The sequence below is a fragment of the Rhizobium cerradonense genome (assembly GCF_030182455.1).
Lineage (GTDB): Bacteria > Pseudomonadota > Alphaproteobacteria > Rhizobiales > Rhizobiaceae > Rhizobium.
The window spans coordinates 115344-171020 of record NZ_JAQJCK010000002.1; the positions used below are offsets into that span (position 1 = coordinate 115344).

The 55677-nt window shown below is 60.4% G+C and carries 57 protein-coding genes, 1 other RNA gene and 1 pseudogene (2 of these 59 running past the window's edge); 31 read left to right on the forward strand and 28 right to left on the reverse strand.

Annotation, left to right across the window (positions count from 1 at the left end; all coding sequences use genetic code 11):
- The 6 genes from PH547_RS04715 to PH547_RS04740 all read right to left on the reverse strand — a co-directional run.
- Window positions 1–419, reverse strand: partial view of an alpha/beta fold hydrolase gene (locus tag PH547_RS04715; RefSeq protein ID WP_285167652.1) — the 5' end (the start) only. Its footprint begins 631 nt before the window's first position; 419 of the gene's 1050 nt are visible here — the first part of the coding sequence; its start codon is at window positions 417–419; its stop codon lies beyond the left edge, outside the window.
- A gap of 137 nt (window positions 420–556) precedes the next feature.
- Window positions 557–1186 carry a tetratricopeptide repeat protein gene (locus tag PH547_RS04720; protein ID WP_104824214.1) on the reverse strand — a complete coding sequence of 210 codons (630 nt, stop codon included), beginning with the start codon at window positions 1184–1186 and terminating at the stop codon, window positions 557–559.
- A 98-nt stretch (window positions 1187–1284) separates the two neighbouring features.
- Entirely contained in the window at window positions 1285–1410 is a 126-nt protein-coding gene (gene ykgO, locus PH547_RS04725) for a type B 50S ribosomal protein L36 (protein WP_003582204.1), read from the reverse strand.
- Between the two features lie 153 nt (window positions 1411–1563).
- Complete coding sequence (locus PH547_RS04730; protein WP_104824213.1) at window positions 1564–2622, reverse strand: 5-(carboxyamino)imidazole ribonucleotide synthase; 1059 nt, start codon at window positions 2620–2622, stop codon at window positions 1564–1566.
- Window positions 2619–3113, reverse strand: a complete 495-nt coding sequence (purE, locus tag PH547_RS04735) for a 5-(carboxyamino)imidazole ribonucleotide mutase (protein WP_028752912.1) — start codon at window positions 3111–3113, stop codon at window positions 2619–2621. Before purE ends, PH547_RS04730 begins: the two co-directional genes overlap by 4 nt.
- Before the next feature lie 18 nt (window positions 3114–3131).
- The gene (locus tag PH547_RS04740) at window positions 3132–3335 is read right to left on the reverse strand and encodes a YdcH family protein (RefSeq protein WP_028752913.1); all 204 of its coding nucleotides are present in this window, start codon (window positions 3333–3335) and stop codon (window positions 3132–3134) included.
- A gap of 229 nt (window positions 3336–3564) precedes the next feature.
- On the opposite strand from PH547_RS04740, the gene PH547_RS04745 reads away from it, so the two are divergent.
- A complete protein-coding gene (locus tag PH547_RS04745) occupies window positions 3565–3738 on the forward strand; it encodes a YdcH family protein (protein WP_081670329.1) in 174 nt (57 codons plus the stop codon).
- A 209-nt stretch (window positions 3739–3947) separates the two neighbouring features.
- Here the strand turns inward: PH547_RS04745 and PH547_RS04750 are convergent, their stop codons facing one another.
- Both PH547_RS04750 and PH547_RS04755 read right to left on the reverse strand, forming a co-directional pair.
- Window positions 3948–4208, reverse strand: a complete 261-nt coding sequence (locus PH547_RS04750; protein WP_104824212.1) for an ArsR/SmtB family transcription factor — start codon at window positions 4206–4208, stop codon at window positions 3948–3950.
- 75 nt (window positions 4209–4283) lie between these two features.
- Window positions 4284–4808 (reverse strand): tetratricopeptide repeat protein, encoded by a 525-nt coding sequence (locus PH547_RS04755; RefSeq protein WP_158704492.1) that lies wholly within the window; start codon window positions 4806–4808, stop codon window positions 4284–4286.
- 211 nt (window positions 4809–5019) lie between these two features.
- Here PH547_RS04755 and PH547_RS04760 point away from each other — a divergent pair, with 211 nt between their 5' ends.
- Both PH547_RS04760 and PH547_RS04765 read left to right on the forward strand, forming a co-directional pair.
- A complete protein-coding gene (locus PH547_RS04760) occupies window positions 5020–5673 on the forward strand; it encodes a thiamine phosphate synthase (RefSeq protein WP_260303134.1) in 654 nt (217 codons plus the stop codon).
- A 9-nt stretch (window positions 5674–5682) separates the two neighbouring features.
- Window positions 5683–6924: a tetratricopeptide repeat protein gene (locus PH547_RS04765; protein ID WP_104824209.1), complete on the forward strand. Its 1242-nt coding sequence runs from the start codon at window positions 5683–5685 to the stop codon at window positions 6922–6924.
- Window positions 6925–6983: 59 nt separating this feature from the next.
- Here PH547_RS04765 and PH547_RS04770 read toward each other — a convergent pair whose 3' ends face one another.
- Window positions 6984–8735 (reverse strand): coiled-coil domain-containing protein, encoded by a 1752-nt coding sequence (locus PH547_RS04770; RefSeq protein ID WP_445944960.1) that lies wholly within the window; start codon window positions 8733–8735, stop codon window positions 6984–6986.
- Between the two features lie 343 nt (window positions 8736–9078).
- Between PH547_RS04770 and PH547_RS04775 the strand changes: the two genes are divergently transcribed.
- The 12 genes from PH547_RS04775 to PH547_RS04830 all read left to right on the forward strand — a co-directional run bounded on the left by PH547_RS04775 (window position 9079) and on the right by PH547_RS04830 (window position 21884).
- The gene (locus PH547_RS04775; protein ID WP_104825198.1) at window positions 9079–9402 is read left to right on the forward strand and encodes an STAS domain-containing protein; all 324 of its coding nucleotides are present in this window, start codon (window positions 9079–9081) and stop codon (window positions 9400–9402) included.
- The gene (locus PH547_RS04780) at window positions 9399–9767 is read left to right on the forward strand and encodes a response regulator (RefSeq protein WP_104824208.1); all 369 of its coding nucleotides are present in this window, start codon (window positions 9399–9401) and stop codon (window positions 9765–9767) included. Before PH547_RS04775 ends, PH547_RS04780 begins: the two co-directional genes overlap by 4 nt.
- Window positions 9764–11800 (forward strand): chemotaxis protein CheA, encoded by a 2037-nt coding sequence (locus PH547_RS04785; RefSeq protein ID WP_104824207.1) that lies wholly within the window; start codon window positions 9764–9766, stop codon window positions 11798–11800. The genes PH547_RS04780 and PH547_RS04785 overlap by 4 nt, the downstream gene beginning before the upstream one ends.
- Window positions 11797–12312, forward strand: a complete 516-nt coding sequence (locus PH547_RS04790) for a chemotaxis protein CheW (protein ID WP_245463893.1) — start codon at window positions 11797–11799, stop codon at window positions 12310–12312. Before PH547_RS04785 ends, PH547_RS04790 begins: the two co-directional genes overlap by 4 nt.
- A 37-nt stretch (window positions 12313–12349) precedes the next feature.
- Window positions 12350–14050 (forward strand): methyl-accepting chemotaxis protein, encoded by a 1701-nt coding sequence (locus PH547_RS04795; protein ID WP_260303133.1) that lies wholly within the window; start codon window positions 12350–12352, stop codon window positions 14048–14050.
- A 219-nt stretch (window positions 14051–14269) separates the two neighbouring features.
- The gene (locus PH547_RS04800; RefSeq protein ID WP_104824205.1) at window positions 14270–16183 is read left to right on the forward strand and encodes a HAMP domain-containing methyl-accepting chemotaxis protein; all 1914 of its coding nucleotides are present in this window, start codon (window positions 14270–14272) and stop codon (window positions 16181–16183) included.
- Window positions 16180–16677 carry a chemotaxis protein CheW gene (locus PH547_RS04805; protein ID WP_199773485.1) on the forward strand — a complete coding sequence of 166 codons (498 nt, stop codon included), beginning with the start codon at window positions 16180–16182 and terminating at the stop codon, window positions 16675–16677. Before PH547_RS04800 ends, PH547_RS04805 begins: the two co-directional genes overlap by 4 nt.
- A gap of 22 nt (window positions 16678–16699) precedes the next feature.
- On the forward strand, window positions 16700–17557 hold the full coding sequence (locus PH547_RS04810; protein ID WP_104824204.1) for a CheR family methyltransferase: 858 nt from the start codon (window positions 16700–16702) through the stop codon (window positions 17555–17557).
- Window positions 17558–17567: 10 nt separating this feature from the next.
- Entirely contained in the window at window positions 17568–18659 is a 1092-nt protein-coding gene (locus PH547_RS04815; RefSeq protein WP_104824203.1) for a protein-glutamate methylesterase/protein-glutamine glutaminase, read from the forward strand.
- 205 nt (window positions 18660–18864) lie between these two features.
- Window positions 18865–19665, forward strand: coding sequence for an inositol monophosphatase family protein (locus PH547_RS04820; protein ID WP_104824202.1), 801 nt, complete (start codon window positions 18865–18867; stop codon window positions 19663–19665).
- Window positions 19666–19799: 134 nt separating this feature from the next.
- Window positions 19800–20849: a flagellar motor protein MotA gene (locus tag PH547_RS04825; RefSeq protein WP_104824201.1), complete on the forward strand. Its 1050-nt coding sequence runs from the start codon at window positions 19800–19802 to the stop codon at window positions 20847–20849.
- A gap of 3 nt (window positions 20850–20852) precedes the next feature.
- Entirely contained in the window at window positions 20853–21884 is a 1032-nt protein-coding gene (locus PH547_RS04830; protein WP_104824200.1) for a peptidoglycan -binding protein, read from the forward strand.
- 3 nt (window positions 21885–21887) lie between these two features.
- On the opposite strand, the gene PH547_RS04835 is transcribed toward PH547_RS04830, so the two are convergent.
- From PH547_RS04835 to PH547_RS04850, 4 genes are all read right to left on the reverse strand, one after another.
- Window positions 21888–23135 carry an RNA polymerase sigma factor gene (locus PH547_RS04835; protein WP_285167668.1) on the reverse strand — a complete coding sequence of 416 codons (1248 nt, stop codon included), beginning with the start codon at window positions 23133–23135 and terminating at the stop codon, window positions 21888–21890.
- Window positions 23136–23142: 7 nt separating this feature from the next.
- On the reverse strand, window positions 23143–23481 hold the full coding sequence (locus PH547_RS04840) for a YciI family protein (protein ID WP_104824199.1): 339 nt from the start codon (window positions 23479–23481) through the stop codon (window positions 23143–23145).
- Window positions 23482–23732: 251 nt separating this feature from the next.
- Complete coding sequence (locus tag PH547_RS04845) at window positions 23733–23915, reverse strand: YegP family protein (protein WP_104824198.1); 183 nt, start codon at window positions 23913–23915, stop codon at window positions 23733–23735.
- Window positions 23916–24017: 102 nt separating this feature from the next.
- A complete protein-coding gene (locus PH547_RS04850; RefSeq protein ID WP_445944959.1) occupies window positions 24018–25838 on the reverse strand; it encodes an ABC transporter transmembrane domain-containing protein in 1821 nt (606 codons plus the stop codon).
- Window positions 25839–26013: 175 nt separating this feature from the next.
- Here PH547_RS04850 and rpmE point away from each other — a divergent pair, with 175 nt between their 5' ends.
- Window positions 26014–26235 carry a 50S ribosomal protein L31 gene (gene rpmE / locus PH547_RS04855; protein ID WP_104824196.1) on the forward strand — a complete coding sequence of 74 codons (222 nt, stop codon included), beginning with the start codon at window positions 26014–26016 and terminating at the stop codon, window positions 26233–26235.
- A 187-nt stretch (window positions 26236–26422) separates the two neighbouring features.
- Here the strand turns inward: rpmE and rcdA are convergent, their stop codons facing one another.
- The 3 genes from rcdA to PH547_RS04870 form a co-directional block, all read right to left on the reverse strand.
- On the reverse strand, window positions 26423–26938 hold the full coding sequence (gene rcdA / locus PH547_RS04860; protein ID WP_104824195.1) for a protease adaptor protein RcdA: 516 nt from the start codon (window positions 26936–26938) through the stop codon (window positions 26423–26425).
- A 366-nt stretch (window positions 26939–27304) separates the two neighbouring features.
- Window positions 27305–27496, reverse strand: coding sequence for a DUF1192 domain-containing protein (locus PH547_RS04865; protein WP_104824194.1), 192 nt, complete (start codon window positions 27494–27496; stop codon window positions 27305–27307).
- Between the two features lie 27 nt (window positions 27497–27523).
- Window positions 27524–28813, reverse strand: a complete 1290-nt coding sequence (locus PH547_RS04870) for an MFS transporter (RefSeq protein WP_104824193.1) — start codon at window positions 28811–28813, stop codon at window positions 27524–27526.
- Window positions 28814–29037: 224 nt separating this feature from the next.
- On the opposite strand from PH547_RS04870, the gene PH547_RS04875 reads away from it, so the two are divergent.
- Window positions 29038–29199, forward strand: a complete 162-nt coding sequence (locus PH547_RS04875; RefSeq protein ID WP_199773484.1) for a hypothetical protein — start codon at window positions 29038–29040, stop codon at window positions 29197–29199.
- A gap of 48 nt (window positions 29200–29247) precedes the next feature.
- Here the strand turns inward: PH547_RS04875 and PH547_RS04880 are convergent, their stop codons facing one another.
- Window positions 29248–30168 (reverse strand): PhzF family phenazine biosynthesis protein, encoded by a 921-nt coding sequence (locus tag PH547_RS04880; RefSeq protein WP_104824191.1) that lies wholly within the window; start codon window positions 30166–30168, stop codon window positions 29248–29250.
- A 259-nt stretch (window positions 30169–30427) separates the two neighbouring features.
- Here PH547_RS04880 and PH547_RS04885 point away from each other — a divergent pair, with 259 nt between their 5' ends.
- The gene (locus tag PH547_RS04885; protein ID WP_104824190.1) at window positions 30428–31060 is read left to right on the forward strand and encodes a CatB-related O-acetyltransferase; all 633 of its coding nucleotides are present in this window, start codon (window positions 30428–30430) and stop codon (window positions 31058–31060) included.
- Between the two features lie 90 nt (window positions 31061–31150).
- Here the strand turns inward: PH547_RS04885 and PH547_RS04890 are convergent, their stop codons facing one another.
- From PH547_RS04890 to tkt, 6 genes are all read right to left on the reverse strand, one after another.
- Window positions 31151–32173: a class I fructose-bisphosphate aldolase gene (locus PH547_RS04890; RefSeq protein WP_104824189.1), complete on the reverse strand. Its 1023-nt coding sequence runs from the start codon at window positions 32171–32173 to the stop codon at window positions 31151–31153.
- A 206-nt stretch (window positions 32174–32379) separates the two neighbouring features.
- Complete coding sequence (locus tag PH547_RS04895; protein WP_104824188.1) at window positions 32380–33582, reverse strand: phosphoglycerate kinase; 1203 nt, start codon at window positions 33580–33582, stop codon at window positions 32380–32382.
- Between the two features lie 72 nt (window positions 33583–33654).
- A complete protein-coding gene (locus PH547_RS04900; protein WP_285167673.1) occupies window positions 33655–35505 on the reverse strand; it encodes a potassium/proton antiporter in 1851 nt (616 codons plus the stop codon).
- 330 nt (window positions 35506–35835) lie between these two features.
- Entirely contained in the window at window positions 35836–36420 is a 585-nt protein-coding gene (locus PH547_RS04905; RefSeq protein WP_285167674.1) for a putative glycolipid-binding domain-containing protein, read from the reverse strand.
- A gap of 2 nt (window positions 36421–36422) precedes the next feature.
- Complete coding sequence (gene gap, locus PH547_RS04910; protein ID WP_104824185.1) at window positions 36423–37433, reverse strand: type I glyceraldehyde-3-phosphate dehydrogenase; 1011 nt, start codon at window positions 37431–37433, stop codon at window positions 36423–36425.
- A gap of 60 nt (window positions 37434–37493) precedes the next feature.
- Complete coding sequence (gene tkt, locus PH547_RS04915) at window positions 37494–39476, reverse strand: transketolase (protein ID WP_285167675.1); 1983 nt, start codon at window positions 39474–39476, stop codon at window positions 37494–37496.
- A gap of 401 nt (window positions 39477–39877) precedes the next feature.
- Here tkt and PH547_RS04920 point away from each other — a divergent pair, with 401 nt between their 5' ends.
- The 3 genes from PH547_RS04920 to ssrS all read left to right on the forward strand — a co-directional run bounded on the left by PH547_RS04920 (window position 39878) and on the right by ssrS (window position 40813).
- Window positions 39878–40153 (forward strand): DUF4164 domain-containing protein, encoded by a 276-nt coding sequence (locus tag PH547_RS04920; protein WP_104825195.1) that lies wholly within the window; start codon window positions 39878–39880, stop codon window positions 40151–40153.
- A 49-nt stretch (window positions 40154–40202) separates the two neighbouring features.
- Entirely contained in the window at window positions 40203–40580 is a 378-nt protein-coding gene (locus PH547_RS04925; protein WP_285167679.1) for a cell division protein ZapA, read from the forward strand.
- A 74-nt stretch (window positions 40581–40654) separates the two neighbouring features.
- Window positions 40655–40813: non-coding RNA, 6S RNA (gene ssrS / locus PH547_RS04930), on the forward strand.
- A gap of 75 nt (window positions 40814–40888) precedes the next feature.
- Here ssrS and PH547_RS04935 read toward each other — a convergent pair.
- Window positions 40889–42688: a chloride channel protein gene (locus PH547_RS04935; protein ID WP_285167682.1), complete on the reverse strand. Its 1800-nt coding sequence runs from the start codon at window positions 42686–42688 to the stop codon at window positions 40889–40891.
- Window positions 42689–42827: 139 nt separating this feature from the next.
- Between PH547_RS04935 and PH547_RS04940 the strand changes: the two genes are divergently transcribed.
- Entirely contained in the window at window positions 42828–43244 is a 417-nt protein-coding gene (locus tag PH547_RS04940; protein WP_445945008.1) for a MarR family winged helix-turn-helix transcriptional regulator, read from the forward strand.
- A 41-nt stretch (window positions 43245–43285) separates the two neighbouring features.
- On the opposite strand, the pseudogene PH547_RS04945 reads toward PH547_RS04940, so the two are convergent.
- Both PH547_RS04945 and PH547_RS04950 read right to left on the reverse strand, forming a co-directional pair.
- Window positions 43286–44002, reverse strand: a pseudogene (locus PH547_RS04945) (SDR family oxidoreductase).
- 40 nt (window positions 44003–44042) lie between these two features.
- Window positions 44043–44861 (reverse strand): SDR family NAD(P)-dependent oxidoreductase, encoded by an 819-nt coding sequence (locus tag PH547_RS04950; RefSeq protein ID WP_104825193.1) that lies wholly within the window; start codon window positions 44859–44861, stop codon window positions 44043–44045.
- A 101-nt stretch (window positions 44862–44962) separates the two neighbouring features.
- Here PH547_RS04950 and PH547_RS04955 point away from each other — a divergent pair, with 101 nt between their 5' ends.
- Complete coding sequence (locus tag PH547_RS04955; RefSeq protein ID WP_104824166.1) at window positions 44963–45820, forward strand: helix-turn-helix transcriptional regulator; 858 nt, start codon at window positions 44963–44965, stop codon at window positions 45818–45820.
- Window positions 45821–45847: 27 nt separating this feature from the next.
- Here the strand turns inward: PH547_RS04955 and PH547_RS04960 are convergent, their stop codons facing one another.
- Window positions 45848–46171, reverse strand: coding sequence for an ArsR/SmtB family transcription factor (locus tag PH547_RS04960; RefSeq protein ID WP_104824165.1), 324 nt, complete (start codon window positions 46169–46171; stop codon window positions 45848–45850).
- A 73-nt stretch (window positions 46172–46244) separates the two neighbouring features.
- Between PH547_RS04960 and PH547_RS04965 the strand changes: the two genes are divergently transcribed.
- The 8 genes from PH547_RS04965 to PH547_RS05000 all read left to right on the forward strand — a co-directional run bounded on the left by PH547_RS04965 (window position 46245) and on the right by PH547_RS05000 (window position 55496).
- A complete protein-coding gene (locus PH547_RS04965) occupies window positions 46245–46727 on the forward strand; it encodes an SRPBCC domain-containing protein (RefSeq protein ID WP_104824164.1) in 483 nt (160 codons plus the stop codon).
- Window positions 46728–47182: 455 nt separating this feature from the next.
- A complete protein-coding gene (gene mprF / locus PH547_RS04970; protein ID WP_104824163.1) occupies window positions 47183–49792 on the forward strand; it encodes a bifunctional lysylphosphatidylglycerol flippase/synthetase MprF in 2610 nt (869 codons plus the stop codon).
- Complete coding sequence (locus PH547_RS04975) at window positions 49789–51186, forward strand: virulence factor (RefSeq protein ID WP_104824162.1); 1398 nt, start codon at window positions 49789–49791, stop codon at window positions 51184–51186. The genes mprF and PH547_RS04975 overlap by 4 nt, the downstream gene beginning before the upstream one ends.
- 222 nt (window positions 51187–51408) lie before the next feature.
- Entirely contained in the window at window positions 51409–52086 is a 678-nt protein-coding gene (locus PH547_RS04980; protein ID WP_285167686.1) for an HAD-IA family hydrolase, read from the forward strand.
- A 106-nt stretch (window positions 52087–52192) separates the two neighbouring features.
- Window positions 52193–52780, forward strand: a complete 588-nt coding sequence (locus PH547_RS04985; RefSeq protein WP_283047224.1) for a 5-formyltetrahydrofolate cyclo-ligase — start codon at window positions 52193–52195, stop codon at window positions 52778–52780.
- A gap of 3 nt (window positions 52781–52783) precedes the next feature.
- Window positions 52784–53608, forward strand: a complete 825-nt coding sequence (locus PH547_RS04990; RefSeq protein WP_104824160.1) for a TIGR00282 family metallophosphoesterase — start codon at window positions 52784–52786, stop codon at window positions 53606–53608.
- A gap of 125 nt (window positions 53609–53733) precedes the next feature.
- The gene (locus tag PH547_RS04995) at window positions 53734–54576 is read left to right on the forward strand and encodes an MBL fold metallo-hydrolase (RefSeq protein WP_104824159.1); all 843 of its coding nucleotides are present in this window, start codon (window positions 53734–53736) and stop codon (window positions 54574–54576) included.
- A 173-nt stretch (window positions 54577–54749) separates the two neighbouring features.
- Window positions 54750–55496: a YebC/PmpR family DNA-binding transcriptional regulator gene (locus PH547_RS05000; RefSeq protein WP_104824158.1), complete on the forward strand. Its 747-nt coding sequence runs from the start codon at window positions 54750–54752 to the stop codon at window positions 55494–55496.
- Window positions 55497–55563: 67 nt separating this feature from the next.
- Here PH547_RS05000 and PH547_RS05005 read toward each other — a convergent pair whose 3' ends face one another.
- A protein-coding gene (locus PH547_RS05005; protein ID WP_285167690.1) for an LLM class flavin-dependent oxidoreductase crosses the window boundary here: on the reverse strand, window positions 55564–55677 show its final stretch. The gene runs 885 nt beyond the window's last position; the window shows 114 of its 999 coding nt (coding positions 886–999); its start codon lies beyond the right edge, outside the window; it ends in the stop codon at window positions 55564–55566.

Consider the following 55677-nt stretch of genomic DNA (forward strand, 5'->3'; position numbering starts at 1 on the left):
GCGATGGCGCCGCCGAAGGAATGGCCGACGATGATGGCGTTTTCGATGCCGCGTTTCTCCATCAATCTGGCGATCGCGTCGGCCTGGCCGGAGGGCAGGGCATTTTCCGGGCCGCCGCGCTCGGAATAGCCATGGCCGGGCCGATCAACGAAGAGCATTTCCGCCCGACCCGCGAGCGGGCCGGCAAAGGCCTCGAATTGGTCGCGCAGATTGCCGCTGGCGCCATGGATGAAGACCAGCGGTGGCAGATCGGCCGTGACCGGGCGCGGCAAGTGCAGGGCGTTCATGCGGAATTCGCCGATATCGGTCAGCTCGCCGATATTGGGATAGGCCTGCTCGATCGCGCGTGTCTTATACGCCGAGAAACCGGCTGCGGCGGCAAGAAGCAGGACAAGAGCACAAAATAGAACATCGATCATTGCAGTATGAAGTAGAGAATTGGACCACCAGCCTATCCGACGTTCATGACCTCTCGTCCGCCGTAGGCCTGCCCGTTGTTGTAAAACCCCAGACCATGCCGCTTACAGGTGGAATCACCAGCAAGCAGACAGATGCTCTAGGTGCGGCTGCCGGCGATTTTTTCAGAGAGGGTATTAAACTGGTCCTGGGCGGCGCGATTCGCTGGATAGATCTCAAGGAAGCGCTCCCAGGCCTTCAACGTCAGCTCGTCATTGCCGGTTTCGCTTAGGATCGCGGCCATGCCGGCAAGCGCGCCGAAGTGGCGCGGCTCTATCCGCAGCACCTGATTGATGTCTTCCATTGATTTGCGATAGTCGCCGATGGCGTAATTCAGCGTCGCGCGGCGATTCCAGCCCTCGACATAGTCCGGCTTCAGCGAGATCACCTGGTCAAGGAAATCCATGGCAGCGGCATTGCGCTTTTCCTGGATGGCCTTATCGGCCCACTGCATCAGGAGATTGATGGTGGCGCTGCCGGAATCGCTCCATTCCATGCGAATCTGGTCGGCGATGAGGCTCGCCTGGTCGGGATTGCGCTGGCGCTTCAACGCCGTGAAGAGATTATCGATCTGCTGCTTCGACGACAGGCTGCCGGACGCGGCGTTCGGATCTTTTTTCTCAACGATATTAGAATCATCCGCCATAGCGACATGCGGTGCGGCGGCGGTCAGAGCGAGGAGAATCGGCAAGGCCAGATATGACAAAGCAAAAATGCGCATGGCGGGCATAGTAGCCCGCCAATGTCGAAGATCAAAATAATTTTGATGTGATCATCTCAAGCGACCGCGAACGGTCCGCCTGGCCCAGGGCCAGGCGCCACGCACAATCAGCCCTGACGAGCCTTGTAGCGCGGGTTCAGCTTGTTGATGATGTAAATGCGGCCCTTGCGGCGGACCAGACGGTTGTCACGGTGACGCGCCTTGAGCGACTTGAGCGAATTCTTGATCTTCATTTTTCTGATCCGCGATGTTTGAGGGGGAATGTCACATTCGCCCGGTATCTTTAACAATCAAAAGCGCGCTCGGGGCGCGCTCTTTAGGGTGGGCAGCAAATACCCTGTCGCCTGGGCCCTGTCAACCATGTCAGGGGTTTTTTCCCAGGGCTGTTAGCGGCGAAGCTGCGTGACGTGGCCCATCTTGCGGCCGGGACGCGACTCCGTCTTGCCGTAGAGATGCACCAGCACGTCATCCTGGCTCAGCCAATCGGGAACCGAAAGGATATCGTCGCCGATCAGATTCTGCATCACGCAGTCGGAATGACGCGCCGGATTGCCGAGGGGCAGGCCGGCGACGGCGCGGATATGCTGCTCGAATTGCGAGACGACGCAGGCAGCTTCCGTCCAGTGGCCGGAATTGTGCACGCGCGGGGCCATTTCGTTGGCAATCAAGCTACCGTCGGCAAGCGCGAAGAACTCGATGCCGATGACGCCGACATAGCCGAGCGCGGTCAAAATCTTCTCCGCCGCCACGCGTGCCGCCCCCGCCGTCTCCGCGGAGATGCTGGCGGGAAGGGTGGAGGTGTGGAGAATGCCGTTGCGATGGATATTTTCCGCCGGATCGTAGCAGGCGACGCTGCCGTCCAGGCCGCGGGCGGCAATGATGGAAATCTCCCGCTCGAACGCCACGAAGCTTTCGAGAATCAGCGGCACGCTACCGAGCGCGGCATAGCCGCCTTCGGCGCTGTCGGCGGACGAGCGATAGACGCGCTGCCCCTTTCCGTCGTAGCCGAGACGGCGAGTCTTGAGCACGCCCTGGCCGCCGAAGTCGGCAAGCGCCGTTTCGAGATCGGCCTGGCTGTCGACGGCATGGAAGCGGGCGGTCGGAATGCCGCAATCGTTGATGAAGCGCTTTTCGGTCAGCCTGTCCTGCGCCATCTCCAGCGCCTTCGGCGGCGGGTAGACGGCAATATCCTTGGCAAGCCTTTCGGCGGCGGCGACCGGCACGTTTTCGAATTCATAGGTGACGACGTCGCAGCGCTTCGCCAGTTCGGCAAGCGCAATGGGATCGTCATAGGCGGCCACGATCTGGTCGTCCGCCACCTGCACGGCCGGGCAATCGGCTTGCGGCTCCAGGATGATCGTGCGGAAGTTCAAACGAGCCGCCGCCATGGCCAGCATGCGGCCGAGCTGGCCGCCGCCGATGATGCCGATCGTTTTCTCGGTCATAGGTCGTCCATCGGATACTCAGCAACGGCAGCGCTCTGCCGGGCGCGCCATTCGTCCAGCCGCTCGGCGATATCCTCGTCGCCAAGCGCCAGGACGGCGGCGGCGAGAAGGGCGGCATTGATCGCGCCGGCCTTGCCGATCGCCAATGTGCCGACGGGAATGCCTGCAGGCATCTGCACGATGGAAAGAAGACTGTCCTGGCCGGACAAGGCGCGGGACTGCACCGGTACACCAAAGACCGGCAGCGGCGTCATCGAGGCGGCCATGCCCGGAAGATGGGCGGCGCCACCGGCACCCGCGATGATGACTTTAAAGCCCTCGTCGCGTGCGCCCTTGGCGAAGCTCACCAGCCGGTCCGGCGTGCGATGTGCGGAGATGATGCGCGCGTCATAGGTGATTTCCAGCGCTTCCAACGTGTCAGCGGCGTTCTTCATGGTTTCCCAGTCGGACTGGCTACCCATGATGATGGCGACGGGCGGTCTTTCTGTCATCATCGTCGCGTCTGCTCCTCAGGCGATAATGTCGGGAATGATCTGGTCTTCCAGCTTGGTGAGCTTGTCCTTGATGACGAGCTTCTTCTTTTTCATGCGCTGGATGCGGAGCGCGTCGCAGCCCGTCTGGATCATGGCGTCGATTGCGGCGTCGTAATCCTCATGTTCCTGACGCAACCGCGCCACGATCAGCCTGATTTCCGCCTGTTCCTGATCGGCCATTCCTATTTCCCCAATGCCCTGCGGACTCGTGCTCGTTCCGCTTTGTGAATTCCGCAAGCTCCTATCACCAAATGACGGTAACGGGAAGTTATCCTTCATCACGAATTTGCCGCTCATAAGCCACGTTTTGGCCTTCGACAAGGGTCCAATATTATGGCACAGTAGTAGGGTTGACACCTAGAGCTTTGGCGATGGATGGCCAAGGTTCGTAAGAGGAAGGAAGGGTCATATGACTGTTCAAGCTCATCTTGAATCGCTCGAAAAGAAACATGTCGCTCTCGAGGAGGAGCTACATTCTGCACTGACATCTCCCTCTATCAATGATACCGAAATAGCCGACATCAAGCGCAGAAAGCTGCGCCTCAAAGACGAAATCCAACGTCTGCGATCGTCAGTTCACTGACACAACGTCTTCCTGAGGACAGAAAGCCGCCGATCGTGGCAAGGAAGACAGGCGGGCCAAGAGGCCCTGAAACAATTCCTTTGTAATAGACGGTGACTACTCCAGTCGATATGGATGCGCCAACTTCAAAACGTGAGGAGTGGGAGTTGGCGCAACTTTCCTGACAAAGATCGGGAAATTGCTGCAGAGCGCGCGCAAGAGAGCCAGTCTCAGGCCCAGAACTGATCCAGCCACAAATTGAGCTTATCGAAACCGCGGCTGTTGACCGCGTAGATGCGTTTCGTGCCTTCGGTGGTGACGGAAACGAGATTGCTGTCGAGCAACGCCTTGAGATGCTGCGATACGGCAGGGCGGCTGATCGGCAGGCCCTGCGCCAGTTCGTTGACCGTTTTCGGTGCGCGGCGGAGCTCCTCCAGCAGGTGGCGCCGGTTCGGATCCGCGATGGCTGCGAAGGGGTCCATGATCGACATGGCGAGAAGCTACGTCAAACGCCAAAGAGCGGCAAGTCAATTGTGCGCCGCATGATGAATCATGTTGGTCGCGCCCTACTTTTGCTGTTGCGGAAGCAAAAGATTGGAAAAGTCGGGCATGTTCTCGTCGGATTTCTTCTTCCAGTAGGCCGCCTGCTGTGGGTCCTTGGGGACTCCTTGGCCCTGTTCGTACAGCATACTCAGCCAAAATGCGGAGAAAGGTTCGCCCTGTTCCGCGGCTTTGCGAAATAATTCGGCCGCCTTGGAATAATCCTGATGTACGCCGCGGCCTGCGAGATACATCTCTCCCAATGCGAATTGTCCCTTAGCAATGCCCTGTTCGGCTAGCTTTTGAAACCAGAAGGCTGCCTGAGTGTCGTCCTGCTTAACGCCTCGTCCGTAAGCGTAGAGAGTGCCGACCATGCCTTGAGCCGCCACGTCCCCTTTCAGCGCTCTTTCATGATAAAGCTTGAAGGCGGTGGCATAATCCGACTTCTGATAGGCTATGAAGGCTTCATCTGGATCGGCCAGGGCGACCGTGCGAACCGCGCAAAGCGCTAAGCTCAATATTAATGCGAATATTATGCGCACTAGTTTCATATGATTTATCATGAATCCCAACCAGTCGGCGATCAGTCCCCTAGCTTTATTTTGGTACTGCGGCAAATATCAACTTGAGTCTTCAGTTGTCGGGCGGGCAATGCGCAGATCAGCGTCTGTTTCCCCTTGTCAGCAAGTTCTAACGGATTTACTCACAAGCATCGAATGGGTGCGCCATCCCTGATAAATGAACGCAAATATGGAAGCTTGCATGACCGTGCCCGAAGATCGCTGCCGCCTTGTTCTCATCGTTCCCGATATCGCCGATATAGAGGAGCAGGCGAAGGCGGTGGCTGACGCGTTGCGAGGCGGGGATGTGGCGTCGGTCATCATTCCGCAATATGGGCTCGACGACAGCACCTTTCAGAAGCATGCGGAAAAGCTGGTGCCGATGGTGCAGGCGGCGGGTGCTGCGGCGTTGATTGCCGGAGATAGCCGTGTCGCGGGCCGCGCCAAGGCCGACGGGCTGCACATTACCGGCAATCTTGCCGAATTCACCGAGGCGGTCGAGAAATTCGTGCCGAAGCTGATCGTCGGCGGTGGCAGCGCCACGGACAGGCACAATGCGCTGGAGATCGGCGAACTGCGTCCCGACTATATCTTCTTCGGCAAGCTCGACGGCGACATCAAGCCGGAGGCGCATCCGAAAAACGTCGCACTCGGCGAATGGTGGGCCTCGATGATCGAGATTCCCTGCATCGTCATGGGTGGCACCGATCCAAAATCGGCGCTGGAGGTGGCTTTGTCGGGCGCCGAATTCGTGGCGCTGCGCACGGCCGTTTTTGCCGACCCTTCGGCGGCGCCGTCCATCGTTGCGGAAGTGAATGCGCTTCTCGACGAAAAAGCGCCACGGTTTGAAGATTGATAGCAATCCATGTCGCTCACGCCTCGATTCCGTCACCGTTTCTTTGTTGCTGCGCTCGCCGTTGGGCTGACGGCATTGCCGCCGCTGGCGGTGGCCCAATCGAACAACAGCGATACGTCGCTGCCGGGCATTACGACACAGCCGGAAAAGGGCAGCCGGCCCACCGATAGCGGCCAATCCGACGATGCCGCTCAGTCGGATGAGACTGCGGCGCCGGACGATAGCGCGCCGGCACAAAATGATAGCGTGGTGACGCGGCCATTGAATGCCACCGTCGGCACTTTCAAGACGGAGAAGGTCGGGCCCGGTGCCGAGCCGAAAGCCGACGATGCCATCAAGCCTTCCCAGGGTGTCGGCGTTTTTGATCGCATGGGCGCGAAGCTGCCCGACCTGCCACCGGAAAAGCCCTTTACCGGCAAGGTCGACGAAGCCTATGGCGCCTTCCAGCGCGGCTATTACCTGACCGCGTTCCAGAAAGCCTTGCCGCGGGCACAGCTCGGTGATCCCGCGGCGCAGACCCTGCTTGCCGAACTGATGTCGCAGGGCCTGGGCGTCAAGCGCGACACCAAGGATGCTGCCTTCTGGTATGGCAAGGCAGCCGAGGGCGGCGATGCGACGTCGATGTTCAAATACGCGTTGCTCCTGATGGAGGGGCGCGACGTGCCGCGCGACGAGAAGAAGGCGGACGAATGGATGAAGAAGGCGGCCGATGCCGGCCAGGCATCCGCCGAATTCAACTGGGGGCAGAGCCTGACGGCGGACAATCCAGGCATCAAGGGCCTGCAGATGGCTCTCCCATATTATGAAAAGGCGGCGCAGCAGGGCATTGCCGATGCGCAATATGCCGTCTCTCAGCTCTATCTCAATCTGCCCGACCTGCCGCAGGAGAAGAAGGAGCAGGCCCGTGAATGGCTGTCGCGCGCCGCCAATGCGGGCTTCGACACCGCCCAGCTCGACATGGGCATTTGGCTGATCAACGGGATCGGCGGCAAGCAGGATTTGGAGAACGGTTTCAACTGGATGAAGGTCGCCGCCTATCGCGGCAATGTCGTTGCGCAAAACAAGCTGGCGCATCTCTATATTAACGCGCTCGGCACGAAGCAGGACCCGGTCGCTGCGGCTACCTGGTATGTCATCTCGCGTCGCGCCGGCCTGAAAGATCCGGAGCTCGAGGATTTTTACCAGGGCATCGAGGATTATCAGCAGAAGGCTGCGATCGACGCCGCGAACAAATTTCGCAGGTCGCAGTAATGCTTAAAGCGCGCAGCGTTTATTTGAACGTATGGCGCTCTACGTGAAAGCCAATCCCGCTAGAACAAAGCATCCGCGAAAAGATCTTCGTCGTCTGATTTGACCGGCGCTGCCGCAATCGGTGCCGCTCTAACGTCCATGGCGATGATATCGCGATGGACGTTGCGTTCCTGCGCCATCGTGTAGGTCTTAAAGATGCGGGCGCTGAGCGGCGCGATGATTTCTTCCAAATCGCTGGCATCGGCCATATCGCTGCCGGCCATGTCTTCGAGCGTATCGGCACAATTTGCCAAGGTTTCGCCGAGGTCGCGCTGGAAGTCGAGCTTGCCGATAGACAGCATAATCTTGTTTGCCACTTCACGGCCATGCGCCGAGAGGGTTTCCAACTCGCCATCCATGATGTTGGCGGCGGCGCGGATGGTGTCGACGGCCGAGATCAGCCTCTCGTCCAATCGATAGTCTGAGGCCTCCTGGCCCGAGGCGACGTGGCCGGCTGCTGTTTCGAGAGATGCGAGGCCGGAGACGATCGCGTCAGCGGATTCATCGAGCTTTGCCGCAAAGATACGTAGTTCGGCGGTGACGACGTTGATCGAACGACCTTCTTCGCCCATGCGGCTGCAGCGCAGATTGGTGTTGAGCGCCATGTAGTGGATGTCGGTCTTGACGGCGCGGATGGTCTCGATGCGGTGCAACAGGTTCGAGGCCGTGCCGAGCGTCGACTGGCTGATGCCGTCGGCCTGAATGCGGGCTGTTTCGACCTGTTTGACGATCGTGTGGGCGGCGGAGACGCTCTGTTCCAGTGCGCGCAGCACATTGCCGTCGCCGCTTCTGCCGTCGGGCTTCATGGCGTCGCGCAGCTTCAGGATTTCCTGCGTGTCATGGCTGAAGCTGGCGATCGTCTTGACGACGCTACCGGACTCCCGCTGGAAGTCCGTGACCATGTCGCGCATTTGTGCCGCCGTCAGGTGATGAATGACATTTTCGAGCCGCTGGCGGGCATCGGTATCGAGCTTGCTGCCCTCGCCGCTTGCGAGAAATTCTTCCAGAAAAGCAAAGGCGCTTTGTATGTGCTCGATGCGCTGGCGGGTAATGTCGCCGATTTGCAGAGCCGAAAGGGTGGTCGCGACCTTGCTTTGCACGCCGCGGGCGATAGCGCCAACTTCAGCGGCGATCACAGCGAGTTCTTTACGGTGAGCAGCGATGGTGCGGGCATCCTTTTCCAGTGCTGCCACCACTTGCGGAACGTTGCGGTCATAGGCCTTCGCGGTGGTGGCGCCAAAGCCCATGGCGACCTTCAACTCGCGTTCGAGGGCGCCGAGCTGCTGGGCGAAGGTGTTGACTTCATCGGTGCCGGAGTGAATGCGCTCCAGAATTTCCTCGGCAAAACCGGCAAATTCGGCAATGCCCGCACCGGTGATCTTCACCGTGACGGCGAAGGTACGCAGGTAACGCATGGTCTCCTGCATATCGGTGACATGGGCATGCAGCTTGGTGCCGGCCTCAGCCAGAACGGCGAAATTCTGCTGACGCCTGACCTCAAGTCCGGGCAGGTCGGACAGGCCGCTCACCGTCTGCAACAGATCGGTGGTGGTGTCGCTGGCGCCATCGCTGTCGAGCGCCTTGGTCAACCTGTCGAGGGATGACAGGAGTTGGTTCAGAACCTCCATGACAGACAGGAGAACAGCGCCGCCGTCGAGAAAGCGTTTCTCAACCTCGCTGCGCGCCGCTTCCAGGGTGCGGCTGACATCCATGGCCTGCGGGAATCCCCGTTGGCGATCGATGCGGCGTGCCAGCGCTGTTGCGTATGTCATGTCTGTCCCTTTACTTGGAAAAAGGCCTGTTTGACTCAACTCTTAAATGTGGGATGGAAAATTCCGGTAAATTCTCCGGACTCGTGGGCGTTGCATGCCAGACTTTCCCCGGCAGCGTTAATATTCACTCACCGGAAAGTGCGTGTTTTGATCTATTCGATTTAACCGCCTGAATCCCAATCATATTTTCATCGTAAAATTTGAGTGGTCATTTATGCCAGGTGAGAATTCACATCCCCTGAAACGACGAATTATACAACCTGTGTTTACTCCCTCTTAAGGCTGACATGAGATTCAATAGTTATTGCTCAAGTATTCGTTTGGTAGCGGGGCCAGATTTGAAATGGATGATAAATATTCCGAATCTATTTCCCTGCCGAATATCCTAAGCATCAGGAACATTTCCGAAATTTATCAAAGTATGACTTTGAAGCTTCGGGACGGCAAAATGCTTGTCCTCGAAGTCGCCGACGATGCGGAAGCCGATTTGAGCTTCGTGCAATTGGTCGAGTCGGCAAGGATGGAGGCGAAGGCCTCCGACAAAACACTTCGTCTTTCTTCGCCGGCTAGCGGTTCTGTTTTGAAAGTCTTGCAGAGGGGCGGGTTCGTCGACGCCTTTACGGCGGAGGATGCGCAATTCTGGCTCCATAAAGAGGTACATTCATGAGTGCGAAGATTTTGACTGTCGATGATTCCGCCAGCATCCGTCTGACGACCAAGGTGACGCTGACCAATGCCGGTTACGAGGTCACCGAGGCGGAGAATGGTGCCGAAGGCCTGGATAAGGCCAAGGCCGGGCACTTCGATCTCATCGTGACCGATCTCAACATGCCCGTCATGGACGGACTGACCATGATCGAGGAGCTGCGCAAGCTGCCGGCTCACATGGGCGTTCCGATCATCTTCCTGACGACGGAATCCGATGCTGATCTCAAGGCGCGCGCCAAGGCCGCCGGCGCCACCGGCTGGCTGACCAAGCCTTTCGATCCGGAAAATCTCGTCAAAATCACCAAGAAAGTGCTGGGCAGATGAACTCGCTCGATCCAATTGCTGTCTTCCGTACCGAGGCTGCAGAATGCCTGGAGCAGATCGAGGCAGGCCTTTTGGATCTCACGCATCAGCTCGATGACAAGGCTTTGATCGATGCCGTGTTCCGGGGCCTTCATACACTGAAGGGTTCGGGCTCCATGTTCGGCTTCGATGCGCTCGCCGGCTTCACCCATCATTGCGAAACCGCCTTCGACCGCGTCCGTAAGGGCCAGGCGCCGGCAACGGCCGAGCTCGTCGCCGCCGTTCTCGACGCGCAGGACCATATGCGCGCCCTCGTCGACGATCCCAACGGCAATCACGAAGCCACCAGCCAACGTCTTCTGGCGCAATTGCATGCAGCAGTCGGCGGCGCCGGCGATGCTGCAAAGCCGGTTCAGGCCGTCGCCGTGACTGCGCCTGTTGTGACGGACAAGCGAAAGACCTGGCGCATTCGTTTCAGCCTGCCACAGAACGCGATGATCAACGGCACCAATCCGCTAGGGTTGCTGGATGAGCTGCGCGATCTCGGCGAATGCCGCATCCTCGCCAACACCTCGGCCATTCCGCCGCTGAGCGCGCTGGTGCCTACGGAATTGCATCTTTCCTGGGATGTCACTGTTACGACCGAGCAGCCGCGGTCGGCCATCGACGATGTTTTCATCTTCGTCATGGACGACATGCAGCTTGATGTCGAGGAAATCGATGGCCATGCAGTTGCTGCAACGCCGGATGAGCCCGCCGTTTCGGCTGCCCCGCAGGCGGTCGTTGCTCCTGCCGCGCCGGCCGCTGCCGAAATTGTCCCGGTCAAACGGGAAGTGGCGGCACCTGCGGCGCCGGTTGCCGACCAGCGACAGGCAAAGGCTGCCGAAAGCGTTCGCGTTCCGGCTTTGCGTCTCGATGAACTTATGGACCGTGTCGGCGAACTGGTCATCGCACAATCGCGCCTAAGCCAGTTGGCCAGTGCCAGCGCCGATATCGGGCTGAGATCGGTATCGGAAGAGATTGAGCGCTTGTCCGGCGAGTTGCGCGATACGATGATGGTGCTGCGCATGGTGCCGGTCGCAAGCCTCTTCAACCGTTTCCGCCGCCTGGTGCATGATCTGGCGCGAGAGACTGGCAAGGTCATCGAGCTCGTCACCGAAGGCGAGACGACGGAGGTCGACAAGACCGTAATCGAGCGGCTTGCCGACCCGCTGGTGCATCTGGTGCGCAATTCCATCGATCATGGCCTTGAGCCGCCGGAAGAGCGTCTTGCTGCCGGTAAGGCCGAAGCTGGAACTATTATATTGTCGGCCCGGCAATCGGGCGGCGAGGTTATCATCTCGATCAAGGACGACGGCCGTGGCATCAATCGTGGGCGCGTTCGCGCCAAGGCGGAATCGTCCGGGTTGATCCAGCCGGGTCAGCAGCTCAGCGATGCCGAGCTCCTGCAGCTCATCTTCGCGCCCGGATTTTCGACGGCGGCGCAGATCACCAATCTTTCCGGCCGCGGCGTCGGCATGGATGTGGTGAAGCAGACGGTGGAAACGCTACGCGGCACCATCGATATCGTCAGCCTGCCGGGGCAGGGGTCCGATGTATCGTTGCGCATTCCGCTGACGCTCGCCATCATCGACGGTCTGCTCGTGCGCGTCGGCGCCGGGCGCTACGTCATTCCGCTGTCGGCGGTTGAGGAATGCCTGGAATTGTCGCTGGAAGAGGACCTGCGCTCGCGTGGCCGCAGTTTCATTTCGCTGCGCGACAGCCTGGTGCCTTTCCTGCGGTTGCGGGACGTATTCCGCACCGGCACCAAGCCGGATGTGCATCAGAAGGTCGTCGTTATCTCGACCGGGACTGAGCGGGTTGGCCTGGTGGTCGATCAGATCATCGGCGACCACCAGACGGTGATCAAATCTATGTCGAAGCTGCACAATGACGTCGCGCATTTCTCCGGGGCTACGATCCTTGGTGACGGCAGCGTCGCCCTCATTCTCGATGTCGTGCATCTGGTCGCGGCCGGCCAGCAACAGGAGGCGCATCTGCGTGCAGCGGGATGAGCGGAAAAGCCAGGAAATCCGACAATCTCTGGAATGGCACTCATTGGAATGAAAACGGCGAGGTCGAAGTTCTGACCTTCGATCTTGCCGGTGAAACCTTCGCCCTCGAGGCGGTCATGGTTCAGGAAATCCTGGACATTCTGCCGGAAACCGCCGTTCCCGGCAGCCAGCCCTTCGTGGGCAGCGTCATCAACTTTCGCGGCAAGGTGATCCCCCTTGCCGATCTCCGTCTCGCTTTCGGCATGGAAGCGGCGGAAGCGACTATCGATAGCCGTATCATCGTTATCGAACTTGACCTGCAGGATGAACCCACGCTCGTGGGTCTGCGGACCGACAAGGTGAATGAAGTCACCACACTTGCAAAAGCTTCCAGTGAAGCACCGCCTAGCGTGGGGATGCGTTGGCGTCCCGACTACATCAACTGCCTGGTCAAGCGCGGAGGGGAATTCATCATTCTCCCCAATCTGCAGGCGATTTTTTCCGCCCGGCGAAACAAGGCGCTTTCCGCCTGAACATTGCCGCGGCCGAATTTTCGAGGGAAGCAAGACTATGCGTCTAACGATAAAAGCCAAGCTGGTGGGGGCGTTCGCCTTCATCATCCTCATGCTGATAGGCACGGCCGGCTACGGCCTCATGAGCCTTAGCGCTTTCAACGACACCATCAGCAACGTGCTCGAAGGCCCCGTGGAGCGACTGGAGTTGACACAGCAGGTCAACATCTCCCAGCTCCAGGTCATCCGTCAGCAGAAGAACCTTCTTGCGGCCCACAGCGACGATGAAGCCAAGGCTGCGCTCGCTGCCGGCGACGTGGCACGCAAGCAGCTTGCCGACACTTTGGCGGCCGTGGACAAGGTCGCTACCGAAGAAAGCCGCGCTCATTGGGACTCCGTCGAAGCCATCGCAGCGAAGTTCATCCAGGCCGACGACCAGATTCGGCAACTGCTGAAGGCAGGCGACAAGGAAGGCGCAAGCAACATCTCCGTTACCGATGCCCGCCGGGCCGCCAACGAGATCGACAAGGCTCTCGAAGCTCTGCTCGCCACCGAGAAGCAGAAAATGAAGGAAGCGGACGACGGCGCCGATGTGCAATATGCCGGCACCCGCCTGACGATGCTCGTTGCCGCAGGTGTAGCGCTGCTGATTGCAGCCGTGACCGCGTTTTGGATCGCAAACACGATCAGCAAGGGTCTCGCCCGCGCCAATACCGTCGTTCGAGAAGTTGCCGAGGGCGATCTGACCAAGACGGCGGAAATCACCAATCACGACGAAATCGGCGCATTGCTCGGCAACGTCAATGTCATGATCGAACGTCTGCGCGGCGTGGTTGCCGATGCGCTGGGTGCGGCGGACAACGTCTCCTCGGGCAGCCAGCAGCTTTCGGCAAGCTCGGAGCAGGTGTCTCAAGGCGCAACCGAGCAGGCGGCCTCGGCCGAAGAGGCCTCAGCTTCGATGGAGCAGATGGCGGCCAACATCAAGCAGAACGCCGACAATGCCGCCCAAACGGAAAAGATTGCCCGTCAGTCGGCCAGGGATGCGGAAGCAAGCGGCGATGCCGTCACTCGCGCCGTCAGCGCCATGCGGACGATCGCCGAGAAGATCGGCATCGTGCAGGAGATCGCCCGCCAGACCGATCTGCTCGCTTTGAACGCGGCCGTCGAAGCGGCTCGTGCCGGCGAACATGGCAAGGGCTTTGCGGTTGTCGCCTCGGAAGTGCGCAAGCTTGCCGAACGCAGCCAATCGGCTGCTGCCGAGATCAGCTCGATGTCGAGCGATACCGTCAAGGCTGCCGCGGAAGCCGGCGAGATGCTCGGCCGTCTGGTGCCGGATATCCGCAAGACCGCCGAACTCGTCTCCGAGATCAGCGCCGCCTGCCGCGAGCAGGACATCGGTGCCGCCCAGATCAACGAAGCGATCCAGCAGCTCGACAAGGTGACGCAGCAGAATGCCGGTGCCTCGGAAGAGATGTCGGCCACTTCGGAAGAGCTGGCAGCGCAGGCTGAAGAGCTGCAGGCCTCTATTGCCTTCTTCAAGGTCGATACGGCAGGCAGCAAAGTCACGGCCAGGAAGTTGCCCACCAAGGTCGGTCACAAGGCTGCCGCTGCGCCGGCTGCCAACCGCCGTGCCACGTCTGCCGCGGTAAATTCCGTGCAGACCGTCGCTGCCCAGCAGGCCCGGGCCAAGGGTTTTGCCCTCGATCTTTCCATGGGCGGCCCGGATGCCGGCGACGCGGATTTCCGCGAAAGCGCCTGAGCGCTTCCCGATGACTCCCGCCAGGACCGTCATGGTCCCGGCGTTCTGATATCCCCAACGTGTGTATGCGTTGGCGTCGTGGTTCTTGAGATGTCCGGTGACGGGGAGGTGAATGGATCGCTTTCCCCGGTTCGACGGCTCTCTTTATCGGTACGACGCTGTCAAACGGTGACGCCGTTCCGCAATACTCATTTGCCTCTTTATCTCTGGGGATAGGACATGCGCTTTTCCATCAAACTGAAATTAGGCCTCGCCTTCGGCACCATGACGCTGCTTTTGATTGGCATAGCGGTCTACGGCAGCATCAGTCTCGGTCACCTCAACGACGCCAGCAACGAGATGACCGAGGGACCGGTCAAACGGTTGCAACTGGCGCTCGACGCCAACATTGCCGCAGTTGAAGCCGTTCGTGCGCAGAAAGATGCGCTCATATCCAGCGGTGAGGCGGAAACCGCCTTTTATAAGGAGTCCAGCACTCATCTGGACACCATGTTCTCACAAGCCCAGGAGGGTCTCGCTGCCTCGGCGGCGGAAGGCAAGCCGCTTTGGGAGAAATTGATATCGCTTGGCCAGACCTTCCGCCAGCGTTCCACCGACTTGCAGGCCCTCGAGGCCAAGGGCGATCACGCCGGCGCCGAGGCGCTTTCGGACGGCGAGCTGAGCGACCTGAACAATCAGATGACCGACGTGATCAACAAGCTGGTCGACATCCAGAAAAAGGAGTTGGCGGCCACGGACGCGGGCGGCGACCTTCTCTATGAAGACACGCTGATGATCCTGGCGATCGCCTCCGCCGTCGCGTTGATCATTGCATTAAGCGCCGCCTTCTGGATTACGCTCGGGATCAATCGCGGCCTGACCAAGGTGTCCAACATCGCCAAGGCGGTGGCGCTCGGCGACCTTGATCAGAAGGTCGAAGTCAAGACGAATGATGAGATCAAGGATCTGATCGATACCGTCAATGTCATGACATCGAACTTGCGCATCACCGCAGGCGTGGCGGACCGCATCGCCATGGGCGATCTTTCCGTTGCCGTGAAGCCGCTCTCCGACAAGGACGTTCTCGGTCTGGCAATGCAGAGCATGGTCGCCAACCTGCGCACCACCTCCGATATTGCCACGCAGATTTCCGACGGAGACCTGACGGTGACGCCGAAACCGCTTTCCGACAAGGATGTGCTCGGCCTGGCGCTGGAGCAGATGGTTGAACGTCTGCGCGGCGTGGTTGCCGATGCGCTGGGTGCGGCTGACAACGTCTCCTCGGGCAGCCAGCAGCTTTCGGCAAGCTCGGAGCAGGTGTCGCAGGGTGCTACCGAGCAGGCGGCTTCGGCTGAAGAGGCTTCGGCTTCGATGGAGCAGATGGCGGCCAACATCAAGCAGAACGCCGACAATGCCGCCCAAACGGAAAAGATTGCCCGCCAGTCGGCCAGGGATGCGGAAGCAAGCGGCGATGCCGTCACTCGCGCCGTCAGCGCCATGCGCACGATCGCCGAAAAGATCGGCATCGTGCAGGAGATCGCCCGCCAGACTGATCTGCTCGCTTTGAACGCGGCCGTCGAAGCGGCTCGTGCCGGCGAACATGGCAAGGGCTTTGCGGTCGTTGCCTCGGAAGTGCGAAAGCTTGCCGAACGCAGCCAATCGGCTGCTGCCGAGATCAGCTCGATGTCGAGCGATACCGTCAAGGCTGCCGCCGAGGCTGGCGAGATGCTCGGCCGTCTGGTGCCGGATATCCGCAAGACCGCCGAACTCGTCTCCGAGATCAGCGCCGCCTGCCGCGAGCAGGACATCGGTGCCGCCCAGATCAATGAAGCGATCCAGCAGCTCGACAAGGTCACGCAGCAGAATGCCGGTGCCTCGGAAGAAATGTCGGCCACTTCGGAAGAACTGGCCGCCCAGGCTGAAGAGCTGCAAGCTTCGATCGCCTTCTTCAAGGTCGATACATCGGCCAATCGCCAGCGCAGTGTTGTTGCGGCCAAGACGACCGACCGGGCTCCGGCTGCGGTCGCTCGTCAGGCGAAAGCGCCGAAACCCGCCTCCGTTCAGGCGCAGCAAGCGCGTCTCAAGGGCTTTGCCCTCGATCTCTCCATGGGCGGCCCGGATGATGCCGACGCCGAATTCAAGGAAAGTGCATGACCATGGCTTCACCTGCTCTGGAAGCGCAATTCGTCACCTTCAGCCTCGGCGAGGAAGTCTTCGCCGTAGCGGTCGAAGTGGTCCGCGAAATCCTCGATTATGCCGAGGCTTTCAAGATCCCCAACGGACCGGATTACCTGCTCGGCCTGCGCGATGTGCGTGGGCAGGGTGTGCCGACCATCGATCTCCGGCTGAAGCTCGGTCTTACCAAGACCGTTCCGACCCCGCATACCCGTGTGCTGGTGCTGGATATTCCGATGGAGGCCAAGGTGCTGACGCTCGGCCTGGTCGCCGACCGCGTCTTCGAGGTGACGCCCTTTCGGCATGGCCAGATCGAAGCGGCCCCCGATATCGGCGTACGCTGGCGTTCCGACTACATCGCCGGCGTCGTGCGCCGGGAGAATGGTTTCGTCGTCATCGTCGATCTCGCCCGCTTGCTGTCGCGGGAAGACACCGTCGCGCTCGATCCGCATCGCGCCGGCCATGCCGCATAAGAATTCGTAAGGGGGTGGGTGAATGGGAACGGTTGCCGTTCAGGAGAGCCAAATCATCGGTGACCGCATCAGCACGCGGAATTTCGAGAAGCTGGCGCGTTTCATCTATGACTACAGCGGCATCAAGATGCCGTCGACGAAACTGACGATGCTGGAGGGGCGGCTGCGGCGGCGCCTGCGCGCCACCAACATCACGTCGTTCGACGATTATTGCGATTTCTTGTTCAACCATGGCGGCTTGGAACAGGAGACTGTCTATCTCATCGATGCAGTGACGACCAACAAGACCGATTTCTTCCGCGAGGCCAAACATTTCGAGTTCATGCAGACTGTGGCCTTGCCGGCGCTGATGCGCGCCGGCCATCGCCGCCTGCGCGCGTGGAGTGCTGCCTGCTCGACAGGGGCGGAGCCCTATTCGATGGCGATGGTGATGGAGGAATTTTCCGAAAGCGAAGGTCGCATCGACTATGCAATCCTGGCGACCGATCTCAGCACCGACGTGCTGCAATCGGCCAGGAGCGGCATCTACGCGGACGACATGGTGTTGCCGGTTCCGGCGGAACTGAAGCGCAAATATGTGATGACCGCCAAAGTGCCGGGTAGGCGGGAGGTGCGCATCACGCCGCGTTTGCGTTCGAAGATCGGCTTCGGCCGGTTGAACCTCATGGATGAGAAATACCAGGTGGGGGATGCCATGCACATCATCTTCTGCCGTAATGTTCTCATCTATTTCGACAAGCAGACGCAGGCCGGCGTCCTTTCGCGTCTCTGCGATTGTCTCGTGCCCGGCGGCTATATGTTCATCGGCCATTCGGAATCGATCACCGGCTTTGACCTGCCGCTGAAACAGGTTTCCAACACGGCCTTCCAGCGAATTTAGACAGGCCTTCATGCCAAAGAAAATCCGCGTCCTGATCATCGATGACTCCGCCAGCGTACGCCAAACGCTGGCGGCGCTTTTGTCTGAGGACCCCGAGATCGAGGTGATGGGGGTGGCGAACGATCCCTTCATGGCCGCCCGCCGGATCCAGGAGGAGGTGCCAGATGTCATTACGCTGGATGTCGAGATGCCGCGCATGGATGGCATCACCTTCCTGCGCAAGTTGATGTCGCAGCGGCCGATCCCGGTCGTCATGTGCTCCTCGCTGACGGAGGCGGGTTCGGAAACTTTGCTGCAGGCCCTGGAAGCGGGCGCGGTGGATATCATCCTGAAACCGCGGATTGGCGCTGCCGATTATCTGGCCGACGAGGCGATGCGCATCCGCGAGGTGGTCAAGAGCGCTTCGCATGCCAGGATGCCGAATGTCCGCCGCGCTGAGGCGCGTTCGGCATCCGCTTCGGGACCGACGAAGAAGCTGACGGCCGACGCCATGCTGCCGCCGCCGACCGGCCGCGCCATGGCGAAGACGACCGAGATGGTCGTCTGTGTCGGCGCTTCGACAGGCGGCACCGAGGCATTGCGGCAAATGTTGGAGGCGCTGCCCGCCAATGCGCCGGGCATGGTCATCGTGCAGCACATGCCGGAGAGGTTTACCGCCGCCTTCGCCAAGCGGCTGAACAGCCTCTGCGAAGTGGAAGTGAAGGAAGCGGCCGATGGCGATCCGGTTCTGCGCGGCCATGTGCTGATCGCCCCCGGCGACAACCACATGATGCTGGAGCGGCAGGGTGCGCGTTATCATGTGGCTATCAAGACCGGACCGCTGGTCTCGCGCCACCGTCCGTCAGTCGATGTCCTCTTCCGCTCGGCGGCGCGGGCGGCCGGATCGAATGCCATGGGCATCATCATGACCGGCATGGGCGACGACGGTGCGCGCGGCATGTTCGAGATGAAACAGGCAGGCGCCTATACCGTTGCCCAGGACGAGGCGACCTCCGTCGTTTTCGGCATGCCGAAGGAGGCGATCGCCCGCGGCGGTGTCGACCGAGTCGTGCCGCTCGAGCAGATCGCCCGCGAGATCCTGATGGCGCAGCAGAAATTCTAGGCTGGATAATCGTCGATTTGATCGGCGCGGACTATGTCGCGAAGTCGGCTCGACGAGAAAACCAGGCCTTCCGCCTCGCTGTACTTGAAATTCCCCCGATTTTGTGGTCTTGAGGCCGCCAATCTTTATTGCGCTGCCGATCCCGCTCCGCCGGGGCCTGCTTTCGGGTCCGGTTAGTGCCTTCTATTTTACCCAAGGAAGCCCGATGGCCCGTTCTGCTCTTCTCAATGTCATGGTTCAGGCCGCCCTCAAGGCAGGCAAGTCGCTCAGCCGCGATTTCGGTGAAGTGCAGAACCTGCAGGTTTCGGTGAAGGGACCGGGCGATTTCGTCAGCCAGGCAGATCTCAAGGCGCAGAAGATCATCCATGACGAGCTGCTGAAGGCGCGGCCGACCTATGGCTTCCTCGGCGAGGAAAGCGAAGAGATCAAGGGCACGGACGGCGCGCATCGCTGGATCGTCGATCCGCTCGACGGCACGACCAATTTCCTGCACGGCATTCCGATGTTCTCCATCTCGATCGCGCTGGAGCGCAATGGCGAGATCGTCGCCGGCGTTGTCTTCAATCCGGCGACGGACGAGCTTTACACCGCCGAGCGCGGCGGTGGCGCCTTCCTCAACGATCGCCGCCTGCGCGTCGCCTCGCGTCGCGTGCTGTCGGACAGCGTCATTGGCTGCGGCGTTCCGCATCTCGGCCGTGGCAATCACGGCAAGTTCCTAGTCGAGCTGCGCCATGTGATGGGCGAAGTCGCCGGCATCCGCCGTCTCGGTTCGGCAGCACTCGATCTCGCCTATGTCGCAGCCGGCCGTTTCGACGGCTTCTGGGAATTGGGCCTGTCGCCCTGGGACATGGCGGCCGGTATCCTGCTGGTGCGCGAAGCCGGCGGTTTCGTCTTGGATTACGACGGCGGCACCGATATGCTCGGTACCGGCACGATCATCTGCGGCAACGAGCATATTCAAAAGGCGCTGGCCGAGGTCGTCAAGCGGCCTATCCCGACAAAATAAAGCTGATCTTTCAGCAACTGCCCTTCAGCAAAACAGCCTGTTGCCAATGGCTTGTTTTGTGTTTTCCGTCTCTTCAATTCGGCACAATGTTGCTCTAGTCTCCGCGGGCGGAGTATGCGGAGGCAAAGCGTGCGATGGAAAATGTGAATCTGGGGGATCTGGGGTCGACCGACAATGTGTCGGGCAGCTATACCTACAAGCTCTCCAGCCCGATGGCCTTCTTTTGGACGATGATCCTTTTCCTGGTCATCGTCGGTTTTATTGTGGCGATCCTGTTTCGCCAGGCTCAAGTCGCCTTCCTGCATAATCCCGGTCTCAACGGATTGATCCTTGGCGTGCTGGCCGTCGGCATTCTGCTGGTCTTCAATCATGTCCTGATGCTGAGGCCCGAAGTTCGCTGGTTCAATCATTTCCGCGCCGTCGGCAATGCTGCCGACAAGGTCGGCCGCAATCCGCGGCTTCTGGCGCCCATGCGGGCGCTCATCGGCAACCGTCGCGGCATGCAGTTGTCGACGGCGACGCTGCGCTCAATCCTTGATTCCATCGCCACCCGTCTCGATGAATCGCGCGACACTTCGCGCTATCTTATCGGTCTGCTCGTCTTCCTCGGCCTGCTCGGCACCTTCTGGGGTCTGATCGGCACGATCGGCTCGATCAACGATGTCATCCAGAGCCTCGATGTCGGCTCCGGCGACACCGGCGATATCCTTGGCGCCCTCAAGACCGGCCTTTCCGGCCCGCTGGTCGGCATGGGCACGGCGTTCTCGTCCTCGCTGCTCGGCCTTTCCGGCTCGCTTATCCTCGGTTTTCTCGACCTTCAGGCCGGCCGCGCGCAGAACCGCTTCTACACCGAACTGGAAAACTGGCTTTCCTCGGTTACCGATGTCGGCTCGGACATCTCTCCCGTGATCGAAGGCGCCAATGGCGCATCCTCCGAGGATGTGCGGGTGCTTTCGGAATACCTGCGCAAGATCGCGGAAGAAGGCGGCGGTGGCCAACGCTCGGTGACGGCGATGGCGAACCTTGCTGAGGGCATCCAGGGCCTGGTGAAAAACATGCGCAACGAGCAGCAGATGTTGCGCGACTGGATCGAGGCACAGCAGGAAGAAGCGAAATCGATGCGACGCACGCTCGACCGTCTCGCCGACCGGATCAGCCATACCGAAAAGACCGGGAGCAAGTAAATCATGGCGCTCGCGCGAAACAGTCGCCACAAGAGAACGGTCGACTATTGGCCGGGATTCGTCGATGCGCTCTCCACGCTGCTGATGGCGATCATGTTCCTGCTGACGGTGTTCGTCGTTGGCCAGTTCATTCTAAGTCGCGAGATTTCCGGCCGCGACGAGGTGCTGAATCGCCTCAATAGCCAGATTAACGAATTGACGCAGGCATTGGCGCTCGAAAAGAGCGGCAAGCAGGATCTCGAGGATTCCATCGCCAATCTGCAGGCGTCGCTTTCGGTGGCAGAGGGCGACCGCTCGCGTCTGCAGGCGCTGCTGGATGCCGGTTCCGGCAATAGCCAGGCCGCGCAGCAGAGGGTCGGCACGCTGACGCAGCAGCTTGACGACCAGAAGCAGGCGAGCGCCCGCGCTCTCAGCCAGGTCGATCTTCTCAACCAGCAGATTGCCGCGCTGCGCAGCCAAATTGCCGCTGTCGAGGCGGCCTTGCAGGCGTCGGAGGAGAAGGATCAGACATCGCAGGTGAAGATCGCCGATCTCGGCCGGCGGCTGAATGTGGCGCTGGCGCAGCGCGTGCAGGAGCTCAACCGTTATCGTTCCGACTTCTTTGGGCGCTTGCGCGAAATTCTCTCCGACCGCGACAATATTCGCATCGTTGGCGACCGCTTCGTCTTCCAGTCGGAAGTGCTGTTCCCTTCCGGTGCGGCTGATCTCAACCCGGACGGCCAGGCGGAGATGGCCAAGCTTGCGGCCGCGCTGATCGATCTTTCCAAGGAAATTCCGCCCGAGATCAACTGGGTGCTGCGCGTCGATGGGCATACGGACAATGTGCCGCTCTCCGGCAGCGGCCGCTATCCCGACAACTGGGCGCTGTCGTCGGCGCGCGCCATCGCTGTCGTCAAGTTCCTGATTGCCCATGGCGTTCCTGCGGACCGGCTCGTCGCCGCCGGCTTCGGCGAATTCCAGCCGATCGCTCCCGGCGATACGCCGGAAGCCCGCGCCACCAATCGCCGTATCGAGCTGAAGCTGACGGAGAAATAGTCGTCAATTCCTCTCGACCAGAATGGTATCGAGGCTTGCCTGCAGGAATTCTCGGACGGCAGAGCTGTGGCTCAGCCCAATCGCCGTGCGATAGGCCGTAACCGCGCTCTCCGTTTCTCCGGCTTCCGCAAGCAGATGGGCACGGACGGCCCAATAGGGCTGGTGGCTCAGGATATCGCTCTCAACCAACTGGTTCAGCTTCTGCAATCCCGCCATAGCCCCCTGCGCCCGGCCGATCACGGCGGCTTGACTCACGCGGGCGCCGACGGTCGGTTTCATCAGCACGAGTGCGTCATAGAGCTTTGCGAGCGCCGTCCAGTCGGTGACACCGGAGCGACGGCGTTCGGAATGGACGGACTGGATTGCCGCCTGGCATTGGAATGGGCCGAAGCGATCGAAAGTTCCCGCCTGCCACAGCAGGCTGTCGGCTTCGGCCATCATGATGGCGTTCCAGCGTGCGGTGTCCTGTTCGCCGAGCGGTACATAGCAGCCATCCGCATCCCGGCGGGCGGCACGGCGGGCTTCGCAGTAAAGCATCAGAGACAATAATCCGATCGCCTCCGGCTCCTGCGGTAGGGTGGCAAGCAGGGCGCGGCCGAGCCAGATGGCTTCGTCTGCCAGAGCATGCAGCTTGCCGTCTTCGCCATCGAGCCCGTCCCAGCCGAGGCCGTAGGCAGCATAGATCGCCGAGAGCACGCCCGTCAGCCGCTCCGGCAGCACGGAACGATCGGGCACGCTGAATGGAATATGCGCTTCGCGGATCTTGGTCTTGGCCCGAACTAGCCGCTGGCTCATCGTTTCCGGCGAGACGATGAAAGCCTGCGCTATGGTTCTGGCATCGATGCCGAGAACCGTCTGTAGCATCAGCGGTGTATGCACGGACCGGTCGATCGCCGGATGGGTGCAGGTAAACAGCAGCTTCAGCCGCTCGTCGGGGAAGGTGGGGCCATCCGCATTCATGCGCTCCTCCGCTTCCTCGAAAGCCAGAGTGATCGTATCGCGGGCGGCGGCCTTGACGTTTGCATGTCTTGCGGCGCCATAAAGATTGCGCCGCGCCGCGACCAATAGCCAGGCCTCGGGATTTTCGGGAATGCCGCGCGCCGGCCAAGCGCGCAATGCGGCTGCGAGAGCCTCGGACAGCGCATCCTCCGCCGCCGGCACATCGCCCGAGCGCGCCGCCAGGAAAGCGATCAACTTGCCGTAGGATTGGCGCGCCACCCGTTCCGTGGCGCGTCCAACGTCATGGTCCATGGCCATGTCACATTTGCAGACGCGGCCGCACTTCGACGGATCCCTTCTGGGAGATTGGCACGCGCACGGCCCATTCCAGGGCTGCGTCGAGGTTCGGCACATCGATCAGATAGAAACCGCCGAGCTGTTCCTTGCCTTCCGGGAAAGGACCGTCCTGCACATCATGGTCTTCGCCGCGGCGGCGGATGACCGTTGCGGTTTCCGGCTCGGTCAGCCCGGCACCGCCGGTCATGATGCCGGCCTGGACAAGCGCCTGGGTATAGGCGATCCAGCCGTTCTTATAGGCGGGATCCTCGCGCCGCTTAAAATCCTCGGCCGATTCACGGATGATCAAAGCATATTGCATGGGGAAACTCCTGCTCGCTGTATTGGCGGTAAGCCGGACTGGACGCTGCATCTAAAGAGCAAATGCCAAGATGTGCAACGCCGCCGGCGAAACGGCTTCATGCCCGTTCCGATACTATGAGACGCGAGCGAGGCTGATTTCGACAGGCCGAGCAGATTTTTTCGAAATTTTTTGATGGGCAAACGAAAACGGCCGGCGCGCCCGAAGGCAGCCGGCCGTAGAGGCTGTATAGCAGCGCTCGACGCGAAGTCTTAGGCGGCGGTCTGGTCGTCGATAGCGGCGGCGCCGACATGGGACTTGATCGATTCAATAGCGTGGAGGGCCGAAGCCTTCGCCTTATAGCCTTCGGAGGCAAACATGGTTTCGCCGTTCGAGGCCTTGAAGCGGAAGCGGAATTCGCCAGCCTTGTCCTTGTAGACTTCAAATTTATACATGGTTCCCGTCTCCTAGAATCGCGTCAGCGCGAGATAACGGGAAAAATCTAGCGCAACTTTAAAGCTATTTCCACCTGTTGTATTCGGCTTGCCCGATCCCCGTTATTTGACTGCGAGCATGCGGTCGTCGATGCCGGCGTCGAATTGCAGCCGCGCCAGCTTGGCGTAGATGCCGCCGTGATGGATCAGGCTTTGGTGCGTGCCTTCTTCGACGATGCGGCCTTGATCGAGCACAAGGATGCGGTCGGCCTTCAGAACCGTCGCCAGGCGATGCGCGATGACGAGGGTGGTGCGCGTTTCCATCAGGCCATCGAGGGCCCTTTGCACCAGCGTCTCGCTCTCCGCATCGAGCGCCGATGTCGCTTCGTCGAGCAGCAGGATCGGCGCATTCTTCAGGATGGCGCGGGCAATGGCGATGCGCTGGCGCTGTCCGCCGGAAAGGGTAATGCCGCGCTCGCCTACCTGTGTGTCGTAACCCTTGTCCAGGCGCGAGATGAATTCATCCGCCTGGGCGGCGATCGCGGCGGCGCGGACCTCGTCGCGCAAGGCTTCGGGGCGGCCGAAGGCAATATTGTCGTGAATCGAGGCGGCGAAAATGGTCGTGTCCTGCGGCACGATGGCGATGCGGTCGCGCAGGGCGTCGGGCAAAACGCGACGAGCGTCAATGCCGTCGATGGCGATGCTACCCTGCTGCGGATCGTAGAAGCGCAGCAACAGCGAGAAGACCGTGCTCTTGCCGGCACCGGAAGGACCGACGATCGCCACCGTTTCGCCCGGCTGAACGGAAAGCGACAGGCCATGCAGCGCTGATTTGCCCGGTCGGGACGGATAGGAGAAATGCACGTCGGAGAATTCCACCCGACCCTGCGGCGGCTGGGGAAGGGGCAATGGATTGGAGGGGGCGGCGATCGGCGAGACTTCGGCGAGAAGTTCGCCCAGGCGATCGGCTGCGCCTGCGGCCTGCGATAGCTCGCCCCAGACTTCCGACAGCGAGCCGAGCGACGTGCCGGCAATGACGGAGTAAAGGAGGAACTGACCGAGCGTACCCGCCGACATCGTTCCGGCGAGAACATTTTGCGCACCGACCCAAAGCACGGCGACGATGCTGCCAAAGACCATGGTGATGGCAAATCCGGTCAGCAGCGAGCGGGATTTGATCGCGGCGCGCGCCGCCTGATAGGCATCCTCGACCGCGGCGCCATAACGCTGCGCTGCCGCCGCCTCGCCGTTAAAGGCCTGGATGGTGCGGCTGGCGGCGATGGTCTCGTTGGCATAGGCGGATGCATCGGCAAGCGTATCCTGCGCGGCGCGCGAGCGCTTGCGCACGGAGCGGCCGAAGCTGACAAGCGGCAGCACGATGATCGGGATGGCAATCAGCACGATGCTCGACAGCTTCGGGCTGGTGATGATCATCATGCCCACGGCGCCAAGACAGAGAATGAGATTGCGCAGCGCCACCGAAGCCGTTGCGCCGACGGCGGACTTGATCTGCGTCGTGTCGGCCGTCAGCCGCGAGACGATCTCGCCGGATTGATTGACATCGAAGAAGGAGGGCGACAGCCGCGTCACATGATCGAAGACCTCGCGGCGCATATCCGAGACGATGCGCTCGCCGATGGTGATGACAAAATAATAGCGCAACGCGCTTGCGATCGCGAGAATGACGGCCATCGCCATGATCGCGGCGAAATAGCTGTCGATGAGACCGCGATCGGACTGATCGAAGCCATGGTCGATCATGCGCCGGACGGCTAGCGGCAGGGCGAGAGAGGTGACGGCAGCAACGACCAAGGCGATCAGCGCCCCCAGCACCATGCCGCGATAGCGCCTGAGATAGGGTGCCAGCCGTCCAAGCGGCCGAATGGATTTGCGCTTTTTGTCGTCTGCCTGGCCCGTCTCTGACAAGTCGTCTCCAATCCCCATATCAGCAAGGGACTTCGCTCTTTCGCCCCTTGTTATCCTTGCCGCCTTCATGTATAGGCACGCCATCTTAATTGGAAGCCGTGGCCTCAATCGGACTGCGGCTTCATTTATTCAATCGGTTCGGTTGCCGCAATGGCTTGCGACAAATGGACCCTGGCATGACAGGAAGATTGTTATGAAGGCCAACATCCATCCCGACTACCACACCATCAAGGTGGTCATGACCGACGGCACCGAATACGAAACCCGCTCGACCTGGGGTTCGGAAGGCGCTGTCATGAACCTCGAAATCGACAGCAAGTCTCATCCGGCTTGGACGGGCGGCAACCAGCAGCTCATGGACCGCGGCGGCCGCGTTTCCAAGTTCAACAAGCGTTTCGGCGGTCTCGGCATCTAATCGCTTCGCGATCTGGTGTTTTGAAAAGAGCCCGGCTTTGCTGGGCTTTTTTGTTGTCTTGATGCGATGCTCTTCGTAGAGCGGTCGCTTCTCAGGCTCATCGCCGCTATCATCTCAGACCGAACAAAATAAAACCGGCCGTGCGAAACACGGCCGGTTTTATTCGTCAGCTATAAGCTATCGAAACTCAGTTCGTCCCAAAAGCCGTCTGCAGCAGGGTGAGCTGCGCTTTGACGCTGTTCTGGTTGTCCGGAACGATCGGAGCTTCCGTCGGGCGATAGATTTCGCGGTCGAGCAGGGCGACGCGGTTCTGAAGGCGCAGCGAGCGCTCGACGAGATCGCGGAAGGATTCCGGAAGGTCGTTCCAGCCCGGAGCATTGCGGTCGACGTTGAAGCCGTCGAGGCGAACCTTGTTTTTTTCGGCCAGCACCTGATCGCGCGACATTTCGCCGTTGTTGACGGCGCGCTGCAGCAGCAGCCACGAGGCCATCTGCATCAGGCGGGTGGTCAGCCGCATGGATTCGGCGGCGTAGAGCACGGAGGCCATGCGCGGCAGAACCTTGGAGGCTGCCCGACCCTGGCCGTCGAGATAAGCGGCGGTTTCTTCGACCAGCGACATGCCTTCCGAATACAGCGTCCTGAACTGCGCCGACGAAGCTGCGTGGCCAGCAAAGCTGATCGTGTTCAAACCAAGTTCCGACATCGAAGAAATCCCTGCTAACGCAACACTTTTGTTCAGGAAAAGCCGGTGAAGTTCAGAAGAACTCTCGGCGTCCGTTCTTATGACTTCAAGATGGTGGTTTTAACTGAAATTCGCAAGGCGATTCTTAAGAAAGGGTTAATCTCCACAGTTTCCTCGGGAGCGCCGTGTCAAGGCGAAAAAGAAGAGCCGCAAACGCGGCTCTCAAGGTAAAACAGGGAGAAAAATCAGACCAATTCGCCAAGTGGAGGAACTGTCTGAGTCCAGAGCAAATCTGGATGGTCATAGTAATATGTCGTAAAGCTTAATATTCCGTTGAGCATGCCTCTATCTGTACTTCAATCACACAGGTTTGCGCCGATGGCAGGCTTACGAGCGGAACAGGTTTTCGGCCGCCTGACGGCCGGATGCCTTAGTGGCAATCTCCGCTTCCAGCCGGGCGATCTCCGCCTGCATCAGCGCGACGCGTGCCTTGAGCTCGTCGACGGAAAGCAGCGACAAATCGCTGCCGATTTCATGGGCGGACGGCTTTTTCGGGCGGTCATCATCGAAGATGCTCATTCTGTTTCCTCCTCGTCACTCCCCGGCTCATGTGCCGTAATTTACCGTCATATCGTCCTTTTTCGAAGCCTCACTTTTCGAAGCCTCGCTGCGCGCCAACGACATGCTTTCCGGCGTGATCATCTGCGCATTCGCCGAAGGCATGTTGGTGTAGGCGTCGCGATCGCTCGCGGGCTTGGCGGCGCGCATGCGGCTGCGGAAGATCGCGTAGCTGGTGATCAGCACATGCGCGACCGCGGTGACGAAGAACAGTGCGTAGGGACCGATGGAGGACATGACCGGGCCACTCAGCGTCGGGCCGATGATCGTGCCGATGCCGTAGAGCAGCAGCAGGCCGCCGGAGACTTTGACAAAATCCTCGGGCGCGGCGAAGTCGTTAGCATGAGCGACGGTGATCGGATAGAGCGTGTTGGCGACGGCGCCATAGATGACCACCATGCCGATCAGGAAATAAGGACCGGCTGGCTGCAGCAGGAAGAGCAGCAGCCCGTCGATGGCGGCGACAGCGGCCATGCCGGCCAGCACGTAGCGGCGGTCGATGCGGTCGGAAAGGCGCCCGGCCGGAAACTGCATCACGGCACCAGCGAAGATGGTCGAGCTCATCATCAGCGCGATATTGCTGTCCGAGAGACCGGCATTGGCGCCGAAGACGGCGCCGAGCGTGCCATAGGCACCATTGGCAATGCCGACCAAGAGGATGCCGATGGAGGCGACCGGCGAGTTGCGGTAGAGCGCCTTCAAATCCAGGCTGACGGCCTTCAGCGGCTGCGGCGAGGCAGCGGTCGAGAGCGTCGTCGGCAGCATGGCGATGCAATAGCAGATGCCGCAGCACATGAAGAGGATCGGCGTGTGGATATCTGCAAAGGGGATCATCATCTGGCCGGCAACGGCGCCGATCAAGGTAATGCCGATGTAAAGCGAGAAGATCGCGCCACGGCTTTCATTGGTGGCACGTTCATTGAGCCAGCTTTCGATGATCATCGAGGTGCCGGCGGTGCAGAAACCGGTGACGGCCCGCAGCAGCACCCACCAGGTCGCGTCGACGATGATGCCGGTCAGCAGCGCGATGATGGCGATGACGGAGATGAAGCCGGAAAAGGCGCGGACATGACCGATGCGCCGAACGAGTTTCGGCGCGGTCAGACAGCCGAGCACGAAGCCTGTCGCCCAGGTCGTGCCGAGCAGACCGAGCGTCGTGGTGGCGTAGCCCTCGGCCGTGCCACGCACCGGTAGAAGCAGGCTGTGCAGGCCATTGCCGGTGAATAGGAAGAGCGTACCGAAAAGCAGGGCAAGAACGGGTAAAATATTTCTCTTCATGTTCCTACTTTCATGCGGCTCCACTTAGAGAACCGATAAGGCAGAACCAAGCCCTGCCAGTTTTCACTATTGATTGTGCCCCGGATTGCCGCTATCGGCGTTAAGAAACAGTCTGTTGGCGCGGAAAAATGTCCGTCCTATGACGATTAGAGCATGATCATGAAAACTGCGCAGTGGTTTTTGATGAGGCTATGCTCACTCTTGCGCAAACGGGGAAAAATACCGTGACAAAAGTGATCGCGGTGCTGCTGTTGCTTGCCATGGCGGTGCAAATCATCAAGCCGCTCGGGCTGCCCGGCCTCAAACGGCGTGCCGATTTCTGGAAGATCGCCGTGATAGCCTTTGCAGCCTGGACGATCGCCTTGGTCATCAACGAGACGTTTTAAGGCATTGCAGGCCGGGATTGAGGCCTTCGGAGGATCGTGCGGGGCGCCTTAAAGCAGGATTTCGCCGCGCATGACATGGACGCTGCTACCCGACAGCAAGACTTCGTTTACCGTGCCGGAAGATTTCCGGACTTCGACACCGATGACGCTGCGTCTTCCCATTTCCACGCCCTGCTCGATGGTGATTTTCACCTCCGCATCCTGTGCCGGCAACAGGGAGGTCAGGTAGGCGCCGAGTGCAGCGGAGGCGCTGCCGGTCGCCGGGTCTTCCGTCACGTTGTCCATGGGCGCAAACATGCGCGCGCGGATATGCCACGGGTTTTCGGCCGAGCGCACGTAGAGAAAGAGCGAGAAGCCGGTCTTGTCCAGCTTGTGCCGGGCAGCCGCTTCGACAAAGATCGCCGCATTCGGCCACGCTTTTCCAAGCGTTTCCAGGCTGTCCAGTTCTGCGAAGGCGAAAGGCAGGCCAACGGAGGCGAAGGTCGGGGCGTGCGTTATCGTGCGGATCGATTGCGGACCGACCTGCACGCAGCGGGCAATCAGTTCGGGGGCAATCGTGTCGCCGACCGTCAGCTTTCCCGGCGCACGGATGCTGGCGCCTGTGATGTTACCGCCCTTGCGCAACAGCGTCACCTCAACCAGCCCGGCATCCTCTTCGAAGATCAGCCTGTCGCCCGCGGGCTTTCCGAAGATTTCCTGTTGTTGTCCGAGAACGAAAGCGGTGCCGACATTGGGATGGCCGGCAAAGGGGATTTCGGCCGTTGGCGTGAAGATGCGGACGCGCGCGGTATGATCCGGGTTCTCCGGTGGCAGCACGAAGGTCGTTTCCGAATAGCCGAACTCGGCTGCGATCTTCTGCATGGCGTCGCTGCTCAGGCCGCCGCGGGCATCGGGAATGACGGCCAGCGGATTGCCGACGAAACGTTCCAATGTGAAGACGTCGACAGTGACATAAGCGACGGTGTTCATGGCGGCTCCCAGAGTATTGATCGAACTGCGAGGATTTAGCCGCGGCTCGGGCGAGCCTGAAAGCGGGAACTTGTGCCGGTGACAAGTTCTTCGCCGTGGAGCGGGCCTCAGCCATCATTTACATTATTCATGAAGGCTTTCGAGCGGCGTGATGGATTCCATCGATATGCGGGATTAGCTTCGTCTGTATAAAATCACATAGCTAGGATGAAGCGGGATCTACTTCTGCGAAGTTACCGGCAATTTGAAAAGGTTTTCCATGCCTCTTCTTGACCCTAATGCAGTCCATCCAATTACTTTGCCTGATGGCACCCTCTATCGCGATACTGTCTACCTGAAGAACGTAATTGACCATCCGCGCATGGAAATCGGCGAGTTCAGCTATTATACCCATTCCGGAAGGCCGGAAGATACTGCCCAGATACTGGCGCCCTATCTCGGTGGTAGCGTTCGTGAGCGCCTAGTGATCGGCAAGTTTGTCCAAATTGCTCGGGGAAGCTACTTCATCACCAGTTCGGCTAATCATCCGATGACTGGCTTCACCACCTATCCATTTCGCATCTTTAAGCCTGAGACCTTCGGCTACACCGACCTGCCGGTGAAGGATACCATCGTCGGTCACGATGTCTGGATTGGTCATAACGCGGCCATCATGCCGGGCGTGCAGATTGGGGCGGGCGCGATCGTCGGCGCTGCTTCGGTCGTCGCAAGTCATGTACCGCCTTATGCAGTTGTTGGCGGGAATCCGGCAACTATCATTCGGATGCGCTATCCGAGTGAGGTCATCAACGAACTTCTTGATATAGCCTGGTGGGATTGGCCGATAGACAAAATCGAAGCCAACTTAGCGTCTCTCAGTAGCGGTGATCTCGCTGCCCTCAAAACAGCTTGAGCGTGCTGCAAACTCATCTACCGCACAAAAGCAAAAAGCCCCGACCGCATCGCGATCGGGGCTTTCATCCATTCGAAGCGTCACCTTAGATCAGGCGGCCTTTTCGCTGTCCTTGGTCCAGCTACCCTTGGCGGCGAGGTAGTTCATCTCGGCGCGGTGGGCGAAGGCGCGCTGGCCGGCGGCGACGTTTTCCGCCTTGCCGCCCCATGCCTTCAGCGCGGCGTCCTGCAGGGCGCGGCCGTAGGAGAAGGTAACGTGCCAAGGCAGGTCATAGCCGTTGATGGCGGAGAGATGCGCGGTTGCTTCTTCCGGCGTCTGGCCGCCGGAGAGGAAGGCGATGCCGGGGACGGCGGAGGGAACGGTTTCCTTCAGCACCTTGACGGTGCGTTCGGCGACTTGCTCGACCGATGCCTTGCGCGCCTTCTTGCCGTCGATGACCATGCTCGGCTTGAGGATCATGCCTTCGAGGTTGATGCGGGCTTCTGCGAGCTCCTGGAAAACGATCTGCAGCGTCCAGCGGGTGACTTCCTCGCTGCGGGCGAGATCGTGGGTGCCGGGTTCGCCGTCCATCAAGACTTCCGGCTCGACGATCGGCACGATCTTTGCCTGCTGGCAAAGCGCGGCGTAGCGGGCGAGCGCATGGGCATTGGCCTTGATCGAGCCATGGGTCGGCAGCGTATCGGAAACGGCGATCACGCCACGCCACTTGGCGAAGCGGGCGCCGGCGTCATAATATTTCGCCAGGCGGTCAGCGAGGCCGTCCAGGCCTTCGGTGATGGTTTCGCCCGGGAAGCCGGCCATCGGCTTGGCGCCGGTATCGACCTTGATGCCGGGAATGCTGTCGGCAGCGCGGATGATGTCGACGAAAGGCGTGCCGTCGGCGGCCTTCTGAAAGAGAGTTTCCTCATAGAGGATGACCCCGGAGACGTACTTCTTCATCGCCTCTTCCGAGCGGAAGAGCATTTCGCGATAATCGCGGCGGCTCTCTTCGGTGGAAGCGAGAGCGATCGTGTCGAGACGTTTCTTGATCGTGGCGGTGGATTCGTCAGCCGCCAGCAGGCCCTTGCCACCGGCTACCATCTTTACGGCAATGTCTTCAAGTCGTTCGCTCATTTTCGTTCTCCAAGTCGATTTCAGTCAGCGACGGGGTCATATAGGTCGGCGATAACAGAAGTGTATAAAGAGGGAAATGGGCAGCTAAATTATTGAAACGATTGAAATGATTTCAACCGTTTGAAAGTTCGGACTATCATTTTAGCATCCTGTGGAAAGCTGCGAAAGTCCGGGTCGCAGCTCTCCTTTTTGTGTGAGATGCCGGTCTATTTTTCAGTATGGAGAACGGCGACGCCCGGCAGGACCTTGCCTTCCATCCATTCGAGGAAAGCGCCGCCTGCCGTCGAGACATAGGTGAAATCATCGGCGACGCCGGCATGGTTCAACGCGGAGACGGTATCGCCGCCGCCGGCAACCGAGGTCAGTTTGCCGGCTTTGGTGCATTCAGCGGCATATTTGGCAGCAGCCACGGTGGCGGCGTCGAAAGGCGTGATTTCGAAAGCGCCGAGGGGGCCGTTCCAGACCAGCGTCGTTGCGCGTCCGATCCAGGCCTTGACCGCTTCGACCGATTTCGGGCCGACATCGAGGACCATGGCATCGGCCGGAATGGCTTCGATCGAAACAACTTCATTGTCCGCGCCAGCCTTGAATTCGCGGGCGACAACGCCGTCTTCCGGCAGCACGATGGCGCAGCCCGACGTCGCGGCTTCGATCATGATCTGCTTGGCGGTGTCGGCCAGATCATGCTCGCACAGCGATTTGCCGACATTGGTGCCGCGGGCGGCGAGGAAGGTGTTGGCCATGCCGCCGCCGATCACCAGCGCATCGACCTTCTTCACCAGGTTCATCAGCAGGTCGATCTTGGTCGAGACCTTGGCGCCGCCGACGATGGCAACAACCGGGCGGGCCGGGTTGCCAAGACCTTTTTCCAGCGCTTCCAGCTCGGCCTGCATGGTGCGGCCGGCATAGGCGGGGAGGTGATTGGCAAGGCCCTCGGTCGAGGAATGGGCGCGGTGGGCGGCGGAGAAGGCGTCGTTGACGTAGATATCGCCGTTGGCTGCCAGCGCCTGAGTAAAGGCGGCGTCGTTTTTCTCTTCTTCCTTATGGAAGCGAGTGTTTTCGAGCAGCAGAATATCGCCGTTGTTCATCTTGGCGATGGCGTCGGCTGCCGGTGCGCCGACGCAATCGGAGGCGAAGAGGACGGCGTGATCGAGCACTTCTTCGATCGCGGGAATGATCAAGGAAAGCGACAGATCCGGCGACGGCCCATCCTTCGGGCGGCCGAAGTGGGCAAGCAGGATGACCTTGGCACCCTTCTTGGACAATTCCAGAATCGTCGGCGCCACGCGCTCGATACGGGTCGCGTCGGTGACTTTGCCGTCCTTGACCGGCACATTGAGGTCGACGCGCACGAGCACGCGCTTGCCGGTGATATCGGTGAGATTGTCGAGGGTTTTGAAGGCTGCCATAGGGAGGATCCAATGTTGTTGGTGCCGCGAAGTGCGCCGACCATACTACGGATGATGCGAGACGCAAGGCGGTCAGGCGTCGTTTTTGCCGGTATTTGAATCGGTTGAAACGACCTCTTCGGCGTGCTCGCGACGCTTGCGCAGGAAGCCGCGAATACCGTTCAAAATGTCGTGGAGATTGATGAAAATCGGCAGGATCGCCGGTGGTTCCAACGCTTCCAGCGACATGCCGACCGACTGGATATGGTCGTTTTCGTCGAGATCGCGGACGATCAGGATGATCTCGCCGAGACGGACGCGATCGGCATAATCGGCCTTGCCGCCGAGGCGCTGGCGCATCAGCTCGGCGATCGTCAGGCCTTTTTCCGCATCGCTGAGAAGCCCTGGACCATAGGCGGCGTCGAGATCGGCGGCGGGACGCAGCGGCGAGATCGAAAAGGCGCCGAAGAAATCCGCATCATCCGGATCGACCGGCGCGCGGCTGGCAAACAGGCGGTCGAGAAGGCGTGAATAGCTGGGCGAAATGAAGAGATAGACGAGATCGTGTTCGCGCAGGCGCCCAGCATATTGGTAGCGCATCGACTTGCCGTCCCTGACGACGAGCGATGGCATCGCCCAGCGCGGGATGCGTTCGCCGCGCAGAACCGGGCTATCCTTGACGACGCGATAGGAGAGCAGCTCGTGATTGACTGTGCCCGGCAGATCGACCTCGACTTTGTCGACGGCGCCCATGCGCGGCGGCACGATGAGGCTGAGCCGACGCGCCATCGGCTTGATCGTCCAGCCCTGAACGAGCAACGACACCAGCACGACGATGAAGGCGACATTGAAATAGGTCTGGCTGCTCGGGAGATTGCCAAGGATCGGCATGATGGCGAGCAGGATGGAGACGGCACCGCGCAGGCCCACCCAGGCGACGAAACCCGTTTCGCGCTGCGTGTAGTCGAAAGGCAACAGACAGAGCCAGACGGCAATTGGCCGGGCGATGAAGATCAGGAACAGCGCCAACGCCACGGCGGGGATGGCGATCGCCGGAAATTGCGACGGCGTGGCGAGTAGCCCGAGGACGAGGAACATGATGATTTGCGCCAGCCACGTCATGCCGTCCTGAAAGCGTTTGATGCTGGCCGAGGCGGGCATCTTGCGATTTCCGGCGTAAATGCCGGCCACATAGACGGCGAGAAAGCCGCTGCCACCGACGGCGCCGGTAAAGGAGAAGACGAGCAGGGCGAGCGCCAGCACGAAGATCGGCGTCAGACCGCGATCGGTCTCCAGATGGCTGACGATCAGCACGATCATCATGCCGCCGAGCAGGCCGAGAATCACGCCGAGGCCCATCTGCTGGATGAAGGTGGTGAGCATAACAAGGTTGAAACCGTGATAGCCGTCGCCGCTCGCCAGCAGCTCGACTAGCGCCAGCGTCAGGAAGATCGCCATCGGATCATTGGTGCCGGATTCAACTTCCAGCGTCGAGCGCACTTTGTCGCGGATGTTGATGCCGCCGATGCGCAGCAGGAAGAAGACAGCGGCCGCATCCGTCGACGCGACGATCGAGCCGAGGAGCAGGCCTTGCAGCCAGGTAAAGCCAAGGAGCCAGGTGGCGGCGAGGCCGAACAGTGCCGCTGTCACGAGAACGCCGATGGACGCAATGGTCAGGGCCGGGGCGGCTGCCAGTTTGAAGGCCTGGATCGGCGTGCCATAGCCGGAATCGAAGAGGATGACGGCGAGAGCGAGCGAGCCGAGGATATAGGCAAGATAGTTATTGCTGAATTCGATGCCGAGCCCGTCCGTGCCGGCCATCAGCCCGATCATCAGAAAAAGCAGCAGCAGCGGTGCGCCGAAACGAAAGGCAAGCAGACTCGAGAAGGCCGCCATCAGAATGAGGACCGTGCACACCAATACGACGACGTAAAATGCCTCCACGCCCTTCTTCCCCTTTCCCGCGCGCTCTTGCCCCGGCCGCAGCCGGGATCGTTCGCAATTCTCCCGCCACTCACTATGCTGCCGCATGCTTAAAATTAGTACATACAAATATTCTTCGGGGAAGGCGCTGGTTCGATGCCCGCTCCGACGATAGCGACTTCATGCTGTGATGCGTTTCGCCAGAACAGCAAAACGGCCCCGGAACGCTTTGGGAGAATTCCTGTCAAAAATTTATTTGTAAATCTGGACCATAGCAGGGCAGGGAGAGGAAAGATTTGAGGCGAATGGGAGGAATAATGCGGACCGCAGGCTGTTGTCCGCGCGGCCGTATTAAACATCCACACGCTTGAAATAGATTGGATAGTCGATCACCAGCCCATCCTCGTCGACGGGCAGGTCTACGGTAAAGGTCCTATCTTCGGCAGCATAGCGATAGAGTTTCTGCGGCGTGATGCAAGTGTAGCGCTGGCCGTCGCGCAGCGGCACGAAGCTGTCGAACGGAATATAGAGCATGGAAAGCTTTGCCGTTCCAGCTTCCGGCGTCAGCTCAAGCCGGCGGATCGGCAGGCTGTTTGTGAAAGGCGAGCCGGAGAGATCGATATCGATGCAGCCGTCGAATTGCGGTAAGGCAATGCCGTCTTCGGCGCGCCAATGTCCTTTGCCGTCGGAAAGCAAGGCAAGGCGCCGGCCATCGGTGGTTTCGATCGAGAAGGAGAGAATGGTCCAGTCGGCTGCGCAATCGATGCGGTAGAAGACGCCGTAGGGCGAGCCGCCGCGGCTGCCGATGATGGTGCCACAGGCGCGAATGGCTGCGCCCGTGGCGGTGTCGATGGGAGCGATCGTCAGATGCTCCAGCCCGTCTCCTTCCAGCGGACGCCAGCGAACTGTCGTCGGAAGGAGAGGGCGGAAGGCCATGATCAGATCAGCTTGGCAAATGCAACGGCCGTGTCGGACATGCGGCTGGAGAAGCCCCATTCGTTGTCGTACCAGGACAGGACGCGCACGAAGTTGCCTTCCATGACCTTGGTCTGGTCGGTCGCGAAGATCGACGAGTGGCTGTCATGGTTGAAGTCACGGGAAACCAGCGGCTCGTCGGTGTAGCCGAGGATGCCCTTCAGCTTGCCGTTCGATGCAGCCTTGATGGCTTCGTTGATTTCGCCGACCGTCGTTGCCTTCTTGGACACGAACTTGAAGTCGACAACCGAGACGTTCGGGGTCGGAACGCGGATCGACGTGCCGTCGAGCTTGCCCTTCAGGTGCGGCAGAACGAGACCAACAGCCTTTGCGGCGCCCGTCGAGGTCGGGATCATGGACAGGGCTGCGGCACGGGCGCGGTACAGGTCCTTGTGCATGGTGTCGAGCGTCGGCTGGTCACCAGTGTAGGAGTGGATGGTCGTCATGAAGCCGTGGTCGATGCCGACGGCGTCGTCGAGAACCTTCACGACCGGCACCAGGCAGTTCGTGGTGCAGGAAGCGTTGGAGATGACCATGTGCTCCTTGGTGAGCTGGTCGTGGTTGACGCCGAAAACGACGGTCAGGTCGGCACCGTCGGCAGGAGCCGAAACGATAACGCGCTTGGCACCGGCCGTCAGGTGAGCGGCGGCCTTGTCGCGGGCAGTGAAGATGCCCGTGCATTCCATGGCGATGTCGACGCCAAGGTCCTTGTGCGGCAGCGTTGCCGGATCCTTGATCGCCGTGACCTTGATCGGCTTGCCGCCGCCAACGATGATCGTGTCGCCTTCGACCTTCACTTCGGCAGGGAACTTGCCGTGGATGGAATCGTAACGCAGCAGGTGGGCATTGGTCTCGACCGGGCCGAGGTCGTTGATAGCAACAACTTCGATGTCGGTGCGGCCGGATTCGACGATCGCGCGCAGAACGTTACGGCCGATGCGGCCGAAACCGTTGATGGCAACTTTTACAGTCATGTGTTCACTCCCGTTCACTCAGGGTATTTCTATTGAAATGGAGAGCGCCTTTCGACGCCCTCAGGAAAGCTTTGCCTCAGCGGCAGCGACAACCGCTTCGGCGGTAATGCCGAAATGCTTATAAACGTCCTTGTAAGGTGCGGAAGCACCAAAGCTCTTCATGCCGATGAAGGCGCCTTCCGGACCGATGAATGCGTCCCAGCCTTCGCGAACGGCGGCTTCGACGGCGATCTTGACCGGCGAATTGCCGAGCACTTCCGAGCGGTAGGCTTCAGGCTGCTCGAAGAAGAGCTCCGTGCAGGGTACGGAAACGACGCGGGTGGAAATACCCTTGCCTTCCAGCGCCGCGCGGGCGGCGACGGCGATTTCGACTTCGGAACCCGAAGCGAAGATCGTCACCTTAGCATCGGCGTTGCCGGCGAGCGTGTAGGCGCCCTGCTCGCAGAGGTTCTTCTCGCTGTATTCGGTACGTGCAGCGAGCAGGTTCTGGCGGGTCAACGCGAGGCCGGACGGACGATTGTGCGTCTTGACCGCGATCTGCCAGCATTCCGCCGTTTCGGTGGCATCAGCCGGACGGAACAACAGGAAATTCGGAATGGCCCGGAGGCCGGCGATCTGTTCGACCGGTTGGTGCGTCGGGCCGTCTTCGCCGACGCCGATCGAGTCATGCGTCAGAACGTGGATGGCGCGAATGCCCATCAGCGCAGCGAGACGGAGCGGCGGACGGCAATAGTCCGAGAAGATCAGGAAGCCGCCGGAATAGGGGATCAGGCCGCCATGCAGCGAAATGCCGTTCATGGCAGAGGCCATGCCGTGCTCGCGGATGCCCCAGTGGACGTACCGGCCGGAGAAATCAGTCGGGGTGATCGACTTCATCTGGCTGGTCTTGGTGTTGTTCGACGGCGTCAGGTCCGCGGAACCGCCCAGTGTTTCCGGCAGGAAGCCGTTGATGACTTCGAGCGCATCTTCCGATGCCTTGCGGGTTGCGAGCGTCGGCTTGGTTTCAGCGAGCTTCTTCTTGTATTCGCTGATGGCGGCATCGAAGCCAGCCGGCAGCTCGCCGGCAAAGCGGCGATTGAATTCGGCCTTCTTGCCGGCTTCCGCAACAGCGACGCGGCCTTCCCAGGCTTCGCGGGTGCTGACGGAGCGCTCGCCGGCGGCGCGCCATTCGGTAAGAATGTCGTCCGGAATGACGAAAGCTTCGTAGGGCCAGTTCAGCGCAACGCGCGTCGCTGCAATTTCCTCGGCGCCGAGCGGCGAGCCGTGAACCTTGTGGGTGCCCTGCTTGTTCGGAGCGCCGAAGCCGATGATCGTCTTGCAGGCGATCAGCGTCGGGCGGTCGGATTGGTGCGCGGCTTCGATGGCAGCGCCGATGGCGGCCTGGTCGTGGCCGTCTACTTCGATCGTGTTCCAGTGAACGGCCTTGAAGCGGGCAACCTGGTCGGTCGAATCCGACAGCGAAACGGCGCCGTCGATGGTGATCGAGTTGTTGTCCCAGAAGAGGATGAGCTTGTTCAGCTTCAGGTGGCCGGCCAGCGCGATCGCTTCATGGCTGATGCCTTCCATGAGGCAGCCGTCGCCGCACATGACATAGGTATAGTGATCCATCAGCTCGGCGCCGAATTCTTCACGCAGCTTGCGTTCGGCGATCGCCATGCCGACCGAATTGGCAATACCCTGGCCGAGCGGGCCGGTGGTGGTTTCGATGCCGGTGGCGTGACCATATTCCGGATGGCCGGCAGTCTTGGAGCCGAGCTGACGGAATTGCTTGAGGTCCTCGACCCCCATGTCAGGGTAGCCGGTCAAGTACAGCAGCGAATAGAGCAGCATGGAGCCATGGCCAGCCGAGAGCACGAAGCGGTCACGGTTCGGCCAATGCGGATGCTTCGGGTCGAAGCGTAGATATTTGCCAAAGAGAACGGTGGCGACATCCGCCATCCCCATCGGCAAACCGGGGTGACCGGAATTGGCCTTCTCGACAGCATCCATGGCAAGGAAACGGATCGCATTCGCCATCCGGTCGTGTTGTTCGCGAGAGATCATGGTTTTTCCGCAGGGTTCCGGGTTCGGGGGATGGCCACACGCTTGGGAGGCTGGGCCACCGGTTGAAAGGCGGCTGAAACGGAGGAGTTCTTACAAACTCCGTTTTCACTGCTGCCTCAGGCGGCTGAGACATAGCAGTTGGGGCGAGCAAGTCAATAAATCCGCGGGGCGATCAGGGGGTGGTGCGGCAATTTTTCGACATTTGCCCGCCGACTTATACAAAAGACGACAAGGGTAAGACAAAGGCCGCTTAAGCCATAAAGGCGACCTTCATCCACAGATTAGGCCCCCTGCCGTATGGCGGCCTTTATTGACGTTCAGTTGCCGAGTTGAATATTGTTGGGAAATCAGTCGAGTGGCCGGATATTTTGATTCGGGCCTTGCGCGGGGAATCGAAAGGCATGACGCCCTCAGGCAAAACGGTGGATGTGGCGCTCGCTCAGTTGCGCCAGGCGCTTTCGACTTTGGAGAGCGCCGTCGATGTGCGGTTCGAACGTGAACGCGCGCAAAGCGATGTTGAAGGCGAGGTTCGCCGGGTGCATGCGGATCGTTCGCGGCTCGCCCAGGAACTCGACCAGGCGGAGTTCCGAGCGAACCGGCTTGAAGAGGTCAATCGCGAAGTGTCGCGCCGGCTTGTGACGGCGATGGAAACCATAAGAGCCGTGCTCGACCGCTGATCCCTCGGGACGCAGCCGTCGCGATCAGCGGCAATGATCGGAAAGTCTCATGGCGCAGGTAACGGTAACGATCGATGGCAAGGCCTATCGCATGGCCTGCGAAGAGGGGCAGGAAGAGCATCTGACGGATCTCGCCGCCCGCTTCGACCGCTATGTCATGCATCTGAAGAGCCAGTTCGGCGAAATCGGCGATCTGCGCGTCACCGTCATGGCCGGCATCATGATCATGGACGAGGTGGCGGAGCTGACACGTCGCGTTTCGGGGCTGGAGGCCGAGCTCGAAAACTTGCGCAACAACCGTGACACCGTGCTTGCGGCCAATGCCCGCAGCGAAGAGACGCTCGCAACCGTCATCGACGAAGTGACGACGCGCATTCGCGGCATCACCGAGAAGCTGACGGTTCGCCCAGGCGCCGAGCCGAACTGAGGCGTTCTTTTATTTCTCGGGACTGCACCGTAGCACCCTCTGGTGCAAGGCGAGGATTCTCTTTATATAGGACTTGCGGTCTGCGCTTCCCGACAGGAACCACAATCCCTGGGGCCATACTCGATCCAAAGGGAGCTGTCCCTGACCAGGCTCGTGGGCCTGGACACACGGCGCCCACCTACGTTTGTAGGCGCCCAGGATCGTAAACATCCATCGGTCGTCGTGGATCGCTCTTCCTTTCCTGATTTTGCAAAGAAAGGCAGCGTTGCGGGATTCTTATTGTCTCGCTGACGCCGTTCCTCCTCCTCTTAACGTTTCGCGCCGAGATAGGCGCCGCGCTCGAATTCCGAGCGGTTGGCTGCGCTGCGCAGGCGCAACAGGTCCTTGCGGGCGATGAGACCGACAAGGATACCGGTCCGTTCGTCGACAACGGGAACACGGCCGGTATCGGCATGGATCATGATATCGGCGACGCGGCCAACCGTGTCTTCAGGATGTGCGACCGGAATGGACGTATCAGAGATCAAATCATAGAGCGTCTGACCGGCGAGATCGGGCTCATTCTGCCATCGTAGCGCATCCGCGCGCGAGATCATGCCGACCAAGCGGCCATCGGCCTGGACAACGGGATAGAAGCGATGGGCATCCGGCTGTTCGGTCAATTGCGCCAATGCCTCTGCGACCGGCATGGTGGCGGGAAGCGTATTCACCTTCGCAATCATGATGTCGGCAGCGCGGGTCAATTCGAACGGATCGATGCCGTATTCGCGGGTGATGTGCTGGCCGCGGCGCGCGATCTTTTCCGTCAGGATCGACCGCTTCAACAGCAACACGGTGACCGCGTAAGCGGCGACGGTGGCGGCAAGCAGCGGCACGAGCGCATGCATGTCGCCGGTCAATTCAATGGCGAAGAAGGTGCCGGTCAGCGGCGCGCGCATCGTACCGCCCATCATCGCGGCCATGCCAAGCAACGCCCAGAAGCCGGGATCTCCGGGCAGAACGAGGCCGACAAGCCAGCCGAGCGTGCCGCCGAGGATGAGCAGCGGCGCAAGCACGCCGCCCGACGTTCCCGATGACAATGCTACCAGCCAGATGCCAGCCTTGACCAGGAGAATGGCGACCACCGCGACCGCGACGACATGGCCGTTCAGCAGGTCGGAGATGATATCATAGCCGACGCCGAGCGCGCGCGGCTCGATCAGTCCGCCGAGGCCGACAACGAGGCCGCCGAGAGCGGGCCACCACATCCAGTGAATGGGGAGTTTCTCGAAGGCGTCTTCGATGCGATAGAGTAGCGTCGTCAAGAGGCCGGATTGCAGGCCGGACACGATGCCGAGGCCGGCGGCCAGCAGGATGCTCCACCAGTTGAGCGCCATGTCGAAATGGGCCGGGAAAAGCGGGCCGCTGCCGATTAGCAGGGGCCGCCAGGTGATGGAGACGCAGGATGCGATCACGGCCGGAATGAAGCTGCGCGGCTTCCATTCGAACAGCAGCAATTCGACGGCGAGCATGACGGCGGCGATGGGCGAGCCGAAGATCGCGGTCATGCCGGCGGCGGCACCTGCGACCAGCAGCGTCTTGCGCTCGGCGGCGCTCAGATGAAAGAACTGTGCGAACAGCGACCCGATGGCGCCGCCGGTCATGATGATCGGCCCTTCAGCGCCGAACGGCCCGCCCGTGCCGATCGAGATGGCGGAAGAGAGCGGCTTCAGGACCGCCACTTTTGGCGACATTCGGCTGCCGCCGATCAGGATCGCCTCGATTGCCTCCGGAATGCCGTGGCCGCGGATCTTTTCCGAACCGTAGCGTGCCATGAGGCCGATGACGAGGCCGCCGATGATAGGCGCGGCCACCATCCAGGGGGAGCGCGCGACGGTGCCCAGCGACAGCGGTTCGACGCTGATCTTGAACAGCCAGACTGCGTTGGTGACGAGCGCAATGAGGTTGATCAGCACCCAGGCCGACAGGGCGCCGCCCGTGCCCACGACCAACGCCATGGCCGCAAGCACTAGTACGCGCTTGTCCGTTGTAAAATCCCCATTGTCTTTCCGCGAAGCGCCACCCGAGAAATCATGGGCGGGCCGATGATGTACGTTGATATCCTGCATGGAAGGCTTTCTGTGCTAAAGCGCGGCGGCAAACTGGCCGAAACTGCAATGGCAATTATATCGTAATGCGATATAAATCAACGGCTGAAAACAGAATGTATTTGTGAGGAAGATGGGATTGGCGCGGGAATTGGATGAGATGCTATCGCAGGCGGACTACGAGGCTCTGGCGACACTGCGCTACACGCTGCGGAAATTCATGGATTTCAGCACCTCCGCAGCCCATCAGGAGGGACTGCCGCCGCAGCAGCATCAGGCGCTGCTGGCGATCAAGGGCAATCCACAGAGCGAGACGATGACCATCGGCATGTTGGCGGAACGCCTGCTGATCGCGCCGCATACGGCGACTGAATTGGTCGGCCGGCTGATCGATGCCGGCTATGTCACCCGCCATCCCGATCCGGCTGACAAACGCCGGCAAACGCTGCAGCTGACGGAAAAATCGGAAGAGATACTGCGCCGGCTGACGGCCATTCACCTCAGGGAGATCCGGGACATGGCGCCGGAACTCATCGACATCCTGACGCATCTGCAGGCGGATGTCGGCGGCAAATGAAGCGCCATTGCCGACGATGACCGGCAATGGCGCGTTGCCGGTTATTGGCCGAGCCGGATGCCACCGTCGCAGATCAACGTGTGGCCGCTAACGAAGCCGTTGCCGATCAGGAAGGCGATGGCTTCGGCGATCTCTTGCGGCCGGCCGACGCGTCCGACCGGCGTGCGTGCGGCGAAGCTTGTAAAGGCCGGCGCCTTCTGTTCCTCGCCGAGGAAATCTCACCAGGGCGTGTCGACGACGCCGGGCGAGATGCAGTTCACCCGGATTGGCTTCAGCTCGACGGCAAGAACTGGCGCAAGGGCAGCGATGGCGGCGTTGACGGCTGCAAGCCCTGCTGTTCCCGGCAAGGCTGCCTGTGCCGAGACAGCGGAGACGAAGGTGATGCTGCCTTCTTTCGAGAGATAGGGAAGACAAGCCTGGGCGCAGGCAAAATGTGCCATCGTCTTCTGGTCGAAACCCTTCTTGAGATCGGCAAGGTCGACGGTTGCGAAGGGGCCACCGCCATTGCCGCCGCCGAGTGCCAGGACGAGATGATCCAAAGGCCCGATCGTCTGGAAAATCTTGGCAAGACCGGTGAGGTCGGCGGCGTCCATGGCGATTGTGGCGACATCGCCACCGAGGCTTTGTGCCCCCGCCCGGAGCTTTGTCTCATCGCGACCGGTGATCGTCACCCGATATTCTTTTTCGAGAAGATGGGCGGCGGTCGCAAGGCCAATACCGGACGAGCCGCCAATGATGACGGTGTGTTGGGACGACATGGTTGTCTCCTTGTTGGATGGCGAAGATGGAGAGGTCTGTTCAGGCGAGACCTGTGAGCTCGTCGCTGAGACTGCGCAGCCGCTTGCGCGCGGCTGCGTCATAGGCCTGGGCATTGGCGCGGGATGGGTACTGCCCGTCGTAATAGAGGCCAGAGCGTCCTTCGAGGTCGGCGCCCGCAACCAGATTAAGAATGGCGTCGGCGCCCTGATCGACTGTGCTCATGGGTGACACGCCGGCCTGGCGCACCATGGTGGTGTCCATGTAGGTTGCGGGGTGCAGGCAATTGACGATGACACCACAGCCCGCCAATTCCTTGGCGAGATCGAACGTGAACATGATCTGCGCCAGCTTGCTCTGGCAATAGGCGCGCACGCCGCTATAGCCGTGCGTCAGCATGACATCGGAGAAGTCGATCGGCTGTTGACCAACCGAGGAAACATTGACGATGCGGGCGAGGCTGCTCGCCTTCAACAGCGGCAGCAGGCAGCGTGTCAGCAGGAAGCCGGCAAGATAGTTCACCGCAAAGCGCAGTTCGTGCCCGTCGCGGCTGACCTGACGTCCCGCATCGCCGCCGCCGGTGCCGATGCCGGCATTGTTGACCAGAATGTTGAGGCGCTCATGATCGCGCTTGATAGCGTCGGCCAGGGCACGGACCTCATCCAGCGATGAAAGATCGGCGGGATAAAAGGTGGCTTTTCCGCCCGCGCCGCGAATGCTGGAAAGCAGGCTTGCAGCGCGTGCCTTGTCGCGCCCATGCAACAGCACCATGGCGCCGGACGCAGCGAGCCTTTCGGCAACCCGGCGGCCAACGCCATCGGTCGAGCCGGTGATGAGGATCGTCTTGTCGCTCATGTCCATCGCAATCACCTCTATTTTGTACATGCGGTGATATTTGGCAGTTTGCGAAAGCGACAAACAGTTCCGGTTTTATCCTAGTATTCATCCTGCTATGATGAGCGATGACCATCAATCAAAACCAAACTATTCTGGACGCCAGGCGCCGCGAGTTCGGTGCTTTCCTGCGCTCCCGCCGCGAGAAGCTGACGCCGGCAAGCGTCGGTCTGCCGGATGGATTTCGCCGGCGGACGCCGGGGTTGCGGCGCGAAGAGGTAGCGCTGCTCGCCGGAGTCGGGGCCACCTGGTACACCTGGCTGGAGCAGGGGCGGGATGTGCGTGCCTCGGCGGAAGTGCTGTCGGCGCTTGCCGATGCGTTGCGGCTCGATCCGGCGGAACGACGGCATCTCTTCACCTTGAGCGATCGGCCATCAACAGAAGTTCCCTCGCGTGGTCCGGAAGAGGTGCCTGAATCGCTGCGACGGATGCTCGCGAGCCTCACTGGGCAACCCGCCTATGTCCTCGGCCGGCGCTGGGATGTGCTTGCCTGGAACCCGGCGGCGGTGGCTCTTTTCGGCGATTACGGCTTGTTGCAGGGCGACGCGCGCAATAGCGTCCATCGGGTGTTCACCGATCCCGCGCATCGTGTGCTATTGGTCGATTGGGAGATCGTAGCGGCAAATTCGCTCGCCATGTTCCGTGCTGATAGCGCCCGCTACGCCGGCGATCCCGATTTCGAACGGCTGATCGCCACGTTGACGCAGACAAGCCCGGAATTTCGCGCCTGGTGGCCGAGACAGGAAGTGCTGCGGCCGCTCGCAGGCTGCAAGCGATTGCGCCATCCCCAAGGTGGGCTGATGACGTTCGAATATACCGCGCTTGCCGTCATCGACCGGCCGGATATGAAGCTCGTTGTCTATACGCCCCTGGAGGAGGACGGGACCGGCGGGAAACTGAAAACACTCCTGGGCGCGAAAACCTGATTGCGGTTCATACGACCGCATAGGGCCTCAGCCCTCCAGATCGCTTTTTAGCCGGTCAAGGATCGACAAGGCGTGGCCGGCATAGGCGCTGATCCAACGGTCGTGAATCTGCTTGATCGGCAGGCTGTTGAGATGGTTCCAGCGCTCCCGGCCTTCCTTCTTGGCGATCACTAGATCGGCCTCCTCCAGCACCTTCAGATGCTGCATCACCGTGCAACGGTCCATATCCGCAAAGGTCTCGCAGAGCATGCCGGTCGTCCTCGGGGCTTCCTTGAGCAAGTCGAGGATTTCGCGTCGGCGACGGTGCGCCAGGGCTTTGAAAATGAGGTCGCTATCCGATTCGCTTGACATGTTATGTTTTTATAACATAAAATCCCTGATCGCAATGGAAAAGCAACCACACTCGGAAAGCGGAGGAGAAGTCATGACCTTGAATGTTCGTATTTCGGGACGCATCGGCCGCAAAGTGGATGAGGTCTTCGATGCCGTCGTCAATCCGAAGAAGCTCTCGAGCTATTTCACCACCGTCGGCGGTGCCAGCGCGCCGCTCGTGGCGGGGACGACCGTGATCTGGTGGAAGAACGCGCCGGTCGAGGTCAACGAGGTGGAAACTGACCGGCGTATCGTCTTTCATTGGGATGGTGGTACCGGCGAAGACGGCGCGCGCTACAGGACAAAAGTGGAGATGACGTTCGAACCGCTCGACGACGGCGGCACCTTGGTAACGATCGAGGAATCCGGCTGGCGTGAGGACGCAGCCGGCCGACGCGGCACCTATCTGAACTGCGAGGGCTGGACGCAGATGCTCTGCTGCATGAAGGCCTTCGTCGAATACGGCATCAATCTGCGCGAGGGTTTCTTCCTGAGTGAAATGCACGGCGAGCCGGCGGAAGCGCCGGATCGGTAAAGTGGCGGCAGCGCTCATGCGCTGCAATCGGACATTCTTCTCGGCGGCGCGTGTCGCCCAGAAGCAGCGCTGACCTGACGCCAGGTACGACGGTTGTCGCGTCGACCTGCTGATCACCATTTTTCTGGCAACCAAATTGGCGGATGTCGCCAAAAGGTGTGACCTGGCCAGAATTTCCTGATAAAGGGCTGCGTTGATCGCAGGCCACACAGTTCACTTTTCTGTGTGGAAAAGCTCAAAATCCGGGTGAATGACAAATTCCTTTAAATAATAACAGATTCATTGCTGGCGGAACGGGTCCTGCGCCAAAATTGCCCAAATTCAGAATGATGGGAGCGCTCGAGAAAAAGAGCCCGTCGAAAGAAGTGCTGGCGGTAACACACACAGACGCAGATTGCCGTTACTGCATATCCGAGCAAACGGGACCGGCGAAAGCCATTTCAAACAGGTAGAGCATGTCGACCCCAATCGATCTGGAAAAAGCCGATGAGGACCTAGAGACGCGCGGCGGCATAAGTGGGTTCTTGAACCGCAATCGCACGCTGATTGTCGCTATCCTTACCGTCGCCGTCTTCGGTATCGCTGCCTATGCGATCTTCGATCTGACGAACGAGGTGCGCTATGACGATGTCGTGCACGCGCTGGCGACGACGAAAGTCTCGTCCATCGTGCTTGCCCTGTTCTTCACGGGTCTCAGTTTCTTTTCGCTGATCTTTTATGATCAGAACGCGCTGGAATATATCGGCAAGCGGCTGCCGTTCCCGCATGTGGCGCTGACCTCCTTCAGCGCCTATGCCGTCGGCAATACCGCCGGCTTCGGCGCGCTCAGTGCCGGCGCCATCCGCTATCGCGCCTATACCCGGCTCGGCCTGTCCCCGGACGATATTACCCGCGTTATCGCCTTTGTGACGCTGGCCTTCGGCCTTGGCCTTGCCGCCGTCGGCGCCATCGCGCTGCTGATCATCGCCGACGAGATCGGCCCGCTGATCAATGTCGACGGCCTTTGGCTGCGCTTGATTGCCGGCGCCATCATCGCTGCGCTTGCCTTCGTTATCATCGTCGGCCGCAATGGCCGAGAGGTGCGGATCGGGCCGATCGCCATTCGCCTGCCGGATTCGCTGACCTGGTCGCGGCAATTCCTGGTGACCGCGGTCGACATCGCCGCTTCCGCCTCCGTACTCTATGTCTTGCTCCCGGATTCGGCCATCGGCTGGCCGGGCTTCTTTGCCATCTACGCCATCGCCGTCGGCCTCGGTGTGCTGAGCCACGTTCCGGCCGGCTTCGGCGTTTTCGAGACGATCATCATCGCCTGGCTCGGCAGCTCCGTGAACGCCGACGCCGTTCTCGGCTCGCTGGTTCTCTACCGCGTCATCTACAACGTGATCCCGCTGGCGATCGCGATCCTTGCGGTCTCGGCGGCGGAACTGCGACGTTTCGTGGACCACCCGGCCGCCTCGAGCATGAGGCGTATCGGCGGCCGGCTGATGCCGCAGTTGCTGTCGACCTTCGCGCTTCTGCTGGGCATGATGCTGGTATTTTCGAGCGTGACGCCGACGCCGGACAGGAACCTGGAATTTCTTTCCAGTTTTCTGCCGCTGTCACTTGTCGAAAGCGCGCATTTTATCTCCAGCCTTCTCGGTTTGGCGATGATCGTTGCCGCCCGCGGCCTCGGCCAACGTCTCGATGGTGCCTGGTGGGTTTCGATCATCTCGGCGGTTTTTGCGCTGTTGTTCTCGCTGCTGAAGGCCATCGCAGTGGTCGAGGCTGCGCTGCTCGCCTTCCTCGTTTTCGGCCTCGTCGTCAGCCGCCGATTGTTCACGCGTCCGGCTTCGCTGCTCAATCAAGCCCTGACCGGGGGATGGCTGACGGCAATCGCGGTGATCTGCATCGGCGCCGTCGTCATCCTGTTTTTCGTCTATCGCGACGTCGAATATAGCAACCAACTCTGGTGGCAGTTCGAATTCACCGAAGAAGCGCCGCGCGGACTTCGTGCAGTGCTCGGCATCTCCATCGTCTCGTCGGCGATCGCGATCTTCAGCCTGCTGCGCCCGGCGACCGCGCGCCTGGAGCCGGTTTCCGACCATGCCGTCGAACGGGCCGTTGAAATCGTTCGCAAGCAAGGCATTGCCGACGCCAATCTCGTGCGCATGGGCGACAAAAGCATCATGTTCTCCGAAAAGGGCGATGCCTTCATCATGTATGGCAAGCAGGGCCGTTCCTGGATCGCCCTGTTCGATCCGATCGGGCCGCGGCACGCCCTTCCCGAGCTGGTCTGGCGCTTCGTCGAAACCGCCCGTTCGGCCGGCTGCCGTTCGGTCTTCTATCAGATATCGCCGATGCTTTTGTCCTATTGCGCCGATGCGGGTTTACGTGCTTTCAAGCTCGGCGAACTGGCGGTGGTCAACCTTTCCAATTTCGAGCTGAAGGGCGGCAAATGGGCCAATCTTCGCCAGACGGCGAGCCGCGCTGTGCGGGACGGACTAGAATTTGCCGTTATCGAGCCGCAGCATGTGCCTGATGTCATCGATCAGCTTGCCGAGGTTTCGGAAACATGGCTCGCCGATCACAACGCCAAGGAAAAGGGTTTTTCGCTCGGCGCTTTCGATCCCGACTACGTGGTGTCGCAGCCGGTTGGCGTGTTGAAAAAGGATGGTAAGATCGTTGCTTTCGCTAACATCCTGATGACGGAGACCAAGGAGGAGGGGTCCGTCGATCTGATGCGCTTTTCACCCGATGCGCCGAAGGGATCGATGGATTTTCTGTTCGTGCAGATCCTCGAGTATCTGAAGCAGCAGGGCTTCCAGCGCTTCAACCTTGGCATGGCGCCGCTATCAGGCATGTCGAGACGGGAATCGGCACCGGTTTGGGACAGGGTCGGCGGAACCGTCTTCGAACACGGCGAGCGCTACTATAATTTCAAAGGGCTTCGTGCCTTCAAATCCAAATTTCATCCCGAATGGCAGCCTCGTTACTTGGCCGTTTCGGGAGGTGTCAGTCCAATGATCGCGTTGATGGATGCCACATTCCTCATCGGGGGCGGACTTAAGGGGGTCGTGAGGAAATGATCTTGAAATACGCAATGTCATTGGCTTTCGCATTCATGTTGACAACGGGCCTACTGGCATCAGGCGCGGCGAGAGCGGACGAGGACGATACCAAATACGATCTCGGCATGATCTCTCCGCCACACATCATGCGTCCGCAGGGTAAGGTGACGAGCGAGGTCGTGCTGATCTCCGACGCTGCCGGCTGGGGCGACAAGGAAAAGGGCGTCGCCGAAAAGCTCGTTGCCAACGGCACTCTGGTCATCGGTATCGATTACCCGTCCTTCCTGGCATCGCTCAATAAGTATGACGTCAATCAGAATGACGGCTGCATCTACATGGTCTCCGATCTGGAGTCGCTGAGCCAGCAGGTGCAGCGCTCTTTTGCCGACAGCACCTATCAATTGCCGGTCATCGCCGGTGTCGGCGCCGGCGGCGCTATGGCGCTGACTATCGCCGCGCAGACTCCGGACGCCACCGTTGCCGGCACGCTCGCCGTCAATCCGACCTTCGGCATCGCGCTGAAGCAGGAGCTTTGCACGCCGGCCGAAAAGAAGACCGATGGCGACATGGTGTCCTTCGGCCTGCAAGATGGCGCGCTGCCGAACCCGATCCTTGCGACCTTCACCTCGAACGCGCCCAAGGATGGACGCGAACATGTCGAGGAGATCCAGAAGGAGCATCCTGATGTTCAGGTCACCGATTCCGACGAGGATGACACCTATGCGGCGCTGAGCGCCGGGCTGGTGGATCTGATGAAGACGATCGACAGCGAAAAGTCGCCGCTCGGGCTACCGGTCGATGTCATGAACACCAAGCCGACGGAAGACACGCTGGCGATCGTCTATTCCGGCGACGGCGGCTGGCGCGATATCGACAAGGAAGTCGGCAGCTATCTGCAGGACCAGGGCATCCCAGTCGTCGGTGTCGATTCGCTGCATTACTTCTGGTCGGAGCGCGATCCACAGCAGACCGCCGACGATCTCGCCCGCATGATCCAGTATTATACCAAGCGCTTCAAGGTGAAGCATGTGGTGCTGATCGGCTATTCCTTCGGCGCCGACGTGCTGCCGGCGAGCTATAACCGGCTGAAGCAGCCGGACAAGGACAGGATCGTGCAGATGTCGCTGCTGTCGCTGTCGCGCAAGGTCGACTATGTGATCTCGGTCATGGGTTGGCTCGGCGCCGAAAGCGAAGGCAAGGGCGGCGATCCCCTCAGCGACCTCAAGTCGATCAATCCGAAGACGGTTCAATGCATCTACGGCAAGGATGACGACGAGGATGTCGCCTGCCCATCGCTGAAGGGCACGGGCGCCGAAGTCATCGCCATGGAGGGTGGCCATCATTTCGACGATGACTACGAGGCGCTGGCCAATCATATCATCGATGGCCTGAAGAGCCGGCTCGGCGAGTAATGTACCGATATGCGCGGCGGCCTGATCGTCGCGCATATCCGGCAATTGAGCTTCATGCCACGCGGAGCTCAACGAGCGGAGCTTTTACCCGCCTGCCGCCCAGCATTCATTTGCTTCTAACCGCCGCAATCGCTAGTCGGAGGAAGGACTACGCGAGTCAGACATGGCTTGTACCGACCGATCCCGCCAAAATGATCCCGCCAAACCGAAAGGGACTAAATCTTGTCCGTCGCATCGTCTCTCGCCTTCGATAAAAGCTATTCCGGATTCCTGTTCGACATGGACGGCACGATCATCAACTCGATCGCTGCCGCCGAGCGTGTCTGGGGCGATTGGGCGCGCAGCAAGGGGCTGGATGTCGCGGCATTCATGCCGACCATGCACGGTTCGCGCGGCGTCGATACGATCGGCCGGTTGAACCTGCCGGGTGTCGATCCGCTGGCGGAATCGCTGCTGATCATGGAAGCGGAAATCGCCGATGTCGAGGGCGTGGTGCCGCTCCCCGGCGCCATCGAATTCCTGGCCTCGCTGCCGCCGGAGCGCTGGGCGATCGTCACCTCCTCGCCGCATCGGCTGGCCCAGGCGCGCCTTGCCGCCGCCGGTGTTCCGGTCCCACGCTTCATCGTCACCGCCGAAGACGTCAGGATCGGCAAACCCGATCCGCAATGCTACATCCTCGGCGCCGAGCGTCTCGGTATGCGGCCGTCCGATTGCCTGGTCTTCGAGGACGTAATGGCCGGCATCAAGGCCGGCGAAACCGCGGGCGCCGACGTCATGGTGATTACGGCGACGCATTCCCATCCGGTCGACACCAATCATTCGACGCTGCTGAACTACGAGAATGTTCGCGCGCATATCGATGATGATGGTCGGATTTCGGTGATGCGTAGGGACGGTTGACGTCCACCCGGCCAGCATGCAATCACCGGCATGTCGCTTTCACGCATTGCAATGGGCCGCCGGCTCATTATGTTTTCGTGATATTGTCGAACTCCGCGAAAGCCTGATGAACCCCAAAGAGCTGAAAACCCTATATCGCAACGAGCGCCTGGCAGCGCGTGACGCCATTCCCCCCGACGAGCGGATCGAGAAAGGGTTGGCGATGCTTGCGCATGCCGGCGATGCGATCGAGCTTCAGCCTGGTGAGATTGTGTCCGGCTTCCTGCCGATCCGGTCCGAAGTGGACATACGGCCGCTGATGGCGCGGCTGCGCGAGCGGGGTGCGCGGCTTTGCGTGCCGGTCATTCTCGATAAACGCACCATCGTCTTTCGCGAACTCGTTCCAGGCGCGGAGCTGGTTTCCAGTGGTTTCGGCACGGCGGGGCCCGGACCAGAGGCTCCAGTGTTGGACCCGCATATCATGCTGGTGCCGCTTTCGGCTTTCGACAGCACTGGCCATCGTATTGGCTACGGCGCCGGCTACTATGATCGCGCCATTGATCATCTGCAGCAAAAAGGGCTGAATCCGCGGCTGATCGGCATTGCATTTGATTGCCAAGAAGTGCCATCAGTACCGGCTGAGCCGCATGATGTCCGTCTTGACGCGATTTTGACCGAGAGCGGCCTCAATTTCGTTTCCGTAGAGATTGGATAGGAAATGCGGCTGCTATTTTTAGGTGACATGGTCGGCAAGACCGGACGGGTTGCGGTATGGGATCGCCTGCCGGGCCTCATTTCCGATCTGAAGCTCGACTTCGTCATCGTCAACGGCGAGAACGCCGCCGGCGGCTTCGGCATCACCGAGGACATCTTTCTGGAAACGATCAATGCCGGCGCCGATGTGGTGACGACGGGTAATCACGTCTGGGATCAGAAGGAAGCGGTGGTGTTCTGTGGGCGCCACGACCAGTTTCTGCGCCCCGCCAATTATCCGGCCGGCACGCCCGGTCGCGGCTCCAGTATCTATTATGCCCGCAACGGCGCCCGGGTGCTCGTCGCCAACATCATGGGCCGTGTCTTCATGCATCCGGAGCTGGACGATCCTTTCAAGGCGGCGGAAGCGATCCTCGATGCCTGCCCGCTGAAAGAGCAGGCAGACGCCATCGTGTTCGATTTCCATGCGGAAGCGACAAGCGAAAAACAATGTTTCGGCCATTTCGTGGATGGTCGCGCCAGCTTTGTTGTCGGCACGCATACGCATGTGCCGACCGCGGACGCGCAGATCCTGAACGGCGGCACCGCCTACATGTCGGATGCCGGCATGTGCGGCGACTATGACTCGTCGCTCGGCATGGAGAAGGAAGAGCCGCTCAACCGCTTCATTTCGAAGATGCCGAAGGGCCGTTTCGAGGCGGCTTCCGGGCCGGCCACCATCTGCGGCGTCGGCGTCGAGATATCGGATGCGACGGGGCTTGCCGAAAAGATCGCGCCGCTCAGGATCGGGCCGCGTCTGGCCGAAACCATTCCGGAATTCTGGCGTTAGCTATTGTCCTGCCGTTGATCACGCGGCAGCGATGACGCGATTGTGAGCAATCTGATCGGATTGCGGCTGGACGCACCTCAGCTCATACCGCATCCTTCGCGGCTCTGTGGAGCTGAAGGGATGGCATGATGCTGCGATTTCCCGTCTTCGCTGTGATCTTCCTGCTGGCCGTGGCTGGTTGGAGTGCCGCAGGCGCCCAGCAGAGACCGTCCCGCCCACATGTCAGCCAATGTCAGGCGATCGCGCAGTCGCTGCCGAAAGCGACATTCGCCAGCTTTTCCGGTTCAGCCCCGCTTCCGGCCAACGATCCCGTCGGCGGCGATGTAAAAATCACCTTCCTCGGTCATGCCACCCTCTTCATAGAGACACCCGGCGGTGTGTCGATCGCGACCGATTTCAGCGGCGCCTTTGTCCCGCCTTATACGCCGACCGTCGTGACGATGAACAAGGCGCATCCAAGCCATTACACGCTGACCCCGGATCCGGCGATCAAATATGTGCTGCACGGCTGGAGCGATACGCCCGGCGAGCCGGCGAAGATCAATCTGACTGTCGGCGATACGCTGATCCGCAACGTGGTGACCGATATTCGTGGATGGTCGGGAGGTGTCGAGGCGAACGGCAATTCGATCTTCATCTTCGAAGTGGCCGGGCTCTGCATCGGCCATCTTGGGCACCTGCATTTCGAGCTCAACGACAAGCAATATGCCGAAATCGGCCGGCTCGATGTCGTCATGGTGCCGGTCGATGGCGGCCTTACCATGGGCGCGGACAGCATGAGCCGGGTGGTGAAACGGCTGCGTTCGTCGCTCATTCTGCCAATGCACCGCTGGGGGCCGCCGATACAGCAATTCCTGGCGATGTTCGGCCCGGATTTCGACATCGCCTATGCGCCCACCGCAAGCACCACCGTTTCGCTGAAAACCCTGCCGCGCAAGCCGCTGATTTACGTGCTGAGGGGGCTTTGAGCCGATCAGCACGATGCCCGGGCGGCCCTCTCCCTCCGCCCGGGCACACCTTCGAAGGATATCGCTACCGGGCGCCCTGTCGTGGGCGTCCTTGCGGGCTTTTTGCTTGAATGAAAGCCACTTCGCTCTTATAAGGCGGCCCATTCCCAACAAAAGACGTGAACAGGGGTGCCATGGCTGGCCATTCACAGTTTAAAAACATCATGCATCGCAAGGGTCGTCAGGACTCGGTGCGTTCGAAAATGTTCTCGAAGCTGGCACGTGAAATCACTGTTGCCGCCAAGTCGGGTCTGCCTGATCCGAGCATGAACGCAAGTTTGCGCCTGGCGATCCAGAACGCCAAGGCGCAGTCGATGCCCAAGGACAATATCGATCGCGCCATCAAGAAAGCCTCCGGCGCAGATACCGAGAATTACGATGCGGTCCGCTATGAGGGCTACGGCCCCGGCGGCACGGCGATCATCGTCGAGGCTCTAACCGACAATCGCAACCGCACCGCGTCGAACGTCCGCTCGATCTTCACGAAGGCCGGCGGCGCGCTTGGCGAAACCGGCTCGGTCTCCTTCTCCTTCGACCATGTCGGTGAAATCACCTACAAGCCCGAGGTCGGCGATGCGGATAAGGTGATGGAAGCCGCGATCGAAGCCGGCGCCGACGATGTCGAGAGCGATGAGGAAGGCCACACCATCATCTGCGGTTTCGAAGCGATGAACGAGGTTGCCAAGGCACTCGAAGCAACGCTCGGCGAAGCCGAAACCGTCAAGGCGATCTGGCGTGCCCAGAACAATGTGCCGGTCGATGAAGAAAAGGCACAGTCGCTGATGAAGCTCATCGACAGCCTGGAAGACGATGACGACGTGCAGAACGTCTACTCGAACTTCGAAGTCTCCGAAGAGATTCTGGCCAAGCTCTCGGCCTGATTTTTTCCTCTAAAAATAAGCCCCAGTCTCCCAGGTTTTGCCAAGGGAGACTGGGGCTTTTCTATTATTAGGCAGCCTTCTTGAATGACGGCAATTGCGCGAATAGCTCCACCGATCTCAGCCGCGCCTCGATGTCGTGGATCGGCATCGAAATGATCACTTCGTCCGCTTCCGTATCCTT

Bases quoted from the DNA above. Each gene is read 5' to 3' on its own strand.
- PH547_RS04775 (WP_104825198.1), top strand. From the start codon at position 9,079: ATGGATGATAAATATTCCGAATCTATTTCCCTGCCGAATATCCTAAGC.
- PH547_RS04885 (WP_104824190.1), top strand. From the start codon at position 30,428: ATGCCTCTTCTTGACCCTAATGCAGTCCATCCAATTACTTTGCCTGAT.
- mprF (WP_104824163.1), top strand. From the start codon at position 47,183: ATGTCGACCCCAATCGATCTGGAAAAAGCCGATGAGGACCTAGAGACG.
- rpmE (WP_104824196.1), top strand. From the start codon at position 26,014: ATGAAGGCCAACATCCATCCCGACTACCACACCATCAAGGTGGTCATG.
- PH547_RS04815 (WP_104824203.1), top strand. From the start codon at position 17,568: ATGCCAAAGAAAATCCGCGTCCTGATCATCGATGACTCCGCCAGCGTA.
- PH547_RS05000 (WP_104824158.1), top strand. From the start codon at position 54,750: ATGGCTGGCCATTCACAGTTTAAAAACATCATGCATCGCAAGGGTCGT.
- PH547_RS04800 (WP_104824205.1), top strand. From the start codon at position 14,270: ATGCGCTTTTCCATCAAACTGAAATTAGGCCTCGCCTTCGGCACCATG.
- PH547_RS04955 (WP_104824166.1), top strand. From the start codon at position 44,963: ATGACCATCAATCAAAACCAAACTATTCTGGACGCCAGGCGCCGCGAG.
- PH547_RS04950 (WP_104825193.1), bottom strand. From the start codon at position 44,861: ATGGACATGAGCGACAAGACGATCCTCATCACCGGCTCGACCGATGGC.
- PH547_RS04740 (WP_028752913.1), bottom strand. From the start codon at position 3,335: ATGGCCGATCAGGAACAGGCGGAAATCAGGCTGATCGTGGCGCGGTTG.
- PH547_RS04805 (WP_199773485.1), top strand. From the start codon at position 16,180: ATGACCATGGCTTCACCTGCTCTGGAAGCGCAATTCGTCACCTTCAGC.
- PH547_RS04870 (WP_104824193.1), bottom strand. From the start codon at position 28,813: ATGAAGAGAAATATTTTACCCGTTCTTGCCCTGCTTTTCGGTACGCTC.
- PH547_RS04880 (WP_104824191.1), bottom strand. From the start codon at position 30,168: ATGAACACCGTCGCTTATGTCACTGTCGACGTCTTCACATTGGAACGT.
- ykgO (WP_003582204.1), bottom strand. From the start codon at position 1,410: ATGAAGATCAAGAATTCGCTCAAGTCGCTCAAGGCGCGTCACCGTGAC.
- PH547_RS04845 (WP_104824198.1), bottom strand. From the start codon at position 23,915: ATGTATAAATTTGAAGTCTACAAGGACAAGGCTGGCGAATTCCGCTTC.
- PH547_RS04830 (WP_104824200.1), top strand. From the start codon at position 20,853: ATGGCGCTCGCGCGAAACAGTCGCCACAAGAGAACGGTCGACTATTGG.
- PH547_RS04995 (WP_104824159.1), top strand. From the start codon at position 53,734: ATGATGCTGCGATTTCCCGTCTTCGCTGTGATCTTCCTGCTGGCCGTG.
- rcdA (WP_104824195.1), bottom strand. From the start codon at position 26,938: ATGTCGGAACTTGGTTTGAACACGATCAGCTTTGCTGGCCACGCAGCT.
- tkt (WP_285167675.1), bottom strand. From the start codon at position 39,476: ATGATCTCTCGCGAACAACACGACCGGATGGCGAATGCGATCCGTTTC.
- PH547_RS04935 (WP_285167682.1), bottom strand. From the start codon at position 42,688: ATGCAGGATATCAACGTACATCATCGGCCCGCCCATGATTTCTCGGGT.
- PH547_RS04835 (WP_285167668.1), bottom strand. From the start codon at position 23,135: ATGGACCATGACGTTGGACGCGCCACGGAACGGGTGGCGCGCCAATCC.
- PH547_RS04850 (WP_445944959.1), bottom strand. From the start codon at position 25,838: ATGGGGATTGGAGACGACTTGTCAGAGACGGGCCAGGCAGACGACAAA.
- PH547_RS04985 (WP_283047224.1), top strand. From the start codon at position 52,193: ATGAACCCCAAAGAGCTGAAAACCCTATATCGCAACGAGCGCCTGGCA.
- PH547_RS04720 (WP_104824214.1), bottom strand. From the start codon at position 1,186: ATGCCCGCCATGCGCATTTTTGCTTTGTCATATCTGGCCTTGCCGATT.
- PH547_RS04895 (WP_104824188.1), bottom strand. From the start codon at position 33,582: ATGGCAGCCTTCAAAACCCTCGACAATCTCACCGATATCACCGGCAAG.
- PH547_RS04820 (WP_104824202.1), top strand. From the start codon at position 18,865: ATGGCCCGTTCTGCTCTTCTCAATGTCATGGTTCAGGCCGCCCTCAAG.
- PH547_RS04795 (WP_260303133.1), top strand. From the start codon at position 12,350: ATGCGTCTAACGATAAAAGCCAAGCTGGTGGGGGCGTTCGCCTTCATC.
- purE (WP_028752912.1), bottom strand. From the start codon at position 3,113: ATGACAGAAAGACCGCCCGTCGCCATCATCATGGGTAGCCAGTCCGAC.
- PH547_RS04975 (WP_104824162.1), top strand. From the start codon at position 49,789: ATGATCTTGAAATACGCAATGTCATTGGCTTTCGCATTCATGTTGACA.
- PH547_RS04750 (WP_104824212.1), bottom strand. From the start codon at position 4,208: ATGTCGATCATGGACCCCTTCGCAGCCATCGCGGATCCGAACCGGCGC.
- PH547_RS04760 (WP_260303134.1), top strand. From the start codon at position 5,020: ATGACCGTGCCCGAAGATCGCTGCCGCCTTGTTCTCATCGTTCCCGAT.
- gap (WP_104824185.1), bottom strand. From the start codon at position 37,433: ATGACTGTAAAAGTTGCCATCAACGGTTTCGGCCGCATCGGCCGTAAC.
- PH547_RS04920 (WP_104825195.1), top strand. From the start codon at position 39,878: ATGACGCCCTCAGGCAAAACGGTGGATGTGGCGCTCGCTCAGTTGCGC.
- PH547_RS04810 (WP_104824204.1), top strand. From the start codon at position 16,700: ATGGGAACGGTTGCCGTTCAGGAGAGCCAAATCATCGGTGACCGCATC.
- PH547_RS04790 (WP_245463893.1), top strand. From the start codon at position 11,797: ATGAGCGGAAAAGCCAGGAAATCCGACAATCTCTGGAATGGCACTCAT.
- PH547_RS04780 (WP_104824208.1), top strand. From the start codon at position 9,399: ATGAGTGCGAAGATTTTGACTGTCGATGATTCCGCCAGCATCCGTCTG.
- PH547_RS04730 (WP_104824213.1), bottom strand. From the start codon at position 2,622: ATGACCGAGAAAACGATCGGCATCATCGGCGGCGGCCAGCTCGGCCGC.
- PH547_RS04965 (WP_104824164.1), top strand. From the start codon at position 46,245: ATGACCTTGAATGTTCGTATTTCGGGACGCATCGGCCGCAAAGTGGAT.
- PH547_RS04890 (WP_104824189.1), bottom strand. From the start codon at position 32,173: ATGAGCGAACGACTTGAAGACATTGCCGTAAAGATGGTAGCCGGTGGC.
- PH547_RS04785 (WP_104824207.1), top strand. From the start codon at position 9,764: ATGAACTCGCTCGATCCAATTGCTGTCTTCCGTACCGAGGCTGCAGAA.
- PH547_RS04960 (WP_104824165.1), bottom strand. From the start codon at position 46,171: ATGTCAAGCGAATCGGATAGCGACCTCATTTTCAAAGCCCTGGCGCAC.
- PH547_RS04865 (WP_104824194.1), bottom strand. From the start codon at position 27,496: ATGAGCATCTTCGATGATGACCGCCCGAAAAAGCCGTCCGCCCATGAA.
- PH547_RS04990 (WP_104824160.1), top strand. From the start codon at position 52,784: ATGCGGCTGCTATTTTTAGGTGACATGGTCGGCAAGACCGGACGGGTT.
- PH547_RS04765 (WP_104824209.1), top strand. From the start codon at position 5,683: ATGTCGCTCACGCCTCGATTCCGTCACCGTTTCTTTGTTGCTGCGCTC.
- PH547_RS04755 (WP_158704492.1), bottom strand. From the start codon at position 4,808: ATGAAACTAGTGCGCATAATATTCGCATTAATATTGAGCTTAGCGCTT.
- PH547_RS04940 (WP_445945008.1), top strand. From the start codon at position 42,828: ATGCTATCGCAGGCGGACTACGAGGCTCTGGCGACACTGCGCTACACG.
- PH547_RS04840 (WP_104824199.1), bottom strand. From the start codon at position 23,481: ATGCAATATGCTTTGATCATCCGTGAATCGGCCGAGGATTTTAAGCGG.
- PH547_RS04905 (WP_285167674.1), bottom strand. From the start codon at position 36,420: ATGGCCTTCCGCCCTCTCCTTCCGACGACAGTTCGCTGGCGTCCGCTG.
- PH547_RS04825 (WP_104824201.1), top strand. From the start codon at position 19,800: ATGGAAAATGTGAATCTGGGGGATCTGGGGTCGACCGACAATGTGTCG.
- PH547_RS04770 (WP_445944960.1), bottom strand. From the start codon at position 8,735: ATGACATACGCAACAGCGCTGGCACGCCGCATCGATCGCCAACGGGGA.
- PH547_RS04925 (WP_285167679.1), top strand. From the start codon at position 40,203: ATGGCGCAGGTAACGGTAACGATCGATGGCAAGGCCTATCGCATGGCC.
- PH547_RS04745 (WP_081670329.1), top strand. From the start codon at position 3,565: ATGACTGTTCAAGCTCATCTTGAATCGCTCGAAAAGAAACATGTCGCT.